This is a genomic window from Pantoea hericii (assembly GCF_014155795.1).
Taxonomy (GTDB): Bacteria; Pseudomonadota; Gammaproteobacteria; order Enterobacterales; family Enterobacteriaceae; genus Pantoea; species Pantoea eucalypti.
The window spans coordinates 57,211-114,881 of the sequence record NZ_SCKV01000007.1 but is presented as its reverse complement, the minus strand read 5'-3'; the positions used below and the strand labels follow the sequence as shown (position 1 = coordinate 114,881).

Genomic DNA, 57,671 nt, shown 5'->3' with positions numbered 1-57,671 from the left:
GATAAGTCCTTCGAGGACCAGATCCAGCCCGCTCGTGCGACTGCCGATCAGGCGAAGCGCATCGAGTACTACAAACAGGCTCAGGTTGTGATGCATGACCAGGTACCGGCGCTGATGATCGCGCACTCAACGGTATACGAACCGGTCAGCAAGAAAGTCTCCGGGTACAAAGTCGATCCGCTGGGCGGACACTACTTTGCTCAGGTAGACATTAAAGAATAATTGTCGCCTTTTCCGGGGCGGCTGCGCGTCGCCCCGGCTTTATCTCCCTGTTTTACTGGAAACGGTAGAGGCGCAGCCAGTCTGCGTCGCGGTCGGGCCTACCCGATCGTCAGATGTAAGCAATAACAACCCTCGCGGCGACGGTCGCGCGGACAAGAGAGAACCCGGATTATGCTGCAGTTCATACTCCGACGTCTGGGCCTTGTTATCCCAACGTTTATCGGCATTACATTACTCACCTTCGCGTTTGTTCACATGATCCCCGGCGATCCGGTGCTGATCATGGCGGGCGAGCGCGGTATTTCTCCTGAACGTCATGCACAGTTAATGGCACTGTTAGGGCTGGATCAGCCGCTGTGGAAACAGTACCTGCACTACATTAACGGCGTATTACATGGCGACCTGGGCATTTCACTTAAAAGCCGCATCCCGGTCTGGGATGAGTTTGTTCCGCGCTTCAAAGCGACGCTGGAACTCGGTATCTGCGCCATGATATTTGCCGTGGCCATTGGCATCCCGGTAGGGGTTCTGGCGGCGGTGAAGCGCGGTTCGATTTTCGATCACACCGCTGTGGGAATCTCACTGACCGGCTACTCCATGCCGATCTTCTGGTGGGGCATCATGCTGATCATGCTGGTTTCGGTTCAGTTCAACCTGACACCCGTTTCCGGGCGGGTCGGCGACACCGTCTTCCTGGATGACAGCATGCCACTGACCGGCTTTATGCTCATCGACACCTTCTTCTGGGGTGAGCCGGGCGACTTCCACGATGCGGTCATGCACATGATTCTGCCTGCCATCGTGCTCGGTACCATTCCGCTGGCGGTGATTGTGCGTATGACGCGGTCGGCGATGCTTGAAGTACTGGGTGAAGATTACATCCGTACGGCGCGCGCTAAAGGCCTGACGCGGATGCGTGTGATCGTGGTGCATGCGCTGCGAAACGCCATGCTGCCGGTGGTCACGGTAATTGGTCTGCAGGTCGGCACGCTGCTGGCCGGGGCGATTCTTACCGAAACCATCTTCTCATGGCCGGGTCTGGGTCGCTGGCTGATTGAAGCGTTGCAGCGCCGTGACTATCCGGTGGTGCAGGGCGGCGTGCTGCTGACCGCAGTACTGATCATCGTGGTCAACCTGCTGGTTGATCTGCTGTATGGCGTGGTTAACCCGCGCATACGTCACAAGAAATAAGGGGGCATCATGTCTGTTGTTGATCCCGGCAGCGTTACCGTTGCACCCACGCCGATGACCCCGTTCCAGGAATTCTGGCACTACTTTAAACGTAACAAAGGCGCCGTTGTGGGCCTGGTCTACATCATCATTGTATTGCTGTGCGCTATCTTTGCCGATGTACTGGCCCCGCATGCACCTGCTGAGCAGTTCCGCGATGCGCTGCTGCATCCGCCGGTCTGGCAGGAAGGCGGTAACTGGAGCTACATCCTGGGCACCGACGACGTGGGCCGCGATGTGCTGTCGCGTCTGATGTACGGTGCGCGCCTGTCACTGCTGGTGGGCTGTCTGGTCGTGGTGCTGTCACTGATTTTCGGCGTGATATTTGGCCTGCTGGCCGGTTATCTCGGCGGCGTGGTCGATGCCATCATCATGCGTGTAGTCGATATCATGCTGGCGCTGCCAAGTCTGCTGCTGGCGCTGGTGCTGGTCGCCATCTTTGGCCCCTCAATCGTCAACGCCTCCATCGCGCTGACCTTTGTGGCACTGCCGCACTATATCCGTCTGACCCGCGCGGCGGTGCTGGTCGAAGTGAACCGCGACTATGTCACCGCTTCCGGCGTGGCCGGTGCGGGTATGCTGCGCCAGATGTTCGTGAATATTCTGCCTAACTGCCTTGCACCGCTGATCGTGCAGGCGTCATTAGGTTTCTCCAACGCCATTCTCGATATGGCGGCGCTGGGCTTTCTCGGTATGGGTGCGCAACCGCCAACGCCGGAGTGGGGCACCATGCTCTCCGACGTTCTGCAGTATGCGCAAAGTGCCTGGTGGGTAGTGACCTTCCCTGGATTGGTCATTCTGCTTACCGTGCTGGCATTTAACCTGATGGGCGATGGTTTGCGTGATGCCCTCGACCCGAAACTCAAGCAGTAAAGAGGCACCGAGATGGCTTTATTAAATGTAGACAAACTATCGGTGCATTTCGGCGACGATAAAGCACCGTTCCGTGCGGTTGACCGCATCAGTTATCAGGTAGAGCAGGGCCAGGTTGTGGGTATCGTGGGCGAGTCTGGCTCCGGTAAATCAGTCAGTTCGCTGGCGATCATGGGGCTGATCGATTTCCCCGGCAAAGTGATGGCTGAGAAGCTGGAGTTCAACCAGCGCGACCTGCAACACATCTCCGAACGCGAGCGCCGCCAGCTGGTGGGTGCAGAAGTGGCGATGATTTTTCAGGACCCGATGACCAGCCTGAATCCCTGCTACACCGTGGGTTTCCAGATTATGGAAGCGATCAAGGTGCATCAGGGCGGCAATAAACGCACGCGGCGTCAGCGGGCAATCGACCTGCTGAATCAGGTCGGTATTCCCGATCCTGCGTCACGTCTCGATGTCTATCCGCACCAGCTGTCGGGCGGCATGAGCCAGCGTGTGATGATTGCGATGGCGATCGCCTGCCGGCCAAAGCTGCTCATCGCCGATGAGCCGACCACAGCGCTCGACGTGACTATCCAGGCACAGATCATCGAACTGCTGCTGGAGTTACAGCGGCAGGAGAACATGGCGCTGATTCTGATTACGCACGATCTGGCGTTAGTGGCAGAAGCGGCTCACCACATTATCGTGATGTATGCCGGTCAGGTGGTGGAGAGCGGCAAAGCGACCGATATTTTCAAAGCGCCGCGCCATCCCTATACGCAGGCGCTGCTGCGTGCGTTGCCAGAGTTTGCGGCTGATAAAGCGCGTCTGGCCTCGCTGCCGGGCGTCGTGCCGGGTAAATATGATCGCCCGGTTGGCTGTCTGCTGAATCCACGCTGCCCTTATGCGACTGACCTATGTCGTCAGGAAGAACCTGAACTGCGCACCATTCCAGGACGCCAGTCCAAGTGTCACTATCCGCTGGACGATGCCGGGAGACCCACTTATGAGTCATGAAATTAAGAAAGATCAGTTTCTGTTACAGGCGATTGATCTGAAGAAGCACTACCCGGTGAAGAAGGGACTGTTTGGTCAGGAGCGTCTGGTCAAGGCACTTGATGGCGTCTCTTTTGATCTGGAACGCGGTAAAACGCTGGCAGTGGTTGGCGAGTCAGGCTGTGGTAAATCCACGCTGGGCCGACTGCTGACCATGATTGAAACCCCGACCGAAGGGCAGCTCTACTGGCACGGTCAGGATCTGCTGAAACACGATCCTCAGGCGCAGAAGCTGCGTCGTCAGAAAATTCAGATCGTGTTCCAGAACCCGTATGGCTCACTCAATCCGCGTAAAAAAGTGAGCCAGATTCTGGAAGAGCCATTGGTGATCAATACCTCGCTTACCAAAGCGGAACGTCGCGAGAAGACGCTGGAGATGATGGCGAAAGTCGGCCTGAAAACTGAACATTATGACCGCTATCCACACATGTTCTCGGGTGGACAGCGCCAGCGTATCGCGATTGCGCGCGGGCTGATGCTCGATCCGGACGTGCTGATTGCTGATGAGCCGGTTTCGGCGCTCGACGTGTCGGTGCGTGCTCAGGTGCTGAACCTGATGATGGATCTGCAGCAGGATATGGGCCTCTCATACGTCTTTATCTCGCACGATTTATCCGTGGTAGAACACATAGCCGATGAGGTGATGGTGATGTACCTCGGCCGTTGCGTAGAAAAGGGCAGCAAAGAGGCGATTTTCGCCAATCCGCGCCATCCTTATACTCAGGCTTTGCTGTCAGCGACGCCGCGTCTTAATCCTGACGACCGTCGTGAGCGTATTAAGCTGACCGGCGAGCTGCCAAGCCCGCTGAATCCGCCACCAGGCTGCGCCTTTAATGCACGCTGCCATCGGCGTTTCAGCACCTGTGTACAGCTGCAGCCAAAGTTGAAAAACTATGGCGGGCAGGAAATTGCCTGCTTCGCGGTTGATCAGGATGAGAATCAGCCGGTTGGGGTGGCAGAAAACGTCAGCTGAGCAATCATCTGGCATCCAGCCGAAGGCTCCTTTCTGGAGCCTTTTTTTATCTCAATTCAGTGGCAAGCCGTGCCGCTGGCGGTTCCGCACTCATATTCTGATTATTTACCTCCTTTTTTCTTTACCACTTTTAACCTGTTTTTTTCTGGTGATATTTTCAGCGGAAAAAGATAAATGCCATCAATCCCTCATGGCGGCGAGCGGCTTTTTGCTGCACCTGAAATGGCCTTGTCGCTGTTAAATACGCTGTGTGGTATGAGTCCTTCTGGCTGGGCCATTCGTTGCCACAGCGGCTATTTCCGAAAAATTTTAAAAAATATCCAGACAATTTAACTTAAATTTAATTTATTAATTATCTGGGGTTATACGCTGACAATGGCTTTTAGTCGGCAGGGTTTAATCTTTATGATTAAACTATTTTATTGAATTTGCTCTTTTTGTAATCAGGTTTTTCTGACTGACATTCAAGGGATGTGTTATATTCCAGGAAAATTCCCCCCTTGTGGCAGGCCACGGTCAATGAAGAATAATTACGATGATTTGCAGCGTTTTAAAGAGAAAACGCAAACGCTCGACATCGACTTTAAAGATATGTCTGGCCAGACGCAGGAAGCGGCGGAACACAGTAAATGGGCATTGATTCGTCAGCTGGCGAAAGAAGAACAGCAGGCGCCATTGGGTAGCGGTCAGCGTATCGACCTGCCTCAGCCTCAGCCGCTGCGCGGTGATGAGTTCACGGCTCCTCCGCCTGACGCTCCTGCACGACCTGCGACCCTGAATGTGCAACCGGCAATGGCTGCCCGCACGTCGATTCTCGATAGCCTGTCAGGCAGCAGCCTGACAGCAACCAGTGCCGCTGAACGCGGTCCTTCGTCACTTTTTCCGCTACCGCCGCCACCACGACCACAAGTGGCTGAGCCTGTTGCTGCCCTTCGTGCAGAGCCCGTCCTGCGCGCCCCGGTGGCGGATCGACAGCCTGTCATCTCGCCCTCCGCCCCCCATTCTGAACCCGAACGGTTTGGCGCGCTGTTCCGCTCGCGCGATGTGACTCTGCCGAAAGAAACCTTACTCAAACCGTTACTGGAGAAGATTGCGTTATGCCGTTAGTTTGTGTGTGCTCGCCGAAGGGAGGCGTGGGAAAAACGACGCTGGCGGCGAATCTGGCCTGGAGTCTGGCACGTTCCGGTAGCAAAGTTCTGGCGATTGATTTTGATGTGCAGAATGCATTGCGTCTGCACTTTGGCGTGCCGCTTCATGATGGTCGTGGATTTGTAGCGCGCTCAGAAGAGCAGGCGGACTGGAGCCAGTCAATTCTCACCACCGGCGGCAATATTTTTGTCCTGCCTTATGGCGACGTCACCGAGCCCCAACGTGAACGGTTCGAAGAGAACCTGATGAAAGATCCCCACTTTATTAAACGCGGTCTGGATACGGTGCTCAATTATCCCGGCCTGGTAATTGTGGCTGATTTTCCGCCTGGTCCCGGTCCTGCCCTTAAAGCAATGACGGCGCTGGCCGATATGCATTTAGTGGTGATGTTAGCGGATACCGCGTCAGTGTCGTTACTACCGCAGATTGAAGAGAACCGGATGACCGGTAAACCGCTCAATAATAAGCAGGGTCACTATTTTATCCTGAACCAGTGCGACAACCGCCGGAATATTAATCGCGATGTCACCGCATTTATGCAGCAGCGTCTGGGCGATAACTTACTGGGCGTGGTTCACCGTGATGAAAGCGTGGGTGAAGCCAATGCTTCCCAGCAGTCTGTTTATGATTTCAGCCCGGCTTCGGCAGCGGCATTTGATATTGAACTGATCGCGAAGCGTGTCAGCAGCATTCTGAATATCACCGTGGGTAATGGCGAAGTTCAGGCTCCCATCCGCACAAATCACTATTAGCCGACTTCTGCAGGCGACTATCTAACACAGCTCTTCTCAGGGTGAATCATGAGTAAAATCGGGTTTTACCTGCTGCTGCTGGTGCTTGCACCCGTTGCCGCGGTGATCATCATTACGCCAATGGACAGCCAGAAACAGTATATTTTTGGTCTGATCAGCATTGGCATGATGTTTTTATTGGGTTTCAGCAAGAGCCGCAAAATAACTGTGGTGATGGTGATTCTCTCTGCCTTGATGTCCAGCCGCTATATCTGGTGGCGCACTACTGAGACGCTGCACTTTAATTCCGAAGTTGAGGCTATTTTAGGGATTGGCTTATATCTGGCGGAGCTTTACGTCTGGCTGATCTTAATTCTCGGCTTCCTGCAAACCACGTGGCCCTTAAAACGCACGATTGAACCTTTGCCAGACGATACCAGTCTGTGGCCGACGGTTGATATTTATGTGCCTTCCTATAATGAAAGTCTGGATGTGGTGCGCGACACTGTACTGGCCGCGCAATGTATCGACTACCCGCGTGACAAACTTAAAGTTTATCTGCTGGATGATGGTAAGCGCAGCGAATTTGCCCGTTTTGCGGCAGATGTCGGGGTAGGGTACATCACCCGAGACGACAACAAACATGCTAAAGCGGGTAACCTCAACCATGCGATGAAGATCACCAAAGGTGAGCTGATTTGCATCTTTGACTGCGACCACGTGGCGACCCGTACCTTTCTGCAGGCAACGGTGGGGCCGTTCCTGAAAGATTCGAAGCTGGCGCTGCTGCAGACACCACACTATTTCTATTCTCCCGATCCCTTTGAGCGTAACCTGCGCGCCGCGCGCAGCATTCCAAACGAAGGCTCACTCTTTTATGGCCCGGTTCAGCAGGGCAACGACAACTGGAATGCCACCTTCTTCTGTGGCTCCTGTGCGGTGATCCGTCGTTCAGCGCTGGAAGAGATTGGCGGCTTTGCTGTTGAAACTGTCACCGAAGATGCGCATACCGCCCTGAAAATGCAGCGGCTGGGCTGGGGCTCCGCCTTTCTGGCCATTCCGCTGGCTGCCGGTCTGGCAACCGAGCGTCTGGGCCTGCATATCATTCAGCGTACCCGCTGGGCGCGCGGAATGACGCAGATTTTCCGCGTTGATAACCCGCTGTTTGGTCGTGGCCTGAAATGGCAGCAGCGTCTTTGCTACCTTAATGCCATGCTGCACTTCCAGTTTGGTCTGCCACGCGTTGCCTTCCTGACTGCGCCGCTGGCCTACCTGCTGTTTAACCTGAATATTATTCATTCCTCGGCGTCGCTGATCTTCGCCTACGTGCTGCCGCACCTGGTCATGTCGCTCTATGTTAACTCCCGCATGAATGGCCGTTTCCGTTACACCTTCTGGGGTGAGATTTATGAAACGGTGATGTGCTTCCATCTGGTGATCCCGACCCTCCTGACCCTGCTGTCGCCAAAACATGGGAAGTTTAACGTCACCGATAAAGGCGGCGTGCTGGATCAGGGGTTCTTCGATTTCCATATCGTGCGTCCGCACGTGATTGTGGCGCTGCTGCTGGGCATCGGAATTGTGGCGGGTGTAGTGCGTGCCGTGATGCATGACTACTTTGGCGTCGATCCTTATGTCATCGCACTCAACGTCGGCTGGGCAATTTTCAGCCTGATCATTCTGATGGCGGCGATTGCCGTGGCGCGCGAAACCAAACAGGTGCGTAAAACTATCCGCGTAGATGTGCAAATCCCGGCGATTATTCACTACGCCAGCGGCATTTCCTCACGCACCCAGACCAGCAACCTTTCGATGGGCGGTGCGCAACTCGACGCGCCAGATGGACGCCATGAAACGGATGAGATTGAAGAGATTGATCTGATGCTGAAATCCGGCGCGATCACCATTCCGGTCAGTAAGATTTCCGGTGATGAGGAGAGCATTCGTCTGCGCTTTGAGGCGATGCCGCTGGCGCGCCGTCGCGAGCTGGTCCGTGTGGTGCTGGCGCGTGCGGATGCCTGGATTCAGCCGGAGTATAAGCAGGACAACCCACTGATTTCGCTGGGCACCATTATCCGTACCGTATTTGAGCTGTTCTGGCTGACCTGGAAGGGCCGCCACGATAAACGTAAAAATGTCGATCCGGTGGCTGCCGCGGCGAAAGAGGATGGCGTGGCATGAAGATCCTGACGCAAACTTTGCTGGCCAGTTCACTGACCGCAGCGTTATGGCTGACGCCCGCTGGCGCGGAAACGCCGGCAGTTGTTGATAACAGCAGCAGTGCCCCGTTAAACAGTCCTGCGCCGACGCCGTATGGTGCCGTTTCTGCTACGCAGCCAGCCGATGCAGCAGCCAGTGCGCCGGTAAACAGTTCAGCGCCGACACCGCCTGATGCCGTTTCTGCTTCGCAGCCAGCTAATGCAGCGGGCAGTGCGCCAGTGACAAATCAGGCGCCGGTCAGTGATGCCGCGCCTGCGGCACCGATGAATAATAGTGCCACGCCGACAGCCGGTTCAGCCCAGGTGACGGCCCCGGTCAGCGGTGGCGAGTCTGCCACGCAGTCAGTGCCATCAGCGGCCCCGGCTACCCAGGCTACAGAATCGGCTTCGGCTTCTGCGCCACAGAGTGCCGCACCGGATGCGACACCAGCAGCCACGACCCCATCCTATGCACCCGCTGGTGATACAACATCAGCATCTCAGGCGTCAGCGACCGGTGAGGCTTCTGCGCCGGCCGCCGCACCCGTGACGAGCACCGGTGCCGTGACCCAGGACAGCAGCGCGCTGTCCGCGGTGCCACTGCCACAGGGACTGAGCAACGCCGATCCGGCGCTGGAAGCGGCTGCCAGTGCGCTGCCCTACGCGCCAGGCCAGGCGACGATGCCGGTTGCAGAACCGCAGCTGCCGATTACCGCAGCCATCAATCAGCCCATCAGCAGCACGATCTCAGTGGCTCAGATGGGCCAGTCACGTGGCATTACGTTGACCGGCGGCCAGTTACAGTCGGGCATCACCTTTACCCTGCCCAGCGATGAAGTCATTACCAATGCACGACTGAATCTGACGCTGCGCGTCTCTGCCGCCCTGGCCGCACGCAATACGTCGCTGCAGTTGATGCTGAATGGTCAGCCACTCGGCACACTGCCGCTGGGAGCCACTGACAGCGACGTCAGTGACTATGAGCTGGATGTTCCCGCGGCGATGGTGGTGTCGAGCAACAACCTGAGTTTTAAAATTAACGATGCGGACAAATTGCTGTGTGAGAAAGAGAGCGCGCAGCAGTACCAGGTCACCATTCTGCCGAAGACCTCGCTGCACCTTGAGGGGCAGCAGCTTAATATCGGTACCAGTCTGCGCAATTTTCCGCGTCCCTTCCTGGATCCTCAGCGGATGACGGCGTCCACTATCACGATGGGCTTTGCCAGTAACCTCTCACCCGATGCGGTCAGCGCGGCGGCACTGGTCGCTTCCTGGCTCGGTATTCAGAGTGATTATCGTGGCATCCGCTTCCCGGTAGTACGCGGCGAACTGCCGGAAAACAACGGTATCCTGTTTGGTCATCCTGGCGATCGGATCGGTACCCTGACGTTCCCGGCCAGTAATGGCCCGATGTTGCAGGTGGTGGATAATCCCAACAACCCGGTTTACAAATTGCTGCTGGTGAGTGGCAACAATGAAGAGCAGTTGCGTCAGGCAGCGAACCGGCTGACGACGCAGCCATTCGCGACCGATGAGAGCCAGCTGCAGGTTCCTGTACAGACCATTGGCAACCGCAAACCTTACGATGCACCACGCTGGATTAACACCGACCGACCGGTACGTCTGAGCGAACTGCTGCGTAAGGATCAGAGTCTGACCAGCAGTGGCATCTGGCATGATGCGCTACGCGTTAACTTCCGCGCTGCACCTGACCTGTTCCTGTGGGATGGAAAAACGGTGCCGGTCAACCTGCACTATCGCTTCCCGTCGGAAAGCTGGATTGATGAGGACAACTCGTTTCTCAACGTCATGCTTAACGGTACGTTCCTGCGCAACCTGACGGTGAATAAAGTCGGGCTGCTGGAAAACGTCTGGCATCGTTTAGGCGGTGACGCGCGTCAGGAGCAGTATCAGCTGAATCTCGAACCCTATCTGATTTATGGCGACAACCAGCTTGCACTCTACTTCAATATTAAACCGCGAGCCGATGCGCCCTGCGGTGTACTCCTGAACAACAACATTAAGAGCCGGATTGAAGAGGACTCATGGATCGATCTGAGCCATACCCGTCACTTCAGCATGCTGCCAAACCTCTCTTACTTTGTGGGTGCCTCGTTCCCGTTCTCGCGTCTGGCCGATTTCGGCCAGACCACGCTCCTGCTGCCGGAAACGCCCAGCAATGCCGAGCTATCGACGTTGCTGGATCTGGCGGCGCGTGCCGGTAACGCTACGGGGGTGGCACTGACGCAGAATCAGGTGCTGTTTGGTCTGCCCAACGGCGGCACCAACATGGCGCGCTTACAACAGAGCGATCTGCTGGCGGTCAGTACGACCGGCAACAGCGCCTTTAATCAGGCGATGCTGGCAGCATCACCGTATGACGCCACGAGCAGCACCTTTGGTGTGAAAGAGCCCGATACGCTGGAAAAATTACGCGGCTGGCTGACGGGCGACTGGAGTCTCCAGCAGCTGGATGCCGACCGTTATTTCTCCTCCAACGAGGCGTGGCGAGGCTTCCTCAGCTACCGATCGCCGTGGAATCGCGATCGGCTGGTGGTGATGACGGTGGCAACCAGCGACGATCAGCTGCTGCGACTGCATAACGATTTGAGTTCGGCGCAGATTAACGCCGGAATTCGGGGCGATACCGCGATTATTACCGATGAAAACGGTATTCGCAGTTTCCGCGTCGGGGCGCAATTCCCCAGCGGCGAAATGCCCTGGTACATGATGGTGGTGTGGTATGCCAACCAGCATTCGGTGCTGCTGGCGCTGGCGGCGATGCTGCTCTCTGCGCTGGTGGGCAGTGCGGCCTGGGTGATGCTGAAGCGTCATGCGTGGCGGCGTCTGAACCCAAAGCAAGATCGTGATTCCGGCAGGAAGTAAGGATAATAATAATGAAAAATAATCTGTTGAGTGCCGGTATTCGTAAGGCGTTGCTGCTGGGCAGCGCGCTGGCTCTGTCACCGCCGCTTCTGGCGGCGGAAAGCACCAATCCGGCGCTGCAGGCGCTGTTCGATCAGGCCTCTTACTGGCATCAGAAAGCGCATGATGATCTGGCGAAAGCCTCGCTGCAAAAGGTGCTGATGGTTGAACCCGGCAATACCCAGGCACTTTATCTGCTGGCACTTTATTCACAGCAGGGCGGCGATAATGCCGCCGCGGCGCAGTATCGCGCCCGGCTTAGTCAGGTCTCTCCCAACGATCCGCACCTCGGCGAACTGGACAGTGCACGCCAGCTGCAGACCATTCCACAGGCGCAGCTTTCGTTGGCGCGTCAGCAAGCGCGCAGCGGCAATATTCCGGCGGCGTTACAGACCTGGCGCAATACCTTTAGCGGCAATGAGCCACCACCCAGCGTCGCGGCAGAATATTATCTCACTATGGCGGGTGACCGGACGCTGCTGCCGCAGGCGGTTGAGGCGCTGCGCCAGTTTGCGGCTCAGCACCCGCAGGATACGGGGGCGAAGCTGGCGCTGGGTAAGGCGCTGACTTATCAGGAACAGACCCGTCGCGAAGGCATTGAGATGCTGAGCGCGCTGGCGAGTGGTAATCAGGATGCCGATCGCTCACTGCGTCAGGCACTGCTATGGCTTGGCCCTCAGCCGTCAGATGCGGCACTCTATCAGACCTGGCAGCAGCGTCACCCGCAGGATTCGGCCGTCATCGATTACTACCGTAAAAACGTCGGTGGCGCAGAAAAAGGGGCCGGATTCAGCGCGCTGAACAGCGGTGACGTTGGCGGAGCGCAGGCCAGTTTTGAAAAAGTGCTGGGCGCCAACCCGCAGGATGCTGATGCGTTAGCGGGTATGGGCTATGTGGCCGAGCGTGCCGGACATTATCAGGAAGCGGCAGATTATCTGCAGCGCGCTGCACAGCTCGGCGGCGATCAGGGTGCTTCACGTCAGCAGCAGGCGGACGATGCGCGCTTTTATGCACAACTGGCCAGCGCCCAGCAGGCGCTGAAAAGCGGGGACACTGCGCAGGCGCTGACCCTGAGTGAACCGCTGGTGCAGGCTGACGGTGAGAAAGGGCTGGCCGCCAGGTTGTTTCGCGCCGACGTGCTGCGCCGCACCAATCAACCGCAGCAGGCAGAGCAAATTTACCGCAGCATTCTGCAAAGCGATGCGAATAACCGCAGCGCCAAAGAAGGACTCTTCTACGTTCTGCGTCAGCAGAATCGGAATGCCGAAGCCAGTACGCTGCTGGGCGCGCTGCCGGACAGCGTGCGTCAGAGCGTTACGCCACGGGCCAATGAAGCCGATGCGTTGCGTCAGCAGGCGAAGCGTCAGCTTGCCGCTGGCAACAACGCCGCGGCCATCGCGACGTTGCAGCAGGGCGTTCAGCGCTATCCCTCGGATGGCTGGCTGCGGCTCGATTTAGCGCGGCTTTATCGTCAGCAGGGCGATACGCTGCTGGCGGCCAACGTAATGCAACCGGTGATGCGCAACGGGGCCAGCACCAGCGAGCTGTATGCTGGTGCGCTCAATGCCAGCGAAAGCGGCGGCTGGCAGCAGGCCAGCGCCTTGCTGGCGCGCATTCCCGCTAATGCTAAAACGGAGGCGATGCGTGAACTGGCGCAGCGGGTGAATTTTAATCTGCAGATGAGCACCGCCGATCAATACCTGGCACAGGGCGCGACGGCAGCAGCAGCCAATACCCTGAAAGCGCTCGCGGTCACGCCACCGACCAATCCGGTTGATGCCGGAAACCTGGCGCAGAAGCTGGCGCAGGCGGGCGATCTCACCAGCGCCGTTTCGGTGGTGCAGGCTAACCTGCAGCGCGGCGTGCAGGGCAATGCTGGCGATTATGCTGCACAGATGGCAGTGCTGAATCAGGCGGGTCTCGGCAGTGAGGCGCAGCGCTTCCTCAGTAACCCGGAACTGCAGGCGCGCAGTACGCCGACGCAGCTGGCGGGTATTCGCAACGGCTATCTCATTAACGAAGTGGATCGCCTGCGGCAGCAGCGCCAGTACGCGGTGGCGTATGACAAGCTGATTGGCGCACTACAGCAGGATCCGCAGAACCGTGATCTGATGTTTGCGATGGCCCGTCTTTACCAGGACGGCAAGATGAACCGGGATGCGGGTGTGGTCTATGACTACCTGATGACCCAGGATACACCGACGCAGGATGCGCGCGTCGGGGCCATCAACGTCGCGCTGGCGCAGAACAATCTACAACGCGCTAACGAGCTGAGTCGCGGCCTCAACACCACCACGCAGACGCCGGATCGACTGCTGCTGCTGGCGCGAGTCGCGGAAGCCAATGGCGACCATTCGCAGGCGATGGCATATCTGCGTTCAGCACGCGGGCAGCTGATTGGCCTGCAGGGTGCACAGCCTGGCAGCGTGCCGAGCGTGGGCGGCCTGGCGCTGGCGGATAATCCGTTTATCAACCGTAATACCTCACCAGTGGGACGTTCGCCGTCCAGCTACGGCACTGTGCTGCCCTGGCAGGCGGCACCTGTGGGCATTGCAACGGGCGTCACAGCGCAGGGCGATCTGGCCGCGGGCAGCGAAACCGTCTCTCATCAGTCACAGGTTCTGCACGACGTCGATACCATGATGGATTCGCTTCAGGAGAAAACCGGCACCTGGAGTCAGGGCATGGTGCAGGTGCGGGGGCGTGATGGCGAGTCAGGCCTCAGTAAGCTGACAGAAGCCAAAGCGCCGCTGACCTTCTCAACCGTGCCGTTTGAAACGGCGCGTCTCGACTTTACCGCCACGCCGGTCTCACTCACGGCGGGTAGTGGCGCAGCCGATGCCTGGCGTCGTTTCGGCACCAATGCACTGAGTCAGGGCCGGGTTGTCGCCGCAGGCGGTGCGACGGTGAATGATCTGCCGAACGGCGTTACCGATTCGCAAACCGCCTCTGGCGTGGAGCTGAATCTGGCACTGAAGGGCGACAGTTATAAAGTGGACATTGGCAGCACGCCACTGGGCCAGGATCTCAGTACACTGGTCGGTGGCGTGCAGTGGTCACCGAAACTCACTGACTTCCTGACGCTGATCCTCACCGGTGAGCGTCGTGCGATTACTGATAGCCTGCTCTCCTACGTCGGCGCAGAAGATAAAACCAGCGGCAAACGCTGGGGACGCGTCACGAAGAACGGCGCGAACGCCCTGTTAAGCTATGACAATGGCGATGCAGGCTTCTATGCTGGCGCGGGCGCGTACAGCTACCTTGGCGAGAATGTCGCCAGCAATAACAATCTGCAGGCAACCGCTGGCGCTTATGTCCGTCCGTTCCACAGTGACGATCGCGAGCTGAAAGTAGGCATGAGCCTGTCGTGGATGGATTTCTCGAAAAACCTCAGCTACTTCAGTTACGGTCAGGGCGGCTACTTCAGCCCGCAGAACTACGCGTCGGTCTCATTCCCGATAGAGTTCTCACGTAAATTTGACGATCTCAACGTGAATATTGGCGGTGCGGCTGGTTATCAGACCTACAGTCAGGATAAGAGCGCGTACTTCCCTGCAAATGCCAGCCTGCAATCTGAGCTGGAAGCCCTTGCCGCAAGAGGCAGTGTAAAAGACGCTTACTATTCTGGTGGCAGCAAAAACGGCATCGGCTACAACCTGCACGCCGGGGCGGACTACAAACTCAACAAAGATGTGACGATTGGCGGCCAGCTGGGCTATGACACCTTTGGTGACTACAACGAAAGCAGCGCGCAGCTCTATGTCCGTTATCTGTTTGGAGAGAAGTAATGAGTGAACATTCTGGGGTATCACATCCACATCAGCCGGGCTGGTTTGACCTGGTCAGCGTGATGATTGACGGGATGGTGGCCAACGCGGGTCAGCGGGAGGCGGAGGCCTTTCTCTATAAAATGGGTGAATCACTGGCGACCCGCTATCCTTTGCCAGCGTCACGCACCGTGCAGGATCTGGAGCGCGAGGCCAACTTACAGCTGGCGCGATTTAACTGGGGCTTTGTGCAGCTTCAGCCGGAAGAGACGGCGCTGCTGATGACGTATCACGCCTTACCGGCTGGCGACAATACCCATTCTCCGGCTGACTGGCAGGCAGTATTTGGCGCAGTCATAGCCGGACTGTTTTCAGGCTGGTTACAGGGCCAGGGCGGCAGCAGGATTGTGCCGGTTACACTTGAACTCAATGATGGCAGCACGCTGCACTATCGATATCAATAGGATCGGAAATGAAACGTAAGCCATTCTGGATGGGCTGGATCTGCTCTGTTTTACTGCTGGTCTGCAGTGCGCAGGCGAGTGCCAGCGGCTGGGACACGTTTAAAGGTCGTTTTCTGACGGCGGAAGGGCGGATCACGGACACCGCCAATAACAATGTCAGTCACACCGAAGGTCAGGGTTATGGCATGTTGCTGGCGGTAGCCAACAATGATCGCGCCACGTTTGACAGGTTGTGGCAGTGGACACGCACCCAGTTAGGTAATCCGCAGACCGATCTCTTCTACTGGCGCTATGTGCCAGGCAGTGACAATCCGGTTGCTGATAAGAACAACGCCTCGGATGGTGATGTGCTGCTGGCCTGGGCGCTGCAGCGTGCTGCTCAGAAATGGCAGGTGGAGAGCTACCAGCAGGCATCTGACCGTATTCAGCGCGCCATCATCAAGCTGGATGTCACGAACTTTGGCGGCTATACCGTCCTGCTGCCGGGCGCGCAGGGTTTCAATAAAACCAGTTACGTGGTGCTTAACCCTTCCTATTTCCTGTTTCAGGCGTGGCGTGAGTTTGGCGAGCGCAGTCATCTGCAGGTCTGGGATAAGCTGATTAATGATGGTTTTACGCTGCTGGGTAAGCTGAGTTTTGGCAAAACCGGTCTGCCGCTGGACTGGGTTGCGCTGAATGCCGACGGTTCGGTTGCCCCGGCTGTCGGTTACTCAAACCGCTTCAGTTATGACGCGATTCGCGTACCGCTGAACATCTGGTGGTATGACCCGCACAGTCTGGCGCTGGTGCCGTTTCAGCGCGTCTGGCAGGGTTACAGCCGTATGCTGACTCCCGCCTGGTTCGACGTGCTGGCAAATGCACCTGCACCTTATCATCTTGAGGGCGGTCTGCTGGCGGTGCGCGACCTCACGCTGAATGAGACCGGCTATCTGAGCGATAAGCTGGCTGCGGATCAGAACTACTTTTCCGCCAGTCTGCAGCTGCTGACCTGGCAGGCGTTTCAGGAGAAGCGCTGATAACAGGCAGAACGGCGGCGCTGGCCGCTATTCTGCTGCCGACAGTAACACGATAAAAATGGGTCAGGCGCTAAGCGGCGGCTGACCCGCACTTCTGCTTTACGGCAGTGATGCGTTACTCCGGATAGGGCACCCAGTCTCCGCCATTTAGCCTGATCCAGGGCTTGCCCTGATACATCATCACCACTGCACCGTCGTTTTCCGACACCACTGGCGTCTGCGGCAGCTTGTCAGTCAGCACCGACATATTGACATTGGGCGCATTAAATACCTGCCCATCCACCACGCGAGACACAATCTCTGAGACTGCCAGCAGACTGGTTGGCGCATCAATATTGAGTGGCTGTCCCTGATGCGGGGCTTTCATGCCGACAAACTTAATCCCGACCGGCACATGCGTAATACCCGGGCTGGGAATGTCGCGCAGCCCTGACATCTGCATCTTATCGCCCTGCAGGGCGGCCCCATGCTCCGGCACCACCAGCACCATCACCCGACGGCCTGACTTCTCCAGCTGAGTAAGGAAGGCGTCGATCTGATCAAACAGCAACTGAGCGCGCGGCTTCCATGGGGCTGTCTGGGTGCTGCCCAGTTCGCGGGTGCCGTCGTGCAGCGGGATCAGGTTATAGAAGGTGGCGCTGCGGGCATCGCTGCTCTTGCTGCGATCGTCGAGCCAGCGCTGCATCAGTTGGGCATCATTGAACACCGGCGTGCTGTCGAATGAAGTCACCTCCGGCGCAATACCCGCCTGCGACATCAGCGGTGCCTGAATATCCCCGCCTTCGCGCAGTTCTTTGAGATAGTTACCAAACACGCCGGTGTGGTCCATCATCAGCTGCTCTTTAAAGCCCAGCTTCGCCAGATTATCGAACAGATAGCAGCGTGAATCAGTGGGTTTGTAGAGATCGCTGTGCGAGGTCTGACCGCAGCTGGCACGCAGCAGACGAATCCCTGCCGGTCCGCTGTAGCTCGTGGCGGAGTTGTAGTTGGTCAGCATGATGTCGAAGTGATGCCACAGCGGATGATTACGCAGTTGCGAGGCATCCATATCTGACCAGGCGAGCGAACAGATGTTGATCACCAGAATGTCGAATGGCTGTGAATCGGCAGGCAGGCTGTCGGGGAAGTGGGTAACGCGCTTGCGCTCACTCTCATAGAAACGGTTGAGCCAGGCGGTCAGATTCGTACTGGTCGCGGGTGCAGACTGATCGAGCCCATCCGGCGTAGCGGCTGGCTGGCTGGCGGCTGGCGTCTGATTCAGGACCACCTGCGGAGTGGCTGCGCGGGTCGGTAGCAGCGACATCGCCGGGCCAGCGATAGTGAGTACGTTGAGCCAGATCAGCATCAATGAAACCAGCACGGTGATACGAATCCACTGCGCAACAAAGAGATAGAGAACCAGCAGGACAAAGAGCGCACCTATCATTTGCCAGTTGATAAAGCGGTCTGCCAGATCGAGAAGATAGGCTGCGGAGAAGCCCGCCAGCTGATCGCCCTGGCTCATGATGCTGCTGAGTCCGGGCAGCCAGGTGTCATGCCAGAACAGCCCGACACCAATGGGGATCGAGACCCAGTGGCGCAGGCGATGCAGGCGTACCGTCGGCAGCGGGAAGAGCAGCCAGGCGAGAAACACCAGGTTGCTCAGCGCGTGAAAGTTGAGATAGCCATACCACAGCAGGGCGAACTTCACTAAAAAGTAGAAATTCCAGCCGCCCAGTCCGCGCCAGCAGGACCACAAACCGGAAGAGTGGGCCGCAGCGGGTTGATCATTTTTCATTAATTTTTGCATCCGTTTTTGGAGATTGACGCTGCCAGTCACCTTCAGACTTTAGCGCACGCGCAGGCAACAGCCGATTCAGCAGGCCGTTCCAGCGACGCGGCAGCCAGCGTTGCCAGACAGGCTTTAGAATCAGCAGGATAAAAATAGCCAGCAGCGCAATCTGTACCCAGTCCATCAGGTTCATCGGGATTCTTTCTCCGGCAGTAAAGTGATGGGCTGCGGTGCCGAACGTACAGGCGCATCCACTGGCTTGAGGGTGGATTCGAGCAGAGATTCTGAAACCGGCGTCAGTTCCTGAATCGCCATCGGCGTCAGTTTTTTAATATTGCTGACTTCCGCAAGAATATGATTATCCTCGAACCAGACCATCCGGTTTGCAAATAGCTCATCGTGAGGCAATGAAAATATATATTTCAATGCCTTATCGAGATCGTTGTAGCGGCAGGAGGAGAGAAACAGTATGACGCGATCTTCCAGCACCGTGACCAGGTCGCCGAAGCGACGCGGTTTACAGAGCGTCAGAATCTGCTGGGGTTGAAGCTGCGGCACTGGCCGCAATGCCACCAACAGGCCCTTATCATTTTCCGGCAGTAAGGTATTACTGATCAACTGGCTGACTGATTGACAGAAGGCGTCAAGCCGCAGGTAGCCTTTCTCATGCAGCGGCTGCAATGAGGCGGTTAACGCCTCAAGACTGGCGGGAACGCGACGGTTAAACACCTGTCCCTGAAGACCTTCCAGCGTGGTCAGAAAGCGCGACATAGCTGCGTTAGCCGGCACGATGGTGTTGACTCCGCAGGCCAGCAGCAGCCGCTCGTCGCTATAACGCAGGCTGGCCCCCATCTCACGTACCACAATTTTCATTCCGTTGCCGCGAGCACGACGCAGGCTGTGAACCATCTTCGCCAGTTCGCCGATATAGTCGCTGCGGGTCAGACTAAAAATAACTGTCGCGGCATTAGCCTGCTGTGCCTGGAACCAGACCTGCTCATTATCATCAAAGAGCTGCCACTGGCGTGAAAGCGGCGGCGCGCCCTCAAGCACGATTTTGTCCGCGAGATAATGTTGTTCGTCATTAAGGCTCAACGGTTCCTGCTTTTCATTTAAGGCAAAGAAACGATCTTCTTCACAGCCCAGACGTATTGCACGATCGGCGAGCAGGCGTTCCGCGGCATACCACCAGTTAATTCGATACTGCCAGCTGTCCTGCTGAAAGCTCAAATGGGCAACGCCATCCAGCTGACGAAAATAACGCTGAAGATTATTACTCAGGTTTATTATGGTGGTGCCGGAGGTAATGATTAAAAGTGTGAGTTTGCTTTTATGTAGCGTGCGGCGCATACCCTTTATCCACCGGGTTAATTCGGCGTCATCGAGCTTATCCCATTGCGCTGCGCTGCTGTTAAATATCACCAGTCCGTTTTTACTGCCAAGCGTACGCAGAAAATCATTTTCCAGCAGCAAAAGACTCCGTTTGCTTTTGGAAAGAGAAAATAGCGGGATACGGTCGGGGCCTCCGATCGGGTCGGGCGTCAGGAGATCACGAGGCGGTTGATCAGCGCTGATGAGCGTGACGGCCTGCTGATGTGAAATCACCTGTCGAATCAACATGCGGGCGTCATCCTGCCGTGCACACGTCACCCAATAACAGCCAGGCGTTTGCAATGCCGTTAATTCAGGCTGAACATGCAACAGCCCTAGCGAAAAAGAATTTTTCATATTGAATTCGTTATTTTTCCAGTCCAGGCTAGCTTATTATAGACAGGCCAGGATGTAACCTGAGAAATTTAAACATTGCCAATGACAAACTGGCTCACAATGTCTGGCAAATGCAGCGTTGCTGAAAATCTTTTTGAACCTCCTTTTTATGCGCAGGCGACTATTCTGAGTCTGACAGTGTTTTATCTTTGGCGAACAGTAATGAAAAATCCAAATCTTCATACCCCTGAGGCCGCCGATGGCGATCGTCAGGATGATATTAATGCTTTGCGTGACGCCTTTTCTTTGCACGCTTTTCGCTATGTCGATATTGCGCGCGAAGAGCGTCTGAAAGAGATTTTGTCACGCTGGACGCTGTTAGCCGAAACGGTCCCCAGCCAGCCTGAGCAACCTCACTGATGCCGCAGATAGCGCTTCAGGGCGTGCGGGGCGGTGTCGGCACAACGTCTCTTTGTGCCGGACTGGGCTGGGCGCTGGCGGCTCTCGGCGAGCGGGTGTTGCTGATCGACGGCTCGCCGGTTAGTCAGCTCGGCATGCATTTCAATCTGCCCGCTCAGCAGGAGAATGGCTGGATGAAAGCCCTGTGCGAAGGGGGAGACTGGCAGCACAGCGCGCTGTGCTATCCCCATGGGCCTGACTTGCTGCCACATGGTGTGCTTTCTCATCAGCATTCTTTGACTATCACCCGTCAGAATGAGTCTGTCGCCGCACCGCTGCTCCAGGTATTGCCGGACCTGCAGGCGCGCTATCAGTGGATTATTTTTGATCTGCCTGCCGACTCCCTGCCGTGGCATGAAACACTCTATCAACAGCTGGACGGCATACTCTGTGTCATCCAGCCTGACGCCAATTGTCATTTGCGCCTTAGCCAGCGCCGCTTTCCGGCGCGCACCCGCTTTGTTATCAATCAGTTTAATGCTAACAGCCGTCTGCAGCAGGATCTGCATCAGCTTTGGATGGCTTCACTGGCGCAGCTGATACCGCTGCTGATTCATCGCGATGAGGCGCTGGCAGAGGCGCTGATGATGAAGCAGCCGGTCGGTGAATATCGGCCACATGCGTTAGCCAGCGAGGAGATCATCACGCTGGCTAACTGGTTGTTACTCAATCTGAAGGGAGTAAATTCTTGAATCCGTTGCGCTGGCTGTTGACTGCGCCCGCCTGGCAATCGCTGCATCGGGGCTATACCACTGCGCGAGGCAATGGTGCCTCCCGCTTCGCCAGCGCACTTCATCTTTTCTGGTCTGTTCTGGGCCTGATGCTGCTCCGCTTCGAAAGCCCGGGCTGGCAGAGTGTGATTCAGCAGCGCCGCCGCCTCTATCCGCACATCTCACCGGAGCGTCCGCGTCCGCTGGATATCCTGCGCTATCTGATCCAGACACTGTGGCTGATTATGATCCGGCTCCCCCAGGCGAGCGCCCGCGATGGCGTTAAGGGCCTGAGCGCACTTTCTGGCTGGCGGCAGCACGGCTATCGCTGGCTGGACAACGTTATTGCCCGCTCGCAAACCCAGGGCATTGATACGCGCATCGAACAGCGACTGAAGCGCCTGTCGCCGCCGATGCGACGCAGCCTCTTTGTCGTGACGGCTCTCTTTGCCTCACTGCTGGCGCTGCTCTGTATCAGCCAGCCCTTTGGTCTGATGACGCAGTTTATTTTTGTCGTACTGCTCTGGGGTCTGGCGATGCTGGTCCGGCGCATTCCGGGTCGTTTTCCTACCATGATGCTGATCGTGCTGTCGTTGACCGTGTCGTGCCGCTACCTCTGGTGGCGCTATACCTCGACGCTGAACTGGGACGATCCGCTGAGCCTGATCTTTGGTTTGCTGCTTATTGCAGCAGAGACCTACGCCTGGGTGGTGCTGGTGCTGGGCTATTTCCAGACGCTGTGGCCGCTTAACCGGCAACCCGTCTCCATGCCGGCTGACCGTTCGCAGTGGCCATCGGTGGACCTGCTGGTGCCGACCTATAACGAAGCTCTTAGCGTTGTCAGACCGACGCTCTATGCTGCGCTGGGTATCGACTGGCCGAAAGATCGCCTGAATATCTATCTCCTTGACGACGGCAACCGGCCGGAATTCCGCGAGTTTGCCACCAGCATTGGCATTAACTATGTGGCGCGTCCCTCTAACGAACATGCCAAGGCGGGGAACATCAACCACGCGCTGAAAAACTACTGCCGCAGCGACTTCGTGTCGATCTTTGACTGCGACCATGTGCCGACACGCGCTTTTTTACAGATGGCCATGGGCTGGTTTATCAAAGATCCCCGGCTGGCGATGCTGCAGACGCCGCATCACTTCTTTTCGCCCGATCCGTTTGAGCGCAATCTCGGGCGGTTTCGCCGTACGCCGAATGAGGGTTCGCTCTTTTATGGGCTGGTGCAGGACGGTAACGATACCTGGGACGCCGCCTTCTTCTGTGGCTCCTGCGCCATTCTGCGCCGCACTGCGCTGGAAGAGATTGGCGGTATTGCCGTAGAAACCGTCACTGAAGATGCCCATACGTCGCTGCGTCTGCACCGGCGTGGCTACACCTCGGCCTACATCCGCATTCCTCAGGCGGCCGGGCTGGCGACCGAAAGTCTGTCAGCGCATATCGGGCAGCGTATTCGCTGGGCACGCGGGATGGTGCAGATTTTCCGCCTTGATAACCCGTTGTTTGGTAAGGGGTTGAAGTGGGTACAGCGGCTCTGTTATGCCAACGCTATGCTGCACTTTTTGTCCGGTATTCCGCGGCTGATCTTCCTGCTGGCACCGCTGGCGTTTTTACTCTGCCATGCCTACATCATCTATGCGCCTGCCCTGGCGATCGCTATCTATGTTTTACCTCACATGCTGCACACCAGCCTGACCAACTCGCGTATTCAGGGGCGCTGGCGTCACTCTTTCTGGAGCGAAGTTTACGAGACGGTGCTGGCCTGGTATATCGCCCGGCCTACTACCGTGGCGCTGTTCAATCCTCACAAGGGTAAGTTTAACGTCACGGCGAAAGGCGGACTGGTCGAGGAGCAGCATCTGGACTGGGTGATAACCAAACCCTATATGTTGCTGGTGTTGCTTAATGTGGCGGGCGTGTTGATGGCGTTCTGGCGCATGCAGCACGGTCCGGCCAACGAGATACTGACCGTCTGCGTAAGTCTGATTTGGGTGCTCTATAACATGATTATTCTTGGCGGTGCGGTGGCGGTTTCCGTTGAAGCCCGGCAGATCCGCGAGGCGCACCGTGTAGAGATCGCCATGCCGGCCGCCATCGCACGCGAAGATGGTCATATGCTGCCCTGCACGCTGCGTGACTACTCGGATGGCGGCGTCGGGCTGGAGATGCGCGAGCCGGATGCGCTGCGGGAGAATGAAAAAGTGTGGCTGCTGCTGCGTCGTGGACAGCAGGAGTTCAGCTTCCCCTGCCAGGTGCAGCGTGTCTTTGGCCACCGGGCTGGCGTGCGTCTCCATCAGCTGACCACCCAGCAGCATATTGAATTTATCCAGTGTACCTTCGCTCGCGCCGATACCTGGGCACTGTGGCAGGACGGTTTTCCGGAAGATAAGCCGGTGCAAAGCCTCGCCGATATCATGATCCTCGGTTTCAAAGGTTACCTGCGCCTGGCGGAATATGGCCCGCCGCAGTTACGTCGGCTGTTTAACCTGCTTACCGTTGGGGTGAGCTGGCTGGCTTCGCTGTTGCCGCAAGGCATCCGTGCGCCAGCTTCAAAAAACGCATTGAGTTGATGATATGACGATAACGAGAGTAAACAGGTGGGTCGCTGCGCTGCTGTTGGGTTCCACAACACTAAGCTGCGCCCTGGCGCAGGAAAATATGGCGGTCACTCCCGGAGAAACTGCGGTGCAATCTTTGCCGCCACAGCCTGCTGCACCGCTGCGTAACAGTCAGCTGAGCTTTGTTAAGCTGGCACCACCGCCGGGTAGCATGACGCTGAGCGGAACACGTACCAGCGGGCAGATCGAGTTCGGTGTGCGCAGTGATGAGGTGGTGACGCGTGCGCTGCTTAATCTTACCTATCGGCCCTCGCCTGCGCTGCTACCTGTGCTGTCGCAGCTGAAGGTTTATCTCAACGATGAGCTGTTCGGCCTGATCACCATTACCCCGGACCAGCCGGGTAAAGAGATTCAGACGCAGCTGGCAATCGATCCTCACTATATTGCTGACTTTAACCGCGTGCGCTTTGAGCTGGTTGGTCACTACGCCAACATCTGCGAAAATCCGGCCAACAGCACCATCTGGCTTGATATCGGCAAAGAGAGCGGCATCGATCTGACGCTGCAAAAACTGCCGCTGAAAAATGACCTCTCCCATTTTCCTGAACCCTTTTTTGATACCCGCGACACGCGACCGCTGACCTTGCCGATGGTGTTTGCTGCCCAGCCGGACATAAAGCAGCAGCGGGCTGCCGCGATTCTCGCCTCCTGGTTCGGCAGCAAAGCTGCCTGGCGCGGACAGCGCTTTCAGGTGCTCTACAATCAGCTGCCGCAACAGCAGCATGCTGTGGTGTTTGCCACCAACGATGCGCGCCCGGATTTTCTGAAAGATTTGCCGCCGGTTGTAAAGCCGACCGTGGAGATAGTGAGTCAGCCTGACAGTCCCTATGAAAAAATGCTGCTCATCCTGGGACGCAACGACGACGATTTGCTGACGGCGGTGCAGGGGATTGCGCAGGGTGAGTTGCTGTTACGCGGGGACACCTCGACCATCGACCGCGTTACGCTGCTGGCACCGCGCCAGCCCTATGATGCGCCAAACTGGGTGCGCACCGATCGCCGCACCACCTTTGCTGAACTGACTCAGTATGAAAACCAGCTGCAGTCTGACGGCCTGCAGCCCAATCCCATCAGCCTGACGCTGAATCTGCCGCCCGATCTCTTCCTGGTTCGCGCGCGCGGCATCGACATGGATCTGAGCTATCGCTATACAGCGCCTTTCCAGTCGGATGGCTCACGGCTGGCGGTGAACCTGAATAATCAGTTCATCCAGGATTATCCGCTACCGCCTAAAAACACGGCCGGTCAGCAGTTGCTGCATATTCCCCTGATTCAGGGAATGCTGGACAAAAACCATGAACTGCTGATTCCGGCGTTACGCCTGGGTGTGGTTAACCAGCTGCGCTTCGATTTTGACTATGCCAACACCTTTATTGGTGGCAATGCTGACGGGCGTTGTGAAACCGTGACGCCGGTCGGTCATCATGTGGTGGTGGACGACAGTTCCAGCATCGATTTTTCTGGCTATCGCCACTACATCGAAATGCCATCACTGCGTGCCTGGGCAAATGCGGGCTTCCCGTTCAGCCGTTATGCCGATCTGGCGCAAACCCTGGTGCTGATGCCGCCAAAACCAGACGTCCAGCAGGTCAGCACACTGTTGAATGCGATGGGCAATAGTGGTGCACAGACTGGCTATCCGGCACTGCGCGTTCAGTTGACCGACGACTGGGCCACGGCGAAAAAGCAGGATGTGGATCTGCTGATGATCGGTGTCATCCCCAAAGATCTTCAGAATGACCTGCGGATCCCGGCGCTGGTCGACGCCACCGCCAGCTGGCTGAAAGAACCCGTGCGACGGGTCACGCCACAGATGAATCCGCAAAGCGGTCGCGATCAGACGGCAGAAAGCACCACTGCCATCAGCTCCCGCGGCCCGCTGGCAACGGTGATTGGCTTCCAGTCGCCGTTTTACGATCAGCGCAGCGTGGTTGCGCTGCTCGCCGATGGCACGCCGCGTGGCTGGCAACTGCTCAACGAGGCAATGAGTGACAGCGATAAGCGTGGCGCAATGTCTGGCTCCACCGCGATTATCCGCGAGTCAGGGGTTAACAGTCTGCGGGTTGGCGAGAGCTACTACGTTGGTCATCTGCCGTGGTGGGAGCGTCTCTGGTCGCTACTCTCGACCCATCCCTTCTGGCTGGCACTCTGCACACTCTTTGTGGTGGTGCTGTTCGCGCTAATGACGTGGCGTCTGATGCGAATTATTACCCGTCGTCGTTTACTGGATGAAGATGAATAACGCTCAGGTACTGCGGGCGGGCATGCTGCTTGGTACGCTAAGTGCGCTGCCGGGGCTGGCCGCACCGACTGACGGACCGGAAGTCTCGCCAGTCGAGTGGCTGCTGGCACAGGTCCGCACCGGCGAGTCGACTAACAAATACGATCTGGTACAGCAATCGCTCTACCGGCTGGAGAAGATGGACCCGGATAATCCGCAGGTGCTTGCGGCGCGTCTGCGTCTGGCGCTGCATCAGGGCGATATCACCGCAGCGCAGACGTTGCTGGATCAGCTCAACAGGCTGGCGCCCGGCTCGACGGCGGCGCGTGAGTCTGCCGCAGGCCTGCGCATGATGTCGCCAGAGGGGCGGCAGCAACTGCAGCAGGCGCGATTGCTTGCTACCTCAGGGCGGCTGGCGGAAGCAAAAAGCGCGTACGATGCGCTGTTCAACGGCGTGTTTCCCGATCCCAACATCGCCCTGGAGTACTGGCGGCTGATGGCGCGCCTTCCTGGCCAGGAAGAGGTCGTATGGCAGCAGCTGCAGGCGATGGAACAGCGCTATCCGGGCAACGTTGGCGTCGGATTGCAGATTGCCCGCATGGCATTTGCCCGGCAGCAGTCGGCGCAGGCGATAGTCCAGCTGAAGCGGCTGGCGGAAAGCAGCGGCGGGCGTGATGCCGCGGCTGATCTCTGGCTGAAACAGATTAACGATCAACCGGTCAGCGACAGTAGCGTCGCGCAGTTGAAAGAGTATCTCACCGTCTTCACCGAGGGCGATGCGCATCAGCAGGGCCTGGAGGCGCTCTCGAAGCAGCAGACGACGCTGGCCGATCCCGCTTATCGCGAACGGATGCGCGCGCTGGCGCTGGTCGATGCAGGCAATGTGAATAACGCGATGGCGATCCTGAACCGGGCACTGAAAGCGAATCCCGATAATGCCGAATTAATGGGGGCGATGGGGCAGACCCAGGCCCGCGCGGGCCATCGTGATGCCGCCATTCTCTGGCTGGAACGCGCCATCAAAGCGGGACAGCAGAGCACGCTGATCGGCAAATGGCAGTCGCTGCTGCAGAGCAATCGCTACTGGCTGGCGATTGAGCAGGGCGATAAAGCGCTGGCGCAGCATGATATTGAAGGGGCCGGACAGCACTATCGTGCGGCCCAGAAGTATGACAGCAGCGACAGCTATGCCCTGATTGGCCTGGGTGATGTGGCGATGGCGCGTAAAGATGCGGCGGGCGCAGAACAGTTCTGGCAGCGCGCGCGACGGCTGGATGGCACCAATATCACCGCAGTGCGTCGGCTGGCGGGGCTTTATCAGGCTGTGTCGCCTGCACGCGAGCTGGAATTTATTACTACCTTACCCGCCGGGCAGCAGCGCGCCCTGGCTGACACGCTGCGCCTGCTGCGCAGCGATAGCCTGCGCACGGAAGCAGATGCTCTGGCGCAGCAGGCTCGCTGGCCGCAGGCGGCAGAGAAATATCGCCAGGCACGGGAGCTGGCTCCGGATGACGTCTGGCTCAGTTACCGGCTGGCTGGCGCGCTGCGTAACAGTGGTGACGTGCAGCAGGCGCAGACGATAATGCGCGCGGTCGCGCAGCAACATCCGCAGGATGCGACTGCACTTTACGCGACCGCACTCTGGTTCTCGGGCAACGATAACGACAGCGAGGCACTGGCCACGCTGCATCGTCTGCCCGATGCGCAGTGGAGCAGCGATATGCGTCAGCTGGCTGACCGCCTGAAACAGAATCAGATCTATGCCCAGTCCGAGGCGCTGCGCGCCGCCGGGCGGGAGCCGGCAGCCGTAACGCTGCTTGAGCAGCAGCCAGTTTCCAGCCGACGTGACCTGACGCTGGCCGACTGGGCACTGGCACGCGGTGACGCGCTGCAGGCGCTGGCAGGCTATCAGCAGGTACTGTCTCGCGAGCCGGAAAACGGCGATGCGGCGCTGGGACGAATCGAAGCGCTGGTTGCCCTGCAGCGCAACAGCGAAGCCCTACAGGCGCTTGAGCAACAGCCGTCGATTCAGGCGAGTGTCAATGCGGACAGGCGTGCTGCGCTGGCGTGGCAGGCGGTGGGTGAAACCACGCGGGCTGCCGTGCTGTTTAGCGATCTGAAACAGCGCGCCGCCTCGCTGCCACCTTCTCAGGATAAGGCGCTGGTGTTTCGTGATGCGGCACGACTTGAACGTTCGCAGCAGCAGCCTGAACAGGCACTGGCCGATTATCGTCAGGCGATGACGGCCAGCGGTATTGATAGCAGTGGCAATATCAGCCGCGCCACCCGCAACGATCCGCAGGATGAGTGGCTGAAGCGCAGCCTGCGCAGCGACACGGCCGATCTCTATCGTCAGCAGCAAACCACGCTGACAGTGCAGCAGGACTATTCACGCAACAGCGGTACGGGCGGCATCTCTGACTTTACGGCGCACACCACCATGCTGCAGGCGGAACATCCGTTTGCCGATGGGCGCGGCTTTTTCCGGCTCGACCGGGTGGACGTTTCCGCAGGGACCTTTACCACCCGAAACGGTAGCTTTAATGATTTATTTGGCAGCTGTGACGATGTGAATTCCGGCGGCTGCACTTCTCAGACTCACCAGCGTGACAGTGGCACGGCGCTGGCCGCTGGCTGGCATAATGCGATCTGGTCGGCCGACCTCGGCACCACGCCGCTGGGTTTTGAAGTCACTAACTGGACCGGCGGCCTGAGCTGGAAAACCGATGTGAAGCAGCTCGGTGTGACGCTGACCGCTTCACGCAGGCCAATTGCCAGTTCGCTGCTCTCCTATGCCGGGACGCGCGATCCGGCAGTCAACGGCAGTAAAAGCTGGGGCGGTGTGGTGGCAACGGGCGGCAGCATCGGGCTGAGTTACGATCAGGGCGGTGCGCATGGTGTCTGGGGCGACATCAGTGCGCATCAGATCACCGGCAAGAATGTCGCTGATAACAGCCGCGAGCGCCTGATGGGCGGCTATTACTACAAGCTGATCAACACCGACAATCGCCGTGCGACCATCGGGCTGAACAGCATGCTCTGGCACTATCAGAAGGATCTCAGTGATTACACCTTCGGCCAGGGCGGCTACTACAGTCCACAGCAATATCTCTCCTTTGCTGTGCCGGTCACCTGGCGGCAGCGTACGGAGAACTGGTCATTTGATCTGGGCGGTTCAGTTTCGTGGTCACATTCGAAAACGGATGCGCAGCAGCGTTATCCGGTTAATCCTGGCTTCACCCTTGCCAGCAATCCCTCTTCCGCCAGCAGCGCCGGCGGGGGGATCGGCTACACGCTGCAGGCAGTAGTTGAGCGGCGGCTGACGTCGGCGTGGTTTGTAGGAGCAGGTGTCGATATTCAGCAGGCGAAAGATTACACCCCGAGCCACGGCCTGATCTATGTACGCTATGCTGCCGGGGGCTGGGAAGGGGATCTGGATATGCCGCCACAGCCGCTGGTTCCCTACGCAGATTTTAAATAATCCCGATCGGGAAAAAGCCGGACTTTTCAGACGGTAAAAAAGTCAGTTTATGGGATATACTGGCGGGCATTGTACTGTCTGCTATCTGGGCTTTTTTCATCGTCAGGAGAGAATTTTTGCGCGTAAGCCGGTCACTTACGATAAAGCAGATGGCGACAGTTTCGCTGGTTGCGATTATCACCATCAGTATCTTTATCGTCATCCAACTGTTTCATTTTGTGCAGCAGCGCAGAATTGACTACGCCCAGCAGATGGAGAATATCGCGCACACCGTCCGTCAGCCGCTGTCGGAAGCGGTGCTGCGCGCCGATATTCCTCAGGCCGAACGTATTCTTCACTCCCTGAAACCGGCCGGTATTTTATCGCGCGCCGATGTGGTGCTGCCGAATGCGTTCCAGGCTCTGCATGCCGATTTCGAGGTGGAAAAACCGGTGCCGCGTCTGGTCGCCCGCCTGTTTGAGCTGCCGGTGCAGATTACCCTGCCGCTCTATTCAGTCGAAAATACCGGGATGCCGAAGCCGCTTGCCTATCTGGTGTTGCAGGCTAACTCGACGCGCGTCTACCAGTTTATCCTCAGCACGCTCTCGACCATGATTATCACCTATCTGTTGCTGGCGCTGATTCTTTCCGTGGCGATCAGCTGGTGCATTAACCGGCTGGTGGTGCATCCGCTGCGCAATCTCTCTCGCGAACTGCAGGAGCTGCCGCCCCAGTCGATTCTGACGCACAAGCTGTCGCTACCGCAGAGCCACCGTGATGATGAAATCGGTATGCTGGTCCGTAGCTACAACCGCAATCAGCAGGTGCTGGAGTCGATCCATGATGAGATGAGCCGGCTGACGACCCATTTTCCCGTCACCGATTTGCCCAATCGCACTCTGTTTCTGGCGCTGGTCGATCAGTGCATGCGCATGCCTGAACAGTCACTGGGTCTGATGGTCATCCGCATTGAAACACTCCAGGAAGCTAACGGCGTACTCAGCGATGAGCAGCGCGATACACTGATGCTGACGCTGGTGGAGAAGATCCGTAATACCCTGGACGACCATACTTTGCTGGCGCAGACCGGAACCAGCGATTTTGTTCTGTTAATGAAGCGCGCAAGCAATCCGTTCCGCGCACTGCGTCTGGCGCGCAACCTGATGATTCGCCTGAATCAGCCGGTTAACCTCCATCAGCTGCAGTTGCGCCCTAATCTCAGTATCGGTCTGGCGCTGCGTGAGGATCAGCCGCTGAGCGCGAATGAGCTGCTTGACCGCGCGACGTCGGCGATGATGTCGGCCCGTCATCAGGGCAAAAATCAGATCCTGTTCTTTGACGCCGCACTGACCGAGCGCGCGCAGAAGCGCCTGACTCAGGAGCATGACATCCTGCAGGGTCTGCACGATGATCAGTTCGCGCTTTACCTGCAACCGCAGGTCGATATGCGGACCGGCGCGTTAATTGGCGCCGAAGCCCTGTTGCGCATGCGCCAGCCAGACGGCAGTTATGGTCTTACCGAAGAATTTATAGCCAGCGCCGAAGAGATTGGCGTGATTAGCGCGATAGGTCGCTGGGTGTTTGAAGAGGCGTGCCGCATTCTGGCTGGCTGGCAGCGCCAGGGCATTATGCTGCCGCTGAGTGTGAATATTTCCGCTGTGCAACTGCGGGACACCGGCGTGGTCTCTCATCTGCAAGCCCTGCTGACGCGCCACCGCATCGCACCCGACACGCTGGTGCTGGAAGTGACAGAGACCGCTCAGCTTGATGATGCAGAACAGGCGATGTCGATGCTGCGCCTGTTGCAGCAGACCGGCGTCGCCGTGGCCCTGGATGATTTTGGCATGGGCTACTCCAACCTGAACTATCTGCATCAGCTGAAAGCGTTGCCGGTAAACAAGCTGAAGATGGATCGCAGCTTCGTGGCGGCGCTACCGCATGACGACACAATGGTCCGTATCGTCGCGGCTATCGCCGAGATTATCCACCTTGAAGTGATTGCCGAAGGCGTGGAAACAGCCGAGCAGCGCGACTGGCTTCTGGCGCGCGGTATCGCTATCGGGCAGGGCTATCTCTACGCTGAAGCCCTGCCTCTGACCCGATTTAATCAGGCGTGGATTGAAAACTCCTCACTGCCGCAATAATTGCCTGATTCATTGATTTTGCGAGAATTTTAGTTACAAAACCCCTTGCTGAAGCGTTTCAGTTCAGAATTACGATCCCAGGGTTTCCTGGGCGTTTGTCACCCTGTATTAATCACGTAAACAGAGTGTTATTTTCGGGTTACTGTCAGGCGCTACCTCTGTTGCCTGACAGTCACAATAACGAATCCGACAACATCACCTCACGGCGTTAGTGGACACCTGTTTATGAAAACCTCACTTTTTAAAAGCCTTTATTTCCAGGTGCTGATGGCGATTGGCATCGGCGTTTTGTTAGGCCATTTTTACCCGGAGTTAGGGACCCAGATGAAGCCGCTGGGAGATGCCTTTGTTAAGTTAATCAAGATGATTATCGCCCCGGTCATTTTCTGTACCGTGGTGACCGGCATCGCTGGCATGGAAAGCATGAAAGCGGTAGGACGGACCGGTGCGGTTGCGCTGCTCTATTTTGAAATTGTCAGCACCATCGCGCTGCTTATCGGCCTGATCGTGGTGAACGTGGTGCAGCCAGGTGCCGGGATGAACGTTGATCCTGCCACGCTGGATGCCAAAGCTGTGGCGATGTACGCGCAGCAGGCAGAGCAACAGGGTGTCGTCGCTTTCCTGCTGGATATTATCCCCAACAGCGTGATTGGCGCCTTTGCCAGCGGCAACATTCTGCAGGTACTGCTGTTTGCCATTCTGTTTGGTTTTGCCCTGCATCGTCTGGGTAACACCGGCACGCTGATTTTCAACGTGATTGAAAATTTCTCAAAAGTGATTTTCGGCATTATCAATATGATCATGCGTCTGGCACCGATAGGGGCATTTGGCGCAATGGCGTTCACCATCGGTAAATACGGCGTGGGTTCACTGGTGCAACTCGGCCAGCTGATTATCTGTTTCTATATCACCTGTATTCTGTTTGTGGTGATTGTGCTGGGGCTGATTGCGCGTCTGTTTGCCGGGTTCAGCATCTTCAAGTTTATCGCCTACATAAAAGAAGAGCTGCTGATTGTGCTGGGGACTTCCTCTTCCGAATCTGCGCTGCCGCGCATGCTGGATAAGATGGAGAAGCTGGGCTGCAAGAAATCGGTGGTCGGGCTGGTGATTCCCACCGGCTATTCCTTTAACCTGGACGGCACCTCGATTTACCTGACCATGGCGGCGGTATTTATTGCTCAGGCGACCAATGCGCACATGGATATCTTCCATCAGATTACGCTGCTGGTGGTGCTGCTGCTCTCTTCCAAAGGTGCGGCGGGGGTAACCGGTAGTGGATTCATCGTGCTGGCGGCGACGCTCTCTGCGGTGGGCCATCTGCCGGTGGCGGGTCTGGCGTTGATTCTCGGTATTGACCGCTTTATGTCCGAAGCCCGTGCGCTGACTAACCTGATTGGTAACGGTGTAGCGACCGTGGTGGTGGCGAAATGGGTCGACCAGCTGGATCATAAACAGCTGACCGATACGCTGGCAGGCCGAAATAAAGAGAATAAAGCGACTGAATCTTCAATTTAATCATTGAATTTAACTTAAATCCTCACAAATGCCCGCTGTCGCTTGCCCTGACAGCGGGCATTTGCATAATAAACCCCACTTGTTTTTTTTGACGTTTTTCACTTCGTTACGCGACATCCTGAGCTTCCTGTGGTCAAACACTTTGTTGTTGGATAACAGCGCGATTCGGCGCCAGCCGATTCGTTAATAACAGCGGCAATATGCGCCAGTGATAACAATATTTGAATTATTTGAGTAGGGGTTCACATGCAGGGCACCAGAATTCGGCTTTTGGTTGGTGGATTAGTGCTGGCAAGCAGCTTTGGTCTCCAGGCAGAAACGCTGCAACCGGATCCGGCCTGGCAGGAAGGCAAGCTGGATAATGGATTTAACTGGCAGTTACTGGCCACACCGCAACGCCCCAGCGACCGCATTGAACTGCGGCTGGTGGTGAATACCGGTTCGCTGGTAGAGAGTGCGCAACAGACGGGCTTCAGTCATCTGCTGTCGCGCCTGGCGATGGTGCATAACACCGCGCTTGATAACAACCAGCAACGCGCGCTATGGCAACAGGCGATGGATCCACAGCGTCCGCTGCCGCCTGTCATTACCTCCTATGACTCCACCCAATATAATCTGAGTCTGCCGAATAACCGTCCCGAACTGCTGAAAGAAGCACTGAACTGGCTGGCGGCCACGGCGGGCAATATGGCTATCACCGAACAGGTGGTCAACACTGCGCTGGCCGCCTCCGATCCGGTGGCGACCTGGCCGAAAGATTCGCAGGATGTCTGGTGGCGCTACCGCCTGAAGGGCTCTGCGCTGCTGGCGCACGATCCCGCCGCGCAGCCGCGCGCACCCGTCGATTTAACCCAGCTCAACGATTTTTATCATCAGTGGTACACCCCTGATGCGATGACGCTCTACGTTGTTGGCAATGTTGATAGCCGGAACCTTTCTGAGCAGATCAACAAAACCTTCTCGGCGCTAACCGGGAAACGTGAAACGCCTGCACCTCTGCCCACCCTGTCGCCGCTGCCGCACGAGCCGGTGAATCTGGTGAGCAGCAACATGACGCAGGATCGTCTCTCACTGGTGTGGGATACGCCGTGGCAACCGATTCGGGACTCCCAGAATCTGCAACGTTACTGGCAGGGCGACCTGGCCCGTGAAGCGCTGTTCTGGCATGTCCAGCGTGCACTCAGCGACAGCAAGGCGCAGGGCATCCAGGTAGGATTTGATTGCCGCGTGCTCTATCAGCGTGCGCAGTGCTCGATCAACATGGACGGGCGCAACGACAATCTGGCGCAGAATATGAATCTGGTGGCGCGCGAGCTGGCGAACGTGCGTGATAAAGGCATTCCGCAGGAGGAGTTTGATGCGCTGATGGCGCAGAAGCTGCTGGAGCTGAATAAGCTCTTTACCACCTATGCCCGCACCGATACCGATGTGCTGATGAGCCAGCGCCTGCGATCTCAGCAGAACGCCGTGGTCGATATTGCGCCTGAGCAGTATCAGAAGCTGCGTCAGACTTTCCTGGCCGGCCTGACCCGTGAACAGTTGAACCAGGAGCTGCGCCAGCAGCTGACGCAGGAACTGATGATGGTTCTGATTCAGCCGGAAGGCGAAGCGGAAACTAACGTGAAGAGCCTGCAGGAGAGCTGGGACAAAGTAATGTCACCGGCAACGGCACCGGCGACCAGCAATGAAGCCAGCCCGCCGGATAGCAACGTCAAAGACGTTCCGCCCGCCGCTTAACGTCAGGTTTTTGCCCTGAGCCACTCGGTCACTAACATCGGCCAGCTGGCGAGGGGCAAATCTGCCACGCCACGGATACCAAATCCGTGCCCGCCTTTCTGATAGAAATGCACCTCTGCCGGCACCTTATGCTCACGCAGCGCGCCAAAAAACGCCATGCTGTGATTCACCGAGACATCATCATCGTCGGCGGCGTGGATCAACAGTGTCGGTGGCACCAGCGGATGAACACGGGTTTCCATTGAATAGGCTTCAATGGTTTTCTGATCCGGCCACGCACCCAGCAGGCGGGTTCTGGCACCCTCATGGGCAATGCCATCACGCATGCTGATCAGCGGATAAACCAGTACCATCGCATCCGGACGCGGCGAGAAGTTTTCTGCGCCATCCTGCACCGGATAGAGTTTCTCTGCGAAACGCGTTCCCAGACTGGCTGCCACGTGGCCGCCCGCCGAAAAGCCCATCATCACAATGTATTTACCGTTCAGGCCACGCTGTGCCCGTTCACGCAGGACGCGAACCGCACGCTGCGCATCGGCCAATGGCGCGTCGGGACCTTCATGATGTCCATCATAGGGCAGGCGATAGGTCATAACCGCCAGGGTGTAACCCATCGATGTAAAGAAGGTGGCCAGGGCGCTGCCTTCACGATCAATCATCACGCGCTGATAGCCACCACCCGGTGCAACCAGCAGGGTAATCCCGTTTGATTCGACCGGATGCCAGATCGCCATCTCAGGGCAACGTACGCCGGTCGCTGCGCGATCGTAAGGCTCATACTCTTTTGCCATATCGACGATCTGCGGCTCTGCGCGCGAATCGCTGGCGCCTGGCGCATCACCGTGTGGCCAGATATTAATAATTTCTGTGTGCATAAATAGATCCTGATGCGGGGAATATTTTAATTGTTTTGTTCGCGGCCGGAGAGAACAGCGTCCTGCTGTCTTTTGATTAAAAGATGGTCTTTTTTCAGGCGGTCGTCCATCCGAAAAGGGCAAATCTGACCAGATTCGGACTATGCCTGGTGGTGGATCCATTTATATAAATGATTAATTTTAATCAATAAATTATAAGGCGGGTTGAAGAGGGATGCCGCTGGAAGTCCGTCATTAACCACGAATTTGCAGCTTAAGGTAAATGGCTGGCATGGCTCGCTTTGTTAGCCAAAATTTACCGGATATCACGCTGTGTGCTGTTCAGACAGCATAATGATTTTACCGCCAGAATCACGTTCACTTCGCTGCAGGGGCTTAAGTGCCAGTCTCATTTGGGAATGTTCAGCGTCGGGCAGTTTCCTGTTGGTTGATGAGGTTTAACATAACATCAGCCGTTCATTCACAACGGTAAGATGAATTCCATGTTTGATAACGATCTCTCTACCCGGCAAACCTTCTCTCGTTTGTGGCCGACGATTTCTCCCTTCAGACTGGGGCTGGTGGTTGCGGGTGTCGCCCTGATCGTCAACGCTGCAATCGATCCATTGATGCTGACGTTGCTGAAGACGCTGCTTGACGATGTGATTGGCAGGAATAACCACGGCATTCTGATCTGGATGCCGCTGGTGATTATCGGGCTGATCCTGGTCCGCGGTGTGAGCGGCTATATCTCCAGTTACTGTATCTCCTGGGTATCAGGCAAAGTGGTCATGGCCCTGCGTTGTCGACTGTTCAGCCATATGATGGGCATGCCGGTGGCTTTTTTTGATCAGCAATCAACCGGCACGTTGCTCTCCCGTATCAGCTACGACTGCGAACAGGTCGCCTCCTCTTCGTCCGGTTCGCTGGTGACGGTGGTCCGTGAGGGAGCCTCTATTCTTGGCCTGTTTGTGATGATGTTCTACTACAGCTGGCAGCTTTCCCTGATCCTGCTGGTGCTGGCACCCATTGTGTCGCTGGCGATTCGCATCGTCTCCAGGCGCTTTCGCGGTATTAGCAAGAACATGCAGAACACCATGGGGCAGGTAACGTCTCATGCAGAGCAGATGCTGAAAGGTCATAAAGAGGTACTGATGTTCGGCGGCCAGCAGGTCGAGACGACCCGCTTCGAACAGGTCAGCAACAACATGCGTCGTCAGGGGATGAAAATGGTCTCAGCGACCTCGCTCTCCGATCCCATTATTCAGCTGCTCGCCTCCTCTGCGCTCGCCTTTGTGCTCTATGCGGCGAGTTTTCCCTCTGTGATGGCCACACTGACGGCGGGTTCTATCAGTGCGGTGTTTTCCGCCATGCTGATGCTGATGCGTCCGTTAAAGTCACTGACTAACGTTAACGCCCAGTTCCAGCGCGGTATGGCTGCCTGTCAGACACTGTTTGCCATCCTGGATACTGAACAGGAAAAAGATGAAGGAACATACGTGGTTGAACGCGCGACCGGCAATATAGAATTTCGCGATGTCACCTTTACCTATCCGGGATCGGAAACGCCCGCGCTGGAGCATATTAACCTGACCATTCCCGCCGGTAAAACTGTGGCGCTGGTGGGCCGTTCCGGTTCGGGTAAATCGACTCTCGCCAGCCTGCTGACACGCTTTTACGACATCGACAGCGGAGAGATTTTGCTGGATGGTCATGCGCTGCGTGACTACACCCTGGCCTCGCTGCGTGAGCAGGTGGCACTGGTCTCTCAGCACGTTCACCTCTTCAACGACACGGTCGCCAACAACATCGCTTATGCCCGTACCGACGTCTTCAGCCGTGAAGCAATCGAAAAGGCGGCACAGATGGCCCATGCTATGGAATTCATTAATAAAATGGATAACGGACTGGATACAGTGATTGGGGAGAACGGGGTGCTGTTGTCGGGTGGGCAGCGCCAGCGCATCGCGATTGCCCGCGCCCTGCTGCGCGACAGTCCAATTCTGATCCTCGACGAGGCGACCTCGGCGCTGGATACCGAATCTGAACGCGCCATTCAGTCTGCGCTGGAGACGCTGCAGCAGAACCGGACCACGCTGATCATCGCTCACCGGCTCTCAACCATTGAAAAGGCCGATGAAATTCTGCTGGTAGAAGAGGGGAGGATTGTGGAGCGCGGCTCGCATCAGCAGCTCCTGCAGAAGAACGGCGCGTATACACGGCTCTATAAGATGCAGTTCAGCCAGCCGCTGTGTGCGTAAGAGGTGTGAATGCCAGAAGCTAAAAAATGCGCCTCCGGGCGCATTTTCGTCATCACCATTCGCCGATCGATCTTCACGACGCTAACGGCTACAGCATCATTCAGGCATCGCCGCTGCCGGAATTATCGCGCCACGATGCTGAATCACGGTACTGGCTGTCAGATGCCCACGCTGCGCGGCTTCCTCCGCAGAAGCCCCGGTCAGACGGCGCGCCAGATACCCGGCACTGAATGAATCACCGGCAGCAGTCGTATCGATCACTTTCTCTTTCGCCAGACGCACCGCAGGCACATCAATCAGCGGCGCATCGCCGGTGACCACCAGACAGGAGTCGGCACCGCGCTTAATCACGATTTCGCTGGCGCCCGCCTGACGGGTTCGTGCGATAACCTCTTCCAGCGGCGCTTCGCCCCACAGCAGATGCTCATCATCCAGTGTCAGGAAGGCGATATCGGTACAGTTCAGCATGGCGCGATATGCAGCCTGCGCACTGGCGCGATCGGCCCATAAACGCGGGCGGTAGTTATTATCAAAAATCACCTTGCCGCCATTTGCCCGGCAACGGGCCAGTAGCGTCATTAGCTTCTCACGGCTGGACGGCGGCAGAATAGCCAGACTGATGCCGCTGAGATAGAGATAATCGTAGTGCGACAATTGCCCGGCTATCTCCTCAGATTGCGGGCTATCAAGCCAGTAACGCGCCGCAGCATCGCTGCGCCAGTACCAGAAAGTACGCTCGCCATCGGCATCCGTTTCAATCACATACAGGCCCGGCATCTTATTATCGAGGCGCTGGATCAGGTCCGTATTCACCTTCTCCTGCTGCCAGGCGGCGATCATCTGATCGCTGAACGAATCCGTTCCCAGCGCAGTGACATAATCGACCCGCAACTGCTGCTCATCGACCTGGCGGGCGAGATAAACTGCCGTGTTAAGCGTATCGCCGCCAAAGCCCCGTTTGATGTTCTCACCCTTTTCGGACAGCTCAATCATGCATTCGCCAATAATGGCGATTTTCTTGTGCGTCATGGTTTCAGACCTATAGTGAAATATCGTCCTAGTCTCGCGTCTGGTATGGCAGACGTCAATGATTTTAAAACGCCGTTTTAATTTAACTTAAGGCATGAAACAGCCTCGATCTGGCAGATAAACGCGGCTAACGTCGGCTTGTTTAGCCGATTATGTTAGCGAGACGGCTGATAAACTCGCCGTTTTATATTGCCATGCCGTTCATCTTAATATCACAGGCACTTTTGATAATCGCTCAGTCACCCATTTTGGGGACTTGTTACCACTCAGGGAAATAGCATGGTGATGGAGAGTATTAGCCAATGGCTGCCGTCTTCAAACGACCTTAAACTCCACCCGGAAACCCCGCTCTTCTGGCAACAATGTCATCGACGCTATCGGTTTCAGCCCATCTACCGGGTTACCGGTCAATTACTTGCCATTGAACTCCTGACTGCCGTGTCGCATCCTTCTGAACCGGAACGGAATCTTTCGCCTGAAGCCTGGTTTGCCGGACTCGATATTGCCCGGCGCCTGGATGTCGTGCATGAGCAGCTTGAACTGCTGGCAGAATGGAGCGAATTTTTTAAGCGCAGTGATATGGTCGCTTCGGTCAACATAGACGGTCCTTCACTGCTCGCCATTCAGCAACGACCCGCCATTCGCCGCCTGATTGCCCAGCTGCCCTGGATACGGTTTGAGCTCACCGAGCATCAGGCGCTGCCGCAGGAGGAGAAAGTGGCGAAAATACCGGAACTGGGGCCGCTGTGGCTGGATGATTTTGGTTCAGGTATGGCAAATTTCTCAGCGCTGACTGAACTGAAATATGATTACATCAAGCTGTCGCGCGACCTGTTTATTATGCTGGGCACGACGGATGAAGGGCGGAGTCTCTTTTCGATGCTGCTTGCGCTGATTAATCGTTACTGTAACGGTGTCATTGTTGAAGGGGTGGAAACGGAAGCGCAGTGGCAGCAGGTCAAAGCGTCGCCTGCGATTGCTGCACAGGGCTATTACTTTTCGCGTCCCGTCCCCTTTTCTGAATTGAATCACCTCACTCTCCAGCTTCCCTGATGCCGTTGCTCGTGGTCTCGACTATCTTTAACGCAGACCGTGAATGTGCAAGGAGAAAGCGTAATGTCGCGTACCGGGAAAATCGTCAGCTGGGTAGCAGGTATTCTGGTGCTGTTGATTGTGGTGATTATCGTTGTGATCGCTACCTTTGACTGGAACCGCCTGAAGCCCACCATTAATCAGAAAGTCTCAACAGAATTAAACCGTCCCTTTGCGATACGCGGGGATCTGGGCATCGACTGGGCACGAAATCGCGACGAGGCAGGCTGGCGGCGCTGGGTGCCGTGGCCGCAGATCCATGCGGAAGATATTATGCTGGGCAACCCGCCTGACATTTCTGACGTCACCATGGTGCATCTGCAGCGTGTCGACGCCACGCTGTCACCCCTGTCGTTACTGCATAAAGAGCTGTTCATCCCGTGGATTAAGCTGCAGCGACCCGATGCGCGACTGATCCAGACCGCCGATAAAAAGAACAACTGGACCTTTACCCTTGCTGACAGCGACAAGGATGAGAAGAATGCCGCGCCATCGGCCTGGTCCTTCCGTCTGGATAATATTCTGTTTGATCAGGGCCAGATTCGTTATCGCGACGCCATTAACCGCGCCGATGTCACGGTACAGGTCAATCCACTGGGCAAACCGGTGCCGTATACGCAGATCGCCGGAGGCGATGACCAGCAGAAAGGCGCAGGCGACTTTGTCTTTGGCTGGCAGGCCAGCGGCACCTACAACAACGAGAAACTCACTGGCGACGGCAAGATTGGGGGCATGCTGTCATTGCGAAGCCAGAACACCCCCTTCCCGATTCAGGCCGATGTGCGCAACGGCACCACGCGGGTTCAGGTGACTGGCGGTTTGCAGGATCCAATGAACCTCGGCGGGCTTAACGTGCGACTACGCTTCTCGGGCGATACGCTGGCTAATCTTTATGGCCTGACCGGTGTTCTGTTGCCTGACACACCGCCTTATGAAACTGACGGCCATCTGATAGCGAAATTCAATGGTAAAAAGGGCGCGGTCTACCGCTATGAGAAATTCAATGGTCACATTGGTGACAGCGATATTCATGGCTCGCTGATCTACAGCCAGGTCAAACCTCGCCCGACGCTCAGCGGCGAAATGACCTCTGAGCAACTGCGTATGGCCGATCTGGGTCCACTCATTGGCGTGGACTCCGGTAAAGGCAGTGAAAAAACCGCGCAGGCCAAAGCGCGTCGCGGTGAGAAATCGAACCAGCCTGCTGATCGCGTGCTGCCGCATGATAAATTCGAGACCAAAAACTGGGATGTGATGGATGCCGACGTGAAGTTCAGCGGCAAACGGATCGAACACAGTAATTCACTGCCGTTAAGCGATCTCTATACCCACTTACAGATGAAAAACGGCGATCTGCTGCTGGATCCGCTGCGCTTTGGTGTAGCGGGCGGCAATCTCAACAGCACTATCCGACTGGAGGGTGACCACTCGCCAATGCGCGGTCGGGTTGACCTTCATGTTCGTAAGCTGCAACTGCGTCAGCTCTTCCCGACGGTGGAGGCGATGAAGAACAGCCGTGGCCAGCTCAATGGCGATGCCAGCTTTACCGGCACCGGTAACTCAGTGGCCGACCTGCTGGGAACCAGTAACGGTCAACTCAAACTGCTGATGAATGACGGTCTGATCAGCCGCAGCCTGATGGAAATTGCTGGTCTCAATGTCGGTAACTATGTGGTGGGTAAACTGTTTGGCGATGACCAGGTGCGCATCAACTGCGCCGCCACCGATCTCAAACTGCAGAATGGTGTGGCAACGCCCAACCTGTTTGTGTTTGACACCGAGAACGCGATTATCAATGTCTCCGGCAACGCAAACTTCGCCAGCGAGCGGCTTGATTTGTCGGTGAATCCGGAGAGTAAAGGCATTCGCATCGTGACGCTGCGCTCGCCGCTCTATGTGCGCGGCACCTTTAAAAATCCTGATGCGGGCGTGAAAACGGGGCCACTGCTGGCGCGTGGTGCCGCTGCCGTGGCGCTGGGCGCGGTCGTAGGTCCTGCAGCGGCGCTGCTGGCACTGATCTCTCCAAGTGATAACGAAGATAACCAGTGCAGCACCGTCCTGCAGCAGATGAAGCAGAAGAAGTAACTAGTTGCGGTAGAGCACTTTGATAATGTGATAACCAAAGCCGGTCTTTACCGGCCCGTAAGGCGTCAGCAGCGGGCAGGTAAAGACCGCTTTATCAAAGGCCGGTACCATCTGTCCCTGCCGGAACTCGCCCAGATCGCCACCCTTCCGGCCGGAAGGACAGGTTGAGTGCTTCTTTGCCAGCTCCTGAAAATTGCCGCCTTTCGCCAGTTTCGCCAGAATCTCTTTTGCCAGCGCTTCCTCTTTAACGAGGATGTGTAAAGCCGCCGCGGTTTTCGCCATGTTGATATCTCGGTTGTGTATAATTGCCGCCCAGTATAAACCCCTTTCTTTTGATCTAATCAGGCGATTTCTCCTATGCGTTTAAACCCCAGCCAACAACGTGCCGTCGAATTTGTTACCGGTCCCTGTCTGGTGCTGGCGGGCGCGGGATCGGGCAAAACCCGCGTGATTACCAATAAAATCGCCCACCTGATTCGTGAATGCGGCTATCAGGCGCGCCATATCGCTGCGGTGACCTTTACCAATAAGGCCTCGCGCGAAATGAAAGAGCGTGTGGCGCAAACCCTGGGCCGCAAAGAGGCACGCGGCCTGCTGATTTCGACCTTCCATACGCTGGGACTGGAGATCATCAAACGCGAAACCGCGGCGCTGGGCATGAAGTCCAACTTCTCCCTGTTCGACGATCAGGATCAGCTTGCGCTGCTGAAAGAGCTGACCAAAGAGTGGCTGGAAGAGGATAAGACGCTGTTACAGCAACTCATTTCCACCATCTCGAACTGGAAGAATGATCTGATCGATCCGCAGGGTGCCGCCGCGCTGGCGCGTTCGCAACAGGATAATATTTTTGCTCACTGCTATGCCCTTTACAGCCAGCATCTTAAGTCGTGCAACGTGCTCGATTTCGATGACCTGATTCTGCTGCCGACGCTGCTGCTGCAGCGTAATCAGGAGGTGCGTGAACGCTGGCAGCAGCGTATCCGCTATCTGCTGGTGGATGAGTATCAGGACACCAACACCAGTCAGTATGAGCTGGTTAAACTGCTGGTTGGCGCACGGGCGCGCTTCACGGTGGTCGGCGATGACGATCAGTCCATCTACTCCTGGCGTGGTGCGCGGCCGCAGAATCTGGTGCTGCTGAATCAGGACTTCCCTGCGCTGGAGGTCGTGAAGCTGGAGCAGAACTACCGCTCTTCGCAGCGCATCCTGAAGGCGGCGAATATCCTGATTGCTAACAACCCGCACGTCTTTGAAAAAAAATTGTTTTCGGAACTGGGGCAGGGCAGCGAGCTGAAAGTGCTGACCGCTAACAGCGAAGAGCATGAGGCGGAACGGGTGACCGGCGAACTGATCGCACATCACTTTATCAACCGGACGCAGTATAAAGATTACGCGATCCTCTATCGCGGCAATCATCAGTCACGGACCTTTGAAAAGTTTCTGATGCAGAACCGCATCCCTTATCGCATCTCTGGTGGCACTTCGTTCTTCTCGCGACCCGAGATCAAAGATCTGCTCGCCTATTTGCGCGTGCTGACCAATCCTGAAGATGACAGCGCGTTCCTGCGTATCGTCAATACGCCGCGCCGTGAGATTGGCCCGGCTACGCTGCAGAAGCTCGGTGAGTGGGCCAATCTGCGCAGCAAGAGCCTGTTTAATGCCAGTTTTGATGTCGGCCTGGGGCAGACGCTAAGTGGCCGTGGTCTGGAGCATCTGCAGCGCTTCACCCACTGGCTGAATGAGATTATCCAGCTCACTGAACGTGAACCCGTGAATGCGGTGCGCGATTTGATCCGCGGCATCGACTACGAAAGCTGGCTGTTCGAAACCTCCGGCAGTCCGAAAGCCGCCGAAATGCGGATGAAGAACGTCAACACGCTGTTTCAGTGGATGACAGAAATGCTGGAAGGCACTGATATTGATGAGCCGATGACGCTGGCGCAGGTGGTAACGCGCTTTACTCTGCGCGACATGATGGAACGCGGTGAAAGTGATGAAGAGCTGGATCAGGTACAGCTGATGACGTTGCACGCCTCTAAAGGACTGGAGTTCCCCTATGTGTTCCTGGTGGGCATGGAAGAGGGGCTGTTGCCGCATCAGAGCAGCATTGATGAGAACAATATCGAAGAGGAGCGACGGCTGGCTTACGTCGGGATCACCAGGGCGCAGAAAGAGCTGACCTTTACCCTGTGTCGTGAACGCCGGCAATATGGCGAGTTAATCCGGCCTGAACCCAGCCGTTTTCTGCTGGAGCTGCCGCAGGACGATTTGCAATGGGAGACCGAGCGCAAAGTGGTCAGCGCGGAAGAGCGGATGAAAACCGGACAGAGCCGTGTCGCCGGTCTGAGAGCGATGCTGGATAAGGCGAAAAAGAGTTAAACCGGTGCAGGAGGCGAAGACATTTCGCCTCACACGGGTACCATTACGACCGGGTTAACAACCAGTGGACGTAAGACTGATAGTGGCTTTCCTGCTCCAGCAGTTCGCTGCGCAGCGGATGCGCTTCCAGCCAGCCTGCGGGCAGGGTCAGATGCAGGGCATCGTCGTCTGCCTGTAGCCGCACAGCAGGCAGGGTGTCGTCGCGACGGCGGGTGGAGAAAATAATCGCCAGTCGCAGCAGACGGCACATCCTTTCCGCCAGACGCGGCGGCAGGGCGTTTTGCTGGGTCAGCAACGCCAGGTCGATGCTGCCGCTCTGGTTTTGCAGCAAACAGGCCAGCAGCTTCTTCTGCGCCGGTGTGAAGCCGGGAAGGTCGAGGTGACGGACCAGATACGCCGCGTGCTGTGGCGCATGACGGAAGTCGACGCTCAGGCCGATTTCGTGGATCGCGCAGGCGCTGAGCAACAGCTCACGGCAGCGCTGATCCAGCTTCCACGGCGCAGAAACCTGACGGAAGAAACTTTCTGCCAGTTGACGCACGCGGTCTGCCTGTTCGACATCGATGCTGAAACGGCGCTGGACGTTGTGCAGCGTGCGGGTGCGGATATCGCGGTCAATAGGCAGATGCAGCATGCCGTAGACCAGTCCTTCCCGCAGTGCGCCGCCCGCCAGTGTCATGCTATCAATGCTGAGTTCCTGGAAGATGGCGATCAGGATCGACAGGCCACTGGGGAAGACCAGCGCCCGCTCCAGCGTCAGCCCTTCGATTTCCAGCTCTTCCAGTTTGCCGCACTGAATAGCGCGCTGCTTCAACTGCTGCAGTTTATTCAGCGTGATGCGCTCATCCATGCCCTGCGCCACCATGATCTCCTGCAGTGCCTGAACCGTGCCGGATGCCCCGACACAGGCCTGCCAGCCCTGTTCACGCAGTTGCGCTGCCACGGGCTGGATCATCTCACGCGCCGCCAGTTCGGCCTGATCAAAGTTCTCTTTGGCCAGGTGACGATCGCTGAAGAAGCGCTCCAGCCACGTCACACAGCCCATCGACAGACTAAACAACACCGAAGCATGTGAGCCATCGCCGGTGGCCAGCTCGGTGCTGCCGCCGCCGATATCGACCACTAAACGCTGGTCGGACCCGCCCGTGGTGTGGGCCACGCCCTGATAGATCAGGCGCGCCTCTTCTTCACCGCTGATAACGTTGATAGTACAGCCGAGAATCTGTTGAGCCGTATCAAGAAAGGTCTGCGCATTGGCAGCCAGACGCAATGTGGCGGTCGCCACCACGCGAATCTGATCGGGGGGAATATCCTGCAGTTGTTCAGAGAAGAGTCTGAGGCATTGCCAGCCACGCGACATCGCATCGGCTGACAGCAGGTTATTTTTATCCAGGCCGGCAGCAAGGCGAACCTTGCGCTTTATTTTTGCGATGGTCTGAATACTGCCAGAGACCTCGCGCACCACCAACATATGAAAGCTGTTAGATCCTAAATCAATCGCTGCATAAAGTGACGATGCGCTTAGCATGGTGCCCTAACCTGAACGTTTACGGTTGTTGTTGCGAGGCGCGCCGCGACGATTGGCGTTATTTCCCCCGCGACGCGGGCCGTTGCCGGAACGACTGCGTTGCAGACGCTTAGGCGGCGGTAAATCAGTTAACAACGCTTCACTGCTGTACTTGCTGACCGGGATGCTATGGCCAATGTACTCTTCAATCGAAGGCAGGTTCAGCGCGTACTCTTCACAGGCCAGGCTGATAGAGTGTCCGCTGGCGCCCGCACGACCGGTACGGCCAATACGGTGAACATAATCTTCACAGTCGTCTGGCAGATCGTAGTTAAAGACGTGGGTTACCGCCGGGATGTGCAGGCCGCGAGCTGCAACATCAGTTGCGACCAGAATATCTACATCGCCTTTGGTGAAGTCATCCAGAATACGCAGACGCTTCTTCTGAGCAACGTCGCCGGTCAGCAGGCCGACGCGGTGTCCATCAGCAGCCAGGTGGCCCCAGACATCTTCACAGCGGTGCTTGGTGTTGGCAAAAATAATGGCGCGATCGGGCCACTCTTCTTCCAGCAGGGTCTGCAGCAGGCGCATTTTCTCTTCGTTAGACGGATAGAAAAGCTCTTCCTGAATGCGATGGCCGGTTTTTTGTTCCGGTTCCACTTCCACATATTCAGCACTGTTCATGTGCTCAAATGCCAGTTCACGGACGCGATAAGAAAGGGTGGCCGAGAACAGCATGCTCAGACGCTGGGTAGCCGGCGGCATGCGACGGAACAGCCAGCGAATATCTTTAATAAAGCCGAGATCGAACATGCGATCGGCTTCGTCCAGCACCATAACCTGAATAGCACCGAGATTAACGTGATTCTGTTTCGCGTAGTCGATCAGGCGACCGGTGGTTGCCACCAGAATATCAACGCCCTGCTCAAGCACTTTCAGCTGTTTGTCATACCCGTCTCCGCCATAGGCGAGACCCAGTTTCAGGCCGGTTGAGGCGGTAAGGGGTTCGGCATCTGCATGAATCTGCACAGCAAGTTCACGCGTCGGCGCAAGAATTAATGCCCGTGGCTGGTTAACCTGACGGCCTTCCGCCGCAGGATGAGAGAGAAGATGATGAAACGTTGACGTCAGAAACGCCATCGTTTTGCCGGTACCGGTTTGCGCCTGGCCTGCAACATCACGCCCTGAAAGCGTAAAAGGCAGAGCTAACGCCTGAATCGGCGTGCAGTATTGAAAGCCTTTAGTATCAAGGGCTTCCACGACTTTTGGGTGCAGGGCGAAGTCGGAAAACTTCTGTTCAGTTAAGTGTGTTTTGCTCATAGTGTGGTAGAATATCAGCTTACTATCGCTTTACGAAAGCGTATCCGATGAAATAAAGTCAACCAACATTGGTATATTTTACGCCAATTCGCCAGGCATAATCTTGTGGAGTAAAACATGAGCAGCGATAAAATCGTTCATCTGACTGATGACAGTTTCGACACCGACGTGCTGAAAGCCGACGGCGTTACACTGGTAGATTTCTGGGCTGAATGGTGTGGTCCTTGCAAAATGATCGCGCCAATCCTTGATGAAGTTGCAGAAGAGTATGATGGCAAGCTGACCATCGCTAAGCTGAATATTGACGATAACCCAGGCACGGCACCGAAGTATGGCATTCGTGGTATCCCGACGCTGCTGCTGTTTAAAAATGGCGAAGTCGCCGCGACCAAAGTGGGCGCGTTGTCTAAAGGCCAGCTGAAAGAGTTCCTGAACGCCAATCTGGCGTAATGCAGGACTGAATGTCTGGCAGTGGTGAATTTATCTCCTGCTGCTGGACGTTCACTTTCAGGCGTGCTAAGTTACCAATACTGCATTACGAACTTACCTTGTAGTTAGCATCTAAAGTTTTCCCTTGTTGAACCCTGTCGCCCTGTACCTTATAAAGATAGAACGGTTCAGCAATCTTACGGTTAGCTCCAACTCTGGCATCACATTCGGACACCTTCTTGCATACCGATCGCCATTCCATACGATGATCGTCGGGAAGAGCCGAAAAGAGCCATTAACGGCATGGATTAATTGCCATACCACTCACGACAAACATTCCGAGTATTACCCCGAGTTTAAGAACCCATCACTATGAATCTTACCGAATTAAAGAATACGCCGGTTGCTGAGCTGATTACTCTCGGCGAAAATATGGGACTGGAAAACCAGGCTCGTATGCGCAAGCAGGACATTATCTTTTCAATCCTGAAGCAACACGCAAAAAGCGGCGAAGACATCTTCGGTGATGGCGTGCTGGAGATCCTTCAGGATGGATTTGGATTCCTCCGTTCCGGAGACAGCTCCTACCTCGCCGGCCCTGATGATATCTACGTTTCTCCCAGCCAAATCCGCCGTTTTAACCTCCGCACGGGTGACACCATCTCTGGCAAAATCCGTCCACCAAAAGAAGGTGAACGTTATTTTGCGCTGCTGAAAGTTAACGAAGTTAACTACGACAAGCCGGAAAACGCGCGTAATAAGATTCTGTTCGAAAACCTCACGCCGCTGCACGCAAATAAACGTCTGCGTATGGAGCGGGGTAATGGCTCAACGGAAGATTTAACCGCACGCGTACTCGATCTGGCTTCACCGATCGGTCGTGGTCAGCGTGGTCTGATTGTGGCACCGCCGAAAGCCGGTAAAACCATGCTGCTGCAGAATATCGCGCAGAGCCTGGCGTATAACTACCCGGATTGCGTGCTGATGGTGCTGCTGATCGATGAGCGTCCGGAAGAAGTGACCGAGATGCAGCGTCTGGTGAAAGGCGAAGTTATCGCTTCAACCTTCGATGAGCCAGCTTCACGCCACGTTCAGGTTGCTGAAATGGTGATCGAAAAGGCCAAGCGTCTGGTTGAACACAAGAAAGATGTCATCATCCTGCTCGACTCAATCACACGTCTGGCGCGTGCCTACAACACCGTGGTTCCTGCTTCAGGTAAAGTCCTGACCGGTGGTGTGGATGCCAACGCCCTGCATCGTCCAAAGCGTTTCTTTGGTGCTGCACGTAACGTGGAAGAGGGCGGTAGCCTGACCATCATCGCGACCGCGCTGGTTGATACCGGTTCTAAGATGGACGAAGTGATTTACGAAGAGTTTAAAGGTACCGGTAACATGGAACTGCATCTCGCCCGTAAAATTGCTGAAAAACGCGTCTTCCCGGCGATTGATTACAACCGCTCTGGTACGCGTAAAGAAGAGCTGCTGACCTCTCAGGAAGAGCTGCAGAAGATGTGGATCCTGCGTAAGATTATTCACCCAATGGGCGAAATCGACGCAATGGAGTTCCTCATCAACAAGCTGGCGATGACCAAAACCAATGATGAATTCTTCGACATGATGAAGCGTTCTTAATCCGGGATTGCCAGGCCGAAGCACAGATTCGGCTTTTTTAGTCCAGATGCGCAGAAAATCGACCTTACGCCACGTCTCAACGTGGCGTTTTTCATTTGTGAGCTATAGGATTGAACACTGGCAGGAGCATTTATAATGACTGTGGTAGTGATGGCGAACTTTTGACCGTTCGTCTGTCTCTTAATGCAGAATTCGGAATCCGACACAGCGACCGGCGCGTTTTTTCGCGTATTGTTGTGCGGGATGTTAGCTGAGAGCGTTTAACGTGAATTTACTCACTATGAGTACTGAGCTTGGATTAATTTTTCTCTTTTCCCTGGCTTTCCTCTTTTTTGCTCGAAAAGCAGCTAAAAAAATTGGTTTAGTTGATAAGCCTAACTCACGTAAACGCCATCATGGCGCGATTCCGTTGGTGGGCGGCATTTCTGTGTTCGCAGGTATCTGCTTTACGTTTGCCATCACCAACTATTACTTGCCTCATGCGATGCTCTATCTGGGCTGCGCAGGGGTGCTGGTGCTGGTTGGCGCACTGGATGACCGTTTCGATATCAGCGTCAAATTCCGCGCGGTCGTGCAGGCCATTGTCGCGCTGGTGATGATGTTTGGCGCAAAACTTTATCTGCTCAGCCTGGGCTTTATCGTCGGCCCGTTCGAGCTTATCGTTGGCCCCTTTGGCTATGTGCTGACACTGTTTGCCGTCTGGGCTGCAATCAACGCCTTTAATATGGTGGATGGCATCGATGGTCTGCTGGGCGGCCTCTCCTCCGTCACCTTTGCCGCCATGGGAATCATCCTCTACTTCGATGGCCAGACCAGCCTTGCGATGTGGTGTTTTGCGATGATTGCCGCCACGCTGCCCTATATTCTGCTTAATCTTGGCTTCCTTGGCCGCCGCTTCAAAGTCTTTATGGGTGATGCCGGCAGTACCATGATCGGTTTCACCATTATCTGGATTCTGCTGGAAACAACGCAGGGCCTGAGCCATCCCATTACCCCCGTCACCGCACTCTGGCTTATTGCCATTCCGCTGATGGATATGGTGGCGATTATGTATCGTCGTCTGCGTAAAGGCATGAGCCCGTTCTCGGCTGACCGTCAGCACATCCACCATCTGATCATGCGCGCCGGTTTCACCTCACGTCAGGCCTTTGTGCTGATAACTGTTGCTGCGGCCATCCTTGCCGGGATCGGTGTGCTGGGCGAATATCTGGCGTTCATTCCGGAGTGGGTGATGCTGCTGTTGTTCCTTGGCGCTTTCATGGTTTACGGCTACTGCCTGAAACATGCGTGGCGCGTGGCGCGACGTATCCGGCGCATTAAGCGCCGCCTGAGCCATTACCGCGAAGCAAAAAATAAATGAACCCGATGCTGATTAAAGGATACTTCTTCCATGCCTTCTGACGTTGTGGACAACGAACTGGATATTCGCGGCCTGAGCGGCCGTTTATGGCGTGGCAAACGCTGGATCATCGGGCTGGCACTGCTGTTTGCTCTGGTCGCCTGGCTGGTCACGCTGCTGCTGAAACAGGTCTGGAGCACCACCGCGATCACCGATCGTCCCACGGTGAACATGCTGGGTTCATACTATTCGCAGCAGCAATTCCTGACCAATCTGGATGCGCGCAGCAACACCTTAACCCTGTCAGCACCGTCACCGACAGTGATGGATCAGGTTTATCAGGAGTTCATCATGCAACTCGCGTCGTGGGATACGCGTCGTGAGTTCTGGCAACAGACGGATTACTTCAAGAGCCGCAAAACCGGCAATGCGCATAACGATGCTGCGCTGCTCGACGATATGATCGGCAATATCCTGTTTACGCCTGCTGACGCGGCCCATAACCTGCCCGATAACGTCAAACTCAAAGCGGAAACGGCAGGTGACGCCAATAATTTACTGCGTCAGTACATTGCCTATGCCAGTGAGCGCGCCGCGCGTCATCTGAACGATGAGTTAAAAGGTGCCTGGCGGGTACGTACCGATCAGCTGCAGGCGCAGGTGAAACGTCAGGAAGATGTGGCTAACGCGGTGTTCCAGCGCCAGCAGCATCGGCTGGAGCAGGCGCTGAAGATCGCCAGCCAGCAGGGCATTAATGAGAAGCAGACGCGCGAAGTGGGTGAGAATCTGGCAGACAGCGATCTGTTCCTGCTGGGTCAGCCGGTTTTACAGGGCCAGCTGGATACCCTGCGCGCAACGGGGCCGAGCTTTGATATCAGCTATGATCAGAACAGAGCAATGCTGACCACGCTGCAGGCCGGACCAAAACTGAACAGCAAGTTTCAGACCTACCGTTATCTGCGCACACCGGAAGAGCCGGTATCACGTGACAGTCCGCGACGTCTGTTCATGATGATTATGTGGGGTGCCGTTGGGGCATTAACAGGCGCTGGAGTGGCGCTGGCACGTCGTCCGCGTCTGATGTCAGACACGCATGAGTGAGAGAAACAGTGTGAAAGTTCTGACCGTATTTGGTACTCGTCCCGAAGCGATTAAAATGGCGCCACTGGTTCAGGCGCTGTCGCAGGATCCTGCTTTTGAATCGCGCCTGTGCGTCACCGCACAGCATCGCGAAATGCTCGATCAGGTGTTGCGTCTGTTTAAGCTCGAACCGGATTATGACCTTAATATTATGCGCCCTGAGCAGGGACTGACTGAGATTACCTGTCGCATTTTAGAGGGCATGAAAACCGTCCTGCTCGATTTCAAACCAGACATTGTGCTGGTGCATGGTGACACCACCACAACACTGGCTGCGAGCCTGGCCGCCTTTTATCAGCAAATTCCGGTCGGGCATGTTGAAGCCGGTCTGCGTACCGGCGATCTCGCCTCGCCGTGGCCGGAAGAGGGCAACCGCAAACTCACCGGCCATCTTGCCCGTCTGCACTTCACCCCTACCACCCGCTCGCGTCAGAACCTGTTGCAGGAAAACCTGCCCGATTCGCGCATCATTGTGACCGGCAATACGATCATTGATGCGCTGCTGTGGGTTCGCGATCGGGTGCTGGATGACTGCAATCTGAATGCACAATTAGCGGCGCGCTATCCCTTTATCGACCCGGATAAGAAACTGGTGCTGGTTACCGGTCACCGGCGTGAAAGCTTTGGCGGCGGTTTTGAGCGTATCTGCAGCGCGCTGGCGCAGATTGCCCGCCAGCACCCTGAGGCGCAGATCGTCTATCCGGTGCACCTCAATCCGAATGTCAGCGAGCCGGTTAACCGGATTCTCAGCGGCATTGAGAATATCATTCTGATTGAACCGCAGGAGTATCTGCCTTTTGTCTGGCTGATGAACCGTGCCTGGCTGATTCTGACCGATTCCGGCGGCATTCAGGAGGAAGCGCCTTCACTGGGTAAACCGGTGCTGGTGATGCGTGACACGACCGAGCGTCCGGAAGCGGTTGATGCGGGTACCGTTAAACTGGTAGGGACGGATATCGACAGGATCGTGGCCAGTGTCAGTGAATTGCTGAGCGACGACGATGCCTGGCAGGCGATGAGCCATGCCCATAATCCGTATGGCGATGGCAAAGCCTGTGGCCGAATTTTACAAGCCTTAAAAGATAACAGAGCTGAATTATGAGTTTTGAAACCATCTCCGTGATTGGACTGGGATACATTGGGCTGCCGACGGCAGCCGTTTTTGCCTCAAAGGGAAAAAAAGTGGTGGGCGTGGATATCAACGCGCGTGCCGTTGAAACCATCAATCGTGGCGCGATCCATATCGTAGAACCCGATTTAGATGAAGTGGTGCATGCGGCGGTTACGCGTGGCGACCTGCGCGCCACCACACAGCCTGAACCCGCTGACGCTTTTCTGATCGCCGTACCGACGCCGTTCAAAGATGAATATCAGCCCGATCTGCGCTTTGTGAAAGCCGCAGCGGAGTCGATCGCACCGGTTCTGAAGAAGGGCGATCTGGTCATCCTGGAGTCCACCTCACCGGTGGGCAGTACCGAACAGATGGCCGAGTGGCTGGCTGCGGCGCGTCCTGACCTGCGCTTTCCGCAGCACGGTGAGACGCCCGATATTTTTGTCGCCTACTGCCCGGAGCGCGTACTGCCTGGCAAGGTAATGGTTGAGCTGATTAACAACGACCGGGTGATTGGCGGCATGACGCCTGCCTGTTGCGCCCGCGCCAGCGCGTTATACCGGCTGTTTCTGAAAGGTGAATGCGTTGAGACCAACGCCCGCACCGCCGAGATGTGCAAGCTGACTGAAAACAGCTTCCGTGACGTCAATATCGCCTTTGCCAATGAGCTGTCGCTGATTTGTGCCGAACAGGGAATTAACGTCTGGGAACTGATTGCGCTGGCGAATCGTCATCCGCGCGTCAATATTCTGCAACCCGGTCCCGGCGTGGGTGGTCACTGTATCGCCGTCGATCCCTGGTTTATCGTGGCGCAGAATCCTGAACTGGCACGCCTGATCCGCACCGCGCGTGAGGTGAATGACGCCAAGCCGCAGTGGGTGCTGGACCAGGTGAAAACCGCGCTGGCGGATTGCCTGACCCAAACCGGCAAGCGCGCCAGCGAGGTCACTATCGCCTGCTTTGGTCTGGCCTTTAAACCTGACATTGACGACCTGCGCGAGAGCCCGGCCGTGGGCGTGACTCAGAAAATCGCAGAGTGGCACAGTGGCAAGACCTGGGTGGTTGAACCTCACATTGAGCAGCTTGCGGACTCGCTGGCTGTCAACGCCGAACTGGTCTCCTGCGAGCAGGCGCTGGCTCAGGCCGATATTCTGGTGATGCTGGTCGATCACCGTGCCTTCCGCGCGATTAACGCCGCCGATGTTCAGCAGAACTGGATTGTCGATACCAAAGGCGTGTGGCGATGAAGCGCTTTTTGATCACGGGCGGTGCCGGTTTTATCGGTTCGGCTCTGGTGCGCTTTATACTGTAGACGGCTGGTAAAACTGGTCCCTGGCGTAACAGCTGGCTCAGCGATGACCAGTTGCGTGCCGCGGGTGAAGCGCTGACAAAAACTGGCTATGGCCAATACCTGCTGGATTTATTACATGCCCGTCCACGTCAATATTAATCCCCTTAGCTGGGAGAGCACATTCTTCGGTGTTGATACCGTGCGGCTGGAGCCGCAGGGCGAGACGCCGCTGGAGCAGGCGCTGCGGCATCCCTGTGCACTGATACAGATGAAAGTCGCTGCCAGCGAGACGGCACTGATTGATACGCTGCAGCAGCATCAGTTTCAGCTGGCAGAAGGCGAAGCAGACCTGACGCTGGCGGTTAAAGAGACGGAACGTCAGGCGGGGATTCGCATTGCGCGTGACGCACAAATTCCGCCACTGCGCGATGCCGCATCTCAGCTCTTCAGCCAGAGCCGTTTTCGCGCGCCTTGGTATGCGCCGGACGCCAGCGGTCGCTTCTATGCGCAGTGGATTGAAAATGCGGTGCGCGGCACATTTGACGACCAGTGCCTGGTAGCCAGTGACGCCACCGGTCAGTTGCAGGGTTTTGTTTCGCTGCGCGCGGCAGACGGCGATGCGCGAATCGGTCTGCTGGGCGTGTTGCCTGACGCGCAGGGCCAGGGCGTGGGTCAGCGACTGCTGCTGGCGGCGGCGGACTGGGCGCGGGTAAGACAGCTGGCTCAGCTTCGGGTTGCCACCCAGATGAGTAATCTCACGGCGATGCGCCTCTATTTACGCAGCGGTGCCCGGCTCGACAGCACCGCCTACTGGTTTTACAGGAAAGGTCATGATTCCATTTAATGCGCCCCCGATTGTGGGCACAGAAATTGACTATATGCAGTCGGCAATGAACAGCGGCAAGCTGTGCGGTGACGGCGGATTTACCCGTCGCTGTCAGCAGTGGATGGAGCAGCGTTTCGGTAGCAAAAAAGTGCTGCTCACTCCCTCCTGTACCGCTTCGCTGGAGATGGCGGCGCTGTTAATCGATCTGCAGCCCGGCGATGAAGTGATCATGCCGAGCTACACCTTTGTCTCGACCGCTAATGCCTTTGTGCTGCGCGGCGCGCGCATCGTGTTTGTCGATGTACGCCCGGACACCATGAACATTGATGAAACGCTGATCGAAGCCGCTATCACTGAAAAAACCCGCGCCATTGTGCCGGTGCATTACGCAGGCGTGGCCTGTGAAATGGACACCATTATGGCGCTGGCGGCAAAGCATAAGTTGTTTGTGATTGAAGATGCGGCGCAGGGCGTGATGTCACGCTACAAAGGGCGCGCCCTGGGCACCATTGGTCATATTGGCTGCTTCAGTTTTCACGAAACCAAGAACTACACCGCCGGTGGCGAAGGTGGCGCGACACTCATTAACGACGCCAGCCTGGTCGAGCGCGCCGAGATCGTGCGGGAAAAAGGTACCAACCGCAGCCAGTTCTTCCGGGGTCAGGTCGATAAATACACCTGGCGCGATATGGGATCGAGCTACCTGATGGCCGATCTGCAGGCGGCCTATCTCTGGGCGCAGCTGGAAGCCGCTGAGCGCATCAACCAGCAGCGGTTACGCATCTGGCAGCGTTATTACGACGCACTCCAGCCGCTGGCGACCCAGGGACGTATCAGCCTGCCGGTGATCCCCGCCAGCTGTGAACACAATGCGCACATGTTTTATATCAAACTGCGCGATCAGGACGATCGCCAAGCGCTGATCAACTGGATGAAAGAAGCTGAGATACTGACGGTGTTCCACTATATTCCGCTGCACAGTTCGCCAGCCGGTGAGCGTTTCTCGCAGTTTGTCGGCGACGATCGCTATACCACGCAGGAAAGTGAACGTTTGCTGCGCCTGCCGCTGTTCTATAACCTGTCCGATAATAATCAGAGCACGGTTATCAGCTCACTGCTGAGCTTCTTTTCCTGATGTCATTGGCCAGAGCCTCAGTGTGGACCGCATCGTCCACGCTGGTAAAAATTGTGGCTGGTCTGCTGGTGGTCAAACTGCTGGCGGTGAGTTTCGGACCCGAGGGTGTCGGCCAGGCGGGGAACTTTCGTCAGCTGATCACCGTGCTGGGTGTGCTGGCGGGCGCGGGCATCTTCAATGGCGTCACCACCTATGTGGCGCAGTATCAACAGCAGCCCGGACAACTGCGCGCGATGGTGGGCACGGCATCGGCTATGGTGCTGGGCTTTTCCGGTGTGCTGGCGCTGCTGTTTCTGCTGGCGGCGGCACCCATCAGCGCCGCGCTGTTTGGTCATGATCGCTATCAGGGCGTCATCCGCGTCGTCGCCTTTCTTCAGCTCGGTATCGCCTGGGCCAACTTTACCCTGGCGCTGCTGAAGGGCTATCGCGATGCGCGCGGTAATGCGCTGGCACTGATTCTCGGCAGCCTGACTGGCGTGGCGGGCTATCTGCTCTGCTGGTGGCTGGGTGGCTATCAGGGGGCGCTGATTGGTCTGGCACTGGTGCCGGCCTTGCTGCTGCTGCCGGCGCTACTGATGCTGAAACGCCGCGCACCGCTGCCGCTGAGCTGGCTGCGTCCGCAATGGCACCCTGAGCTGGCGCGTAATCTGGCAAAATATACCCTGATGGCGCTGATCACGGCTGTGACCCTGCCGGTTGCCTGGGTGTTGATGCGTAACCTGCTGGCAGAGCAGGAAGGGTGGGCGCAGGTCGGATTGTGGCAGGGTGTCACCAGCATTTCGGATGCCTATCTGCAGTTTATCACCGCAACCTTTAGCGTCTGGCTGCTGCCGACGCTGGCGCGGCTCGAGAGCAAACGCGACATTGCACGCGAGATTGGCCGTGCACTGCGTTTTGTACTGCCCGCCGTAGCGGTTGCCAGTTTTGGTGTCTGGGTGCTGCGCGATTTCGCCATCAGCCTGTTGTTCTCTGAGGCTTTTCGCGGGATGCGCGATCTTTTCGTCTGGCAGCTGTGCGGTGATGTTTTTAAAGTCGGTGCCTATGTTTTCGGATATCTGGTTATCGCCAAAGCCTCGCTGCGCTTTTATGTTCTCACTGAGATCAGCCAGTTTCTGTTGCTGACGCTCTTCTCACGCTGGTTGATCCCGTTACATGGCGCGACGGGTGCGGCGCAGGCCTATATGTTTACCTATGTGGCTTACTTTGCCCTGTGTTGTGGCGCTTTTATTGTTTACTGCCGGAAAAAATGACTTTAATTCACGTTTTGGGATCGGACATTCCCCACCACAATCTTACGGTGCTGC

At 56.6% G+C, this 57,671-nt stretch carries 42 protein-coding genes and 1 pseudogene (2 of these 43 only partly in view); 35 read left to right on the top strand and 8 right to left on the bottom strand.

The window, feature by feature from the left end; genetic code table 11:
* The 12 genes from dppA to H7K52_RS15875 form a co-directional block, all read left to right on the top strand.
* Positions 1-222, top strand: the 3' portion of a protein-coding gene (dppA, locus tag H7K52_RS15930; RefSeq protein ID WP_003852001.1) for a dipeptide ABC transporter periplasmic-binding protein DppA. 1,389 nt of this gene lie to the left of the window's left edge; the window shows 222 of its 1,611 coding nt (coding positions 1,390-1,611); its start codon lies off the left edge, out of view; the stop codon is at positions 220-222.
* 171 nt (positions 223-393) lie between these two features.
* Entirely contained in the window at positions 394-1,413 is a 1,020-nt protein-coding gene (gene dppB / locus H7K52_RS15925; protein WP_003852000.1) for a dipeptide ABC transporter permease DppB, read from the top strand.
* Positions 1,414-1,422: 9 nt separating this feature from the next.
* Positions 1,423-2,325 (top strand): dipeptide ABC transporter permease DppC, encoded by a 903-nt coding sequence (dppC, locus tag H7K52_RS15920; protein ID WP_003851999.1) that lies wholly within the window; start codon positions 1,423-1,425, stop codon positions 2,323-2,325.
* A gap of 12 nt (positions 2,326-2,337) precedes the next feature.
* The gene (dppD, locus tag H7K52_RS15915; protein WP_003851998.1) at positions 2,338-3,324 is read left to right on the top strand and encodes a dipeptide ABC transporter ATP-binding protein; all 987 of its coding nucleotides are present in this window, start codon (positions 2,338-2,340) and stop codon (positions 3,322-3,324) included.
* Entirely contained in the window at positions 3,314-4,336 is a 1,023-nt protein-coding gene (gene dppF, locus H7K52_RS15910) for a dipeptide ABC transporter ATP-binding subunit DppF (RefSeq protein WP_105100003.1), read from the top strand. The genes dppD and dppF overlap by 11 nt, the downstream gene beginning before the upstream one ends.
* 519 nt (positions 4,337-4,855) lie before the next feature.
* Positions 4,856-5,443 carry a cellulose biosynthesis protein BcsO gene (gene bcsO, locus H7K52_RS15905; RefSeq protein WP_140034182.1) on the top strand — a complete coding sequence of 196 codons (588 nt, stop codon included), beginning with the start codon at positions 4,856-4,858 and terminating at the stop codon, positions 5,441-5,443.
* Complete coding sequence (bcsQ, locus tag H7K52_RS15900) at positions 5,434-6,237, top strand: cellulose biosynthesis protein BcsQ (RefSeq protein ID WP_039658636.1); 804 nt, start codon at positions 5,434-5,436, stop codon at positions 6,235-6,237. The genes bcsO and bcsQ (H7K52_RS15900) overlap by 10 nt, the downstream gene beginning before the upstream one ends.
* Positions 6,238-6,285: 48 nt before the next feature.
* A complete protein-coding gene (gene bcsA / locus H7K52_RS15895; RefSeq protein ID WP_052250627.1) occupies positions 6,286-8,397 on the top strand; it encodes a UDP-forming cellulose synthase catalytic subunit in 2,112 nt (703 codons plus the stop codon).
* Entirely contained in the window at positions 8,394-11,300 is a 2,907-nt protein-coding gene (gene bcsB, locus H7K52_RS15890) for a cellulose biosynthesis cyclic di-GMP-binding regulatory protein BcsB (RefSeq protein WP_078805055.1), read from the top strand. The genes bcsA (H7K52_RS15895) and bcsB (H7K52_RS15890) overlap by 4 nt, the downstream gene beginning before the upstream one ends.
* A gap of 11 nt (positions 11,301-11,311) precedes the next feature.
* Positions 11,312-15,127, top strand: coding sequence for a cellulose biosynthesis protein BcsC (locus H7K52_RS15885; RefSeq protein WP_182630215.1), 3,816 nt, complete (start codon positions 11,312-11,314; stop codon positions 15,125-15,127).
* Positions 15,127-15,570 (top strand): cellulose biosynthesis protein BcsD, encoded by a 444-nt coding sequence (gene bcsD / locus H7K52_RS15880; protein ID WP_039658633.1) that lies wholly within the window; start codon positions 15,127-15,129, stop codon positions 15,568-15,570. The genes H7K52_RS15885 and bcsD overlap by 1 nt, the downstream gene beginning before the upstream one ends.
* An 8-nt stretch (positions 15,571-15,578) precedes the next feature.
* Entirely contained in the window at positions 15,579-16,586 is a 1,008-nt protein-coding gene (locus H7K52_RS15875; RefSeq protein WP_039658632.1) for a family 8 glycosyl hydrolase, read from the top strand.
* Between the two features lie 115 nt (positions 16,587-16,701).
* Here the strand turns inward: H7K52_RS15875 and bcsG are convergent, their stop codons facing one another.
* From bcsG to bcsE, 3 genes are read right to left on the bottom strand one after another with little or no spacing between them, the layout of a single operon-like run.
* On the bottom strand, positions 16,702-18,363 hold the full coding sequence (gene bcsG, locus H7K52_RS15870; protein WP_039658631.1) for a cellulose biosynthesis protein BcsG: 1,662 nt from the start codon (positions 18,361-18,363) through the stop codon (positions 16,702-16,704).
* On the bottom strand, positions 18,353-18,550 hold the full coding sequence (gene bcsF, locus H7K52_RS15865) for a cellulose biosynthesis protein BcsF (protein WP_039658630.1): 198 nt from the start codon (positions 18,548-18,550) through the stop codon (positions 18,353-18,355). Before bcsF ends, bcsG begins: the two co-directional genes overlap by 11 nt.
* Positions 18,547-20,085, bottom strand: a complete 1,539-nt coding sequence (bcsE, locus tag H7K52_RS15860) for a cellulose biosynthesis protein BcsE (RefSeq protein WP_039658629.1) — start codon at positions 20,083-20,085, stop codon at positions 18,547-18,549. The genes bcsF and bcsE overlap by 4 nt, the downstream gene beginning before the upstream one ends.
* A 201-nt stretch (positions 20,086-20,286) precedes the next feature.
* Between bcsE and bcsR the strand changes: the two genes are divergently transcribed.
* The 8 genes from bcsR (at position 20,287) to H7K52_RS15820 (ending at position 34,937) form a co-directional block, all read left to right on the top strand.
* On the top strand, positions 20,287-20,484 hold the full coding sequence (gene bcsR / locus H7K52_RS15855; RefSeq protein WP_182630214.1) for a cellulose biosynthesis protein BcsR: 198 nt from the start codon (positions 20,287-20,289) through the stop codon (positions 20,482-20,484).
* Positions 20,484-21,215 carry a cellulose biosynthesis protein BcsQ gene (bcsQ, locus tag H7K52_RS15850; protein ID WP_110411753.1) on the top strand — a complete coding sequence of 244 codons (732 nt, stop codon included), beginning with the start codon at positions 20,484-20,486 and terminating at the stop codon, positions 21,213-21,215. Before bcsR ends, bcsQ (H7K52_RS15850) begins: the two co-directional genes overlap by 1 nt.
* The gene (gene bcsA / locus H7K52_RS15845; protein ID WP_154926827.1) at positions 21,212-23,812 is read left to right on the top strand and encodes a UDP-forming cellulose synthase catalytic subunit; all 2,601 of its coding nucleotides are present in this window, start codon (positions 21,212-21,214) and stop codon (positions 23,810-23,812) included. The genes bcsQ (H7K52_RS15850) and bcsA (H7K52_RS15845) overlap by 4 nt, the downstream gene beginning before the upstream one ends.
* Positions 23,813-23,816: 4 nt before the next feature.
* Positions 23,817-26,102 (top strand): cellulose biosynthesis cyclic di-GMP-binding regulatory protein BcsB, encoded by a 2,286-nt coding sequence (bcsB, locus tag H7K52_RS15840; protein ID WP_182630213.1) that lies wholly within the window; start codon positions 23,817-23,819, stop codon positions 26,100-26,102.
* Positions 26,095-29,562 (top strand): cellulose synthase complex outer membrane protein BcsC, encoded by a 3,468-nt coding sequence (bcsC, locus tag H7K52_RS15835; protein ID WP_182630212.1) that lies wholly within the window; start codon positions 26,095-26,097, stop codon positions 29,560-29,562. The genes bcsB (H7K52_RS15840) and bcsC overlap by 8 nt, the downstream gene beginning before the upstream one ends.
* 116 nt (positions 29,563-29,678) lie before the next feature.
* The gene (gene hmsP, locus H7K52_RS15830) at positions 29,679-31,685 is read left to right on the top strand and encodes a biofilm formation regulator HmsP (protein ID WP_182630211.1); all 2,007 of its coding nucleotides are present in this window, start codon (positions 29,679-29,681) and stop codon (positions 31,683-31,685) included.
* 225 nt (positions 31,686-31,910) lie between these two features.
* On the top strand, positions 31,911-33,200 hold the full coding sequence (locus H7K52_RS15825; RefSeq protein WP_003851983.1) for a dicarboxylate/amino acid:cation symporter: 1,290 nt from the start codon (positions 31,911-31,913) through the stop codon (positions 33,198-33,200).
* A 246-nt stretch (positions 33,201-33,446) separates the two neighbouring features.
* The gene (locus H7K52_RS15820; protein ID WP_008926420.1) at positions 33,447-34,937 is read left to right on the top strand and encodes a M16 family metallopeptidase; all 1,491 of its coding nucleotides are present in this window, start codon (positions 33,447-33,449) and stop codon (positions 34,935-34,937) included.
* A 2-nt stretch (positions 34,938-34,939) separates the two neighbouring features.
* Here H7K52_RS15820 and H7K52_RS15815 read toward each other — a convergent pair whose 3' ends face one another.
* Positions 34,940-35,812 (bottom strand): alpha/beta hydrolase, encoded by an 873-nt coding sequence (locus tag H7K52_RS15815; RefSeq protein WP_003851978.1) that lies wholly within the window; start codon positions 35,810-35,812, stop codon positions 34,940-34,942.
* A gap of 482 nt (positions 35,813-36,294) precedes the next feature.
* Here H7K52_RS15815 and msbA point away from each other — a divergent pair, with 482 nt between their 5' ends.
* On the top strand, positions 36,295-38,052 hold the full coding sequence (gene msbA / locus H7K52_RS15810) for a lipid A ABC transporter ATP-binding protein/permease MsbA (protein ID WP_008926421.1): 1,758 nt from the start codon (positions 36,295-36,297) through the stop codon (positions 38,050-38,052).
* Between the two features lie 96 nt (positions 38,053-38,148).
* Here msbA and kdgK read toward each other — a convergent pair whose 3' ends face one another.
* Positions 38,149-39,081 carry a 2-dehydro-3-deoxygluconokinase gene (gene kdgK / locus H7K52_RS15805; protein WP_039658622.1) on the bottom strand — a complete coding sequence of 311 codons (933 nt, stop codon included), beginning with the start codon at positions 39,079-39,081 and terminating at the stop codon, positions 38,149-38,151.
* Positions 39,082-39,360: 279 nt separating this feature from the next.
* Between kdgK and pdeH the strand changes: the two genes are divergently transcribed.
* Positions 39,361-40,134, top strand: a complete 774-nt coding sequence (gene pdeH, locus H7K52_RS15800; RefSeq protein ID WP_003851972.1) for a cyclic-guanylate-specific phosphodiesterase — start codon at positions 39,361-39,363, stop codon at positions 40,132-40,134.
* Between the two features lie 63 nt (positions 40,135-40,197).
* On the top strand, positions 40,198-42,258 hold the full coding sequence (locus H7K52_RS15795; protein WP_003851971.1) for an AsmA family protein: 2,061 nt from the start codon (positions 40,198-40,200) through the stop codon (positions 42,256-42,258).
* Here H7K52_RS15795 and ppiC read toward each other — a convergent pair whose 3' ends face one another.
* Positions 42,259-42,540: a peptidylprolyl isomerase PpiC gene (gene ppiC, locus H7K52_RS15790; protein ID WP_008926423.1), complete on the bottom strand. Its 282-nt coding sequence runs from the start codon at positions 42,538-42,540 to the stop codon at positions 42,259-42,261.
* Positions 42,541-42,615: 75 nt separating this feature from the next.
* Between ppiC and rep the strand changes: the two genes are divergently transcribed.
* Positions 42,616-44,637 carry a DNA helicase Rep gene (gene rep / locus H7K52_RS15785; protein WP_003851968.1) on the top strand — a complete coding sequence of 674 codons (2,022 nt, stop codon included), beginning with the start codon at positions 42,616-42,618 and terminating at the stop codon, positions 44,635-44,637.
* Positions 44,638-44,680: 43 nt separating this feature from the next.
* Here the strand turns inward: rep and gppA are convergent, their stop codons facing one another.
* Positions 44,681-46,165, bottom strand: a complete 1,485-nt coding sequence (gppA, locus tag H7K52_RS15780; protein ID WP_182630210.1) for a guanosine-5'-triphosphate,3'-diphosphate diphosphatase — start codon at positions 46,163-46,165, stop codon at positions 44,681-44,683.
* 6 nt (positions 46,166-46,171) lie between these two features.
* The gene (rhlB, locus tag H7K52_RS15775; RefSeq protein ID WP_003851965.1) at positions 46,172-47,464 is read right to left on the bottom strand and encodes an ATP-dependent RNA helicase RhlB; all 1,293 of its coding nucleotides are present in this window, start codon (positions 47,462-47,464) and stop codon (positions 46,172-46,174) included.
* A gap of 117 nt (positions 47,465-47,581) precedes the next feature.
* Between rhlB and trxA the strand changes: the two genes are divergently transcribed.
* The 11 genes and pseudogenes from trxA to wecF all read left to right on the top strand — a co-directional run.
* The gene (gene trxA, locus H7K52_RS15770; RefSeq protein WP_003851963.1) at positions 47,582-47,914 is read left to right on the top strand and encodes a thioredoxin TrxA; all 333 of its coding nucleotides are present in this window, start codon (positions 47,582-47,584) and stop codon (positions 47,912-47,914) included.
* Between the two features lie 351 nt (positions 47,915-48,265).
* Positions 48,266-49,525, top strand: coding sequence for a transcription termination factor Rho (rho, locus tag H7K52_RS15765; RefSeq protein WP_003851960.1), 1,260 nt, complete (start codon positions 48,266-48,268; stop codon positions 49,523-49,525).
* 280 nt (positions 49,526-49,805) lie between these two features.
* Entirely contained in the window at positions 49,806-50,885 is a 1,080-nt protein-coding gene (gene wecA, locus H7K52_RS15760; protein ID WP_003851958.1) for a UDP-N-acetylglucosamine--undecaprenyl-phosphate N-acetylglucosaminephosphotransferase, read from the top strand.
* 30 nt (positions 50,886-50,915) lie between these two features.
* Positions 50,916-51,965 (top strand): ECA polysaccharide chain length modulation protein, encoded by a 1,050-nt coding sequence (wzzE, locus tag H7K52_RS15755; protein ID WP_003851956.1) that lies wholly within the window; start codon positions 50,916-50,918, stop codon positions 51,963-51,965.
* 10 nt (positions 51,966-51,975) lie between these two features.
* Positions 51,976-53,106 carry a non-hydrolyzing UDP-N-acetylglucosamine 2-epimerase gene (wecB, locus tag H7K52_RS15750; RefSeq protein WP_259400732.1) on the top strand — a complete coding sequence of 377 codons (1,131 nt, stop codon included), beginning with the start codon at positions 51,976-51,978 and terminating at the stop codon, positions 53,104-53,106.
* Positions 53,103-54,362, top strand: coding sequence for a UDP-N-acetyl-D-mannosamine dehydrogenase (gene wecC, locus H7K52_RS15745; RefSeq protein ID WP_182630208.1), 1,260 nt, complete (start codon positions 53,103-53,105; stop codon positions 54,360-54,362). Before wecB ends, wecC begins: the two co-directional genes overlap by 4 nt.
* Before the next feature lie 86 nt (positions 54,363-54,448).
* Positions 54,449-54,565, top strand: a pseudogene (locus H7K52_RS18970) (glucose-1-phosphate thymidylyltransferase 2 RmlA2); the annotation flags it as partial.
* The gene (gene rffC / locus H7K52_RS15740) at positions 54,543-55,250 is read left to right on the top strand and encodes a dTDP-4-amino-4,6-dideoxy-D-galactose acyltransferase (protein WP_039658618.1); all 708 of its coding nucleotides are present in this window, start codon (positions 54,543-54,545) and stop codon (positions 55,248-55,250) included. The pseudogene H7K52_RS18970 and the gene rffC, both read left to right, overlap by 23 nt.
* The gene (gene rffA / locus H7K52_RS15735) at positions 55,237-56,367 is read left to right on the top strand and encodes a dTDP-4-amino-4,6-dideoxygalactose transaminase (protein WP_182630207.1); all 1,131 of its coding nucleotides are present in this window, start codon (positions 55,237-55,239) and stop codon (positions 56,365-56,367) included. The genes rffC and rffA overlap by 14 nt, the downstream gene beginning before the upstream one ends.
* The gene (wzxE, locus tag H7K52_RS15730; RefSeq protein ID WP_182630206.1) at positions 56,367-57,617 is read left to right on the top strand and encodes a lipid III flippase WzxE; all 1,251 of its coding nucleotides are present in this window, start codon (positions 56,367-56,369) and stop codon (positions 57,615-57,617) included. Before rffA ends, wzxE begins: the two co-directional genes overlap by 1 nt.
* Positions 57,614-57,671 carry the 5' end (the start) of a TDP-N-acetylfucosamine:lipid II N-acetylfucosaminyltransferase gene (wecF, locus tag H7K52_RS15725; protein ID WP_182630205.1) on the top strand. The gene runs 1,010 nt beyond the window's last position, so only the first 58 of its 1,068 coding nucleotides appear in the window; it begins with the start codon at positions 57,614-57,616; its stop codon lies beyond the right edge, outside the window. Before wzxE ends, wecF begins: the two co-directional genes overlap by 4 nt.

Coding starts and splice junctions, on each gene's coding strand:
- bcsG (WP_039658631.1), bottom strand. CDS start 18,363: ATGAAAAATGATCAACCCGCTGCGGCCCACTCTTCCGGTTTGTGGTCC.
- gppA (WP_182630210.1), bottom strand. CDS start 46,165: ATGCTAAGCGCATCGTCACTTTATGCAGCGATTGATTTAGGATCTAAC.
- bcsD (WP_039658633.1), top strand. CDS start 15,127: ATGAGTGAACATTCTGGGGTATCACATCCACATCAGCCGGGCTGGTTT.
- ppiC (WP_008926423.1), bottom strand. CDS start 42,540: ATGGCGAAAACCGCGGCGGCTTTACACATCCTCGTTAAAGAGGAAGCG.
- wzzE (WP_003851956.1), top strand. CDS start 50,916: ATGCCTTCTGACGTTGTGGACAACGAACTGGATATTCGCGGCCTGAGC.
- dppB (WP_003852000.1), top strand. CDS start 394: ATGCTGCAGTTCATACTCCGACGTCTGGGCCTTGTTATCCCAACGTTT.
- pdeH (WP_003851972.1), top strand. CDS start 39,361: ATGGTGATGGAGAGTATTAGCCAATGGCTGCCGTCTTCAAACGACCTT.
- H7K52_RS15795 (WP_003851971.1), top strand. CDS start 40,198: ATGTCGCGTACCGGGAAAATCGTCAGCTGGGTAGCAGGTATTCTGGTG.
- rep (WP_003851968.1), top strand. CDS start 42,616: ATGCGTTTAAACCCCAGCCAACAACGTGCCGTCGAATTTGTTACCGGT.
- dppC (WP_003851999.1), top strand. CDS start 1,423: ATGTCTGTTGTTGATCCCGGCAGCGTTACCGTTGCACCCACGCCGATG.
- bcsA (WP_052250627.1), top strand. CDS start 6,286: ATGAGTAAAATCGGGTTTTACCTGCTGCTGCTGGTGCTTGCACCCGTT.
- rffA (WP_182630207.1), top strand. CDS start 55,237: ATGATTCCATTTAATGCGCCCCCGATTGTGGGCACAGAAATTGACTAT.
- trxA (WP_003851963.1), top strand. CDS start 47,582: ATGAGCAGCGATAAAATCGTTCATCTGACTGATGACAGTTTCGACACC.
- rhlB (WP_003851965.1), bottom strand. CDS start 47,464: ATGAGCAAAACACACTTAACTGAACAGAAGTTTTCCGACTTCGCCCTG.
- wecC (WP_182630208.1), top strand. CDS start 53,103: ATGAGTTTTGAAACCATCTCCGTGATTGGACTGGGATACATTGGGCTG.
- H7K52_RS15815 (WP_003851978.1), bottom strand. CDS start 35,812: ATGCACACAGAAATTATTAATATCTGGCCACACGGTGATGCGCCAGGC.
- bcsF (WP_039658630.1), bottom strand. CDS start 18,550: ATGAACCTGATGGACTGGGTACAGATTGCGCTGCTGGCTATTTTTATC.
- msbA (WP_008926421.1), top strand. CDS start 36,295: ATGTTTGATAACGATCTCTCTACCCGGCAAACCTTCTCTCGTTTGTGG.
- bcsR (WP_182630214.1), top strand. CDS start 20,287: ATGAAAAATCCAAATCTTCATACCCCTGAGGCCGCCGATGGCGATCGT.
- bcsB (WP_078805055.1), top strand. CDS start 8,394: ATGAAGATCCTGACGCAAACTTTGCTGGCCAGTTCACTGACCGCAGCG.
- bcsB (WP_182630213.1), top strand. CDS start 23,817: ATGACGATAACGAGAGTAAACAGGTGGGTCGCTGCGCTGCTGTTGGGT.
- H7K52_RS15875 (WP_039658632.1), top strand. CDS start 15,579: ATGAAACGTAAGCCATTCTGGATGGGCTGGATCTGCTCTGTTTTACTG.
- dppF (WP_105100003.1), top strand. CDS start 3,314: ATGAGTCATGAAATTAAGAAAGATCAGTTTCTGTTACAGGCGATTGAT.
- kdgK (WP_039658622.1), bottom strand. CDS start 39,081: ATGACGCACAAGAAAATCGCCATTATTGGCGAATGCATGATTGAGCTG.
- wecA (WP_003851958.1), top strand. CDS start 49,806: ATGAGTACTGAGCTTGGATTAATTTTTCTCTTTTCCCTGGCTTTCCTC.
- H7K52_RS15885 (WP_182630215.1), top strand. CDS start 11,312: ATGAAAAATAATCTGTTGAGTGCCGGTATTCGTAAGGCGTTGCTGCTG.
- bcsE (WP_039658629.1), bottom strand. CDS start 20,085: ATGAAAAATTCTTTTTCGCTAGGGCTGTTGCATGTTCAGCCTGAATTA.
- bcsC (WP_182630212.1), top strand. CDS start 26,095: ATGAATAACGCTCAGGTACTGCGGGCGGGCATGCTGCTTGGTACGCTA.
- wzxE (WP_182630206.1), top strand. CDS start 56,367: ATGTCATTGGCCAGAGCCTCAGTGTGGACCGCATCGTCCACGCTGGTA.
- rffC (WP_039658618.1), top strand. CDS start 54,543: ATGCCCGTCCACGTCAATATTAATCCCCTTAGCTGGGAGAGCACATTC.
- H7K52_RS15820 (WP_008926420.1), top strand. CDS start 33,447: ATGCAGGGCACCAGAATTCGGCTTTTGGTTGGTGGATTAGTGCTGGCA.
- H7K52_RS15825 (WP_003851983.1), top strand. CDS start 31,911: ATGAAAACCTCACTTTTTAAAAGCCTTTATTTCCAGGTGCTGATGGCG.
- bcsO (WP_140034182.1), top strand. CDS start 4,856: ATGAAGAATAATTACGATGATTTGCAGCGTTTTAAAGAGAAAACGCAA.
- bcsQ (WP_110411753.1), top strand. CDS start 20,484: ATGCCGCAGATAGCGCTTCAGGGCGTGCGGGGCGGTGTCGGCACAACG.
- dppD (WP_003851998.1), top strand. CDS start 2,338: ATGGCTTTATTAAATGTAGACAAACTATCGGTGCATTTCGGCGACGAT.
- rho (WP_003851960.1), top strand. CDS start 48,266: ATGAATCTTACCGAATTAAAGAATACGCCGGTTGCTGAGCTGATTACT.
- bcsQ (WP_039658636.1), top strand. CDS start 5,434: ATGCCGTTAGTTTGTGTGTGCTCGCCGAAGGGAGGCGTGGGAAAAACG.